Below are 57,671 nucleotides of genomic sequence, written 5' to 3'. Positions count from 1 at the left end.
TGTCATCTGCAAACCGGCTGAACACACCTTTGTCTTTCATGAAGAATACCAGATTGAGGAGTTCCGCTTCACTGTATTACCAACTCCAGGCCACTCTATCGGAGGAGTTTCATTTGTTTTTCCAGATGGGCACTTGGTCTTAACGGGTGATGCCCTTTTCCGAGAAACCATTGGTCGAACAGATTTGCCAACTGGTAGTATGGAACAACTCCTTCATAGTATCCAAACCCAGCTCTTTACTCTCCCAAACTACGATGTCTATCCAGGGCACGGACCTGCTACTACCATCGCTCACGAAAAAACCTTTAATCCATTTTTCTAAAACATAAAAACCAAGGACAATCATCCTTGGTTTTTGTGTAGCTTCAATTTCTACATCACTACTTGCTCAGAAGAATCAACATTGACTAGAAAAATAATTCAAAACTAATTAGCTGGATTCAATTCTTTCCAGTCAATGTTAGACAAATCAAGCTTTTCAGAAGAGATATCTAAAACTTGCTCTGCTTTCTCATTGCCACCAATTTGAAGAGTCGCTTCTTTAACCTTCTCTACTCCATTTTTATCGAACGAATATAGAGAAAGGTTCATTTCTGGACGAGTTGACTGCCAGTCTGCATAAGAGACTTGACCATTTTCATAAATAACAAACCCTGAGCGAAAACCTCCCGCAGAAGCTACATAAGCTGTGTGAAGTAAGTTAGGCTTTTGGTTTTCCAAATAATAAATGGCTGAAACAAATTTTTCATCGCCAATAAGTAACTCATCTTGCCCATCCTTATTCAAATCAAGAAGGGCATATTTAAAGTCTGGTGCATTTTGATAATCCATTCGAGAGAAAATCAGGCTATATTCTTCTGAAGCAATCTTGTGTTGTTTATTTTCCTGGTATAAATCTTCTCTATTACCTTGTTTTAAAAGGTCTGTAAAGTGATTATAACGTTCAATCACTTCTTTATATACATCTTGTCCAGTTTCCTTCTTATTTTCAACAGTCGATTGTGACGCCTTGGTTGAAGAGTCACTTGTATTTTCAGTCTTTGCTTCTGTTGATGTACTAGACTTATCGTCTTTGGAAACAGATGATAGTGCAGATGAAGGTTCTGTATTGCTCCTATTTTTATTGAGACCACAAGATGCCAAAACTGAAATTGAAAGAATAGCTGAAAGCACTATTAAGTATTTCTTCATGTTAACCTCGATAGGATTTTATTTTCAGATGGATAAACTTCAAACATAAGTCATTAACGCCAAGTTATACTTGGTTGAGAAATCATTTTACCAAATAATCACACGGTCTTCTGGTGAGCGCCACATTCCGTCGCCTTCTTTGACATCATAAGTTGTAAAGAAGTCATCAAAGTTTGGCACTTGGACATTGACACGGAGTTTAGCTGGTGCGTGCACGTCGACACTTGCCATGAGTTTCATCAACTCTGGGCGGCCTTTCATACGCCAGATACGCGCAAAGTTATGGAAGAATTCTTCGGCTGAGAAGTCAGGTTCTCTCTTGGCAGCTTCAAGGGCAGCAGCAATTCCTCCTAGGTCGGCAACGTTTTCTGATACGGTTAATTTACCGTTAATGGTTGCACCGTAAGATTCTTGACCATCAAATTGATCGATAACCTTCTGCGTTTTCTCTTTGAAAGCTGCATAGTCGTTCTCTGTCCACCAGTCCTTGAGACTACCATTTTCATCAAAGGAAGCTCCGTTGGTATCAAAGGCATGAGAGATTTCATGGGCGATAACCGCTCCGATCCCACCATAGTTGGCAGAAGATGACTGATGCAAGTCATAGAATGGTGCCTGTAAAATAGCAGCAGGGAAGACAATCAAGTTCTTTTGTGGATTGTAGTAGGCATTGACCATATGAGCAGGCATTCCCCACTCCTTGTAGTCAACTGGCTGATTCCACTTGCTCCAACTGTGCTTGATTTCCACACGCGCAAAGGCTAGGGCATTCTCAAAGAGGCTAGCAGATTCATCCACTACCTTATCTTTATAGCGGACTGGCAATTCTTCTGGATAACCGATATAAGGCTTGATGACATTGAGTTTGACGATGGCTTTTTCTCGAGTTTCAGGAGTCAGCCAGTCATTTTTAGCTAAACGTTCCTTATAAACGTCAATCATGGTCGCCACTTTTTTCTCTACGTCTGCCTTGGCTTCTGGAGAGAATTTTTCGTGGGCATACCAAAGGCCAAGAGCTTGTTTAAAAGGTCCTTGAGCTAAATGGTAAGCTGCCTTACGTTTGTCTTGAGCCTCTGGAACTCCTGAAAGAGCTCGTCCGTAGGCACCTGACAAGATACGAATCTCATCTGTTAGATAGCTAGTTGAAAGATTAACTATACTCAAGATCAAGCTTGCCTTGAGCAAAGGCCAAGCTTCTTCACTATAGAATTGCTCTGCTGCTTGCCAGAAACGTTCTTCATCTACAACAACCTTGTCTGGAGTTTGTCCAATCACTGCTTGGAAGAAGTCATCTAAAGGTAGGGCAGGCGCAAACTTTTTGAAATCTTCATAAGAATAAGGATGGTAAAGTTTGGCATATTCTGAACTTTCTTCGTTTGAAAGTACGACAGCTGCGATACGGCGGTCCAATTCCAATCGTTTCTCTAGCAAATCTTCGATTTCTTCATCTGAGAAGTTATAGGCTTTGAGGAGATTAGAAGTACTTTCTTTCCAAAGGTTCAATAATTCCTCACGCTGAGGATGGTCTTCCGCATAGTAGGTTGTATCAGGCAAAATAGTTCCTGGAGCACTAGCCCAAAGAACATTGGTTCTAGCATCCATAAAGTCTGGTGATACTCCAAATGGAAGGAAGTTTGGTTTACCAGCTAATTCAAATGCAGCTAGTTTACTTGCGAAATCCGCAAAACTTTCCAAATCTTGATATTCCTTCAGTAAAGGGAGGACTGGCTCGATTCCATCAGCTTCTCGCTTATCGAAATCTCTGACCATAGCATGGTACTTGACAAAGTTTTCTAGGATAGGATCTTCTGGAAGATCTTCTCCTGCCAACCACTTGTCAGTCGTCGTTAGCATCAACTCTTCGATTTCTTCGTCAAGGTCGATAAAACCACCTGTTCTCGATTTATCGGCTGGAATAACAGCAGTCTTTTCCCACTCACCATTTATTGCATCATAAAAATCATCTTGATAACGTGTCATCTTGTTCTCGCTTTCATTTTTCACTTATTCTTAGCTTAGCAAAAATCCCTGGGGAATGCAATTAAAAATGCCGTCTTCTTCTGATTGTTTTCTAGTTAATATTTTAAATATTTACAAAAATTAACTTGACTTAATTTTTATTTTAAGGTATATTAAAAGATAGGAGGAATATAACTGTATGATACGTATCGAAAACCTCAGTGTCTCCTACAAAGAAACGTTGGCACTAAAGGATATTTCACTAGTGCTCCAAGGACCAACGATTACCGGAATTATTGGCCCAAACGGCGCTGGGAAATCAACATTATTAAAAGGTATGCTGGGAATTATCCCACATCAAGGTCAGGCATTTCTCGATGACAAGGAAGTTAAAAAATCTTTACATCGAATCGCCTATGTCGAACAAAAAATCAATATCGACTACAACTTTCCCATCAAGGTCAAGGAATGCGTCTCGTTAGGACTATTTCCCTCTATTCCTCTCTTTCGAAGTTTAAATGCTAAACATTGGAAGAAAGTGCAAGAGGCCCTTGAAATCGTCGGCCTAGCTGACTACGCTGAACGGCAAATCAGTCAACTGTCTGGAGGTCAATTCCAGCGGGTCTTGATTGCCAGATGTTTGGTGCAGGAAGCCGACTATATCCTCTTGGATGAGCCCTTTGTTGGGATTGACTCTGTCAGTGAGGAAATCATCATGAATACGCTGAGAGATCTGAAAAAAGCTGGGAAGACGGTTCTGATCGTCCACCACGACCTCAGCAAGGTTCCCAACTACTTCGATCAAGTCTTGCTTGTCAATCGAGAAGTGATTGCTTTTGGTCCGACCAAAGAAACCTTTACCCAAGCCAATCTCAAAGAAGCTTACGGTAATCGACTCTTTTTCAATGGAGGTGACCTATGATTGCAGAATTTATCGATGGATTACAAAAATTCCATTTCTTACAAAATGCCTTGATAACAGCTATTGTTATCGGGGTCGTAGCTGGAGCTGTAGGATGTTTCATCATTCTACGTGGGATGTCACTCATGGGAGATGCCATTTCACATGCTGTCTTACCAGGTGTAGCCCTCTCCTTCATCTTGGGCATTGACTTCTTTATCGGAGCCATTGTCTTTGGACTGCTAGCTGCTATCATCATTACCTACATCAAGGGAAACTCGATTGTCAAAAGCGATACCGCCATCGGCATTACCTTTTCTTCTTTCTTAGCCCTCGGTATCATCTTGATTAGTGTCGCTAAAAGTTCAACTGACCTTTTCCATATCCTTTTTGGTAATATCCTAGCCGTCCAAGATACGGATATGTTTATTACCATGGGGGTAGGGGCAGCCATTCTCTTGTTAATCTGGATTTTCTTCAAGCAACTCTTGATAACTTCCTTTGATGAACTCTTGGCTAAAGCCATGGGAATGCCTGTCAATTTCTATCACTACCTTCTCATGGTACTCCTAACTCTTGTGTCTGTGACAGCCATGCAAAGTGTCGGAACTATCCTGATTGTAGCCATGCTGATTACCCCAGCGGCAACTGCTTATCTGTATGCTAATAGCCTGAAAAGTATGATTTTCCTTTCCTCAACCTTTGGAGCGACTGCTTCAGTTTTGGGACTCTTTATCGGTTATAGCTTTAACGTTGCGGCAGGTTCTAGTATCGTGCTTACAGCTGCTAGTTTCTTTCTCATTAGCTTCTTTATCGCTCCAAAACAACGATATTTGAAACTGAAAAATAAACATTTGTTAAAATAAGGGGCAGAACCCCACTAAATTGGAGGATTTAATGAAAAAATTAGGTACATTACTCGTTCTCTTTCTTTCCGTCATTGCTCTTGTAGCATGTGCTAGCGGAAAAAAAGATGCAGCTTCTGGTCAAAAACTAAAAGTTGTTGCTACAAACTCAATCATCGCTGATATCACTAAAAATATTGCTGGTGACAAGATTGATCTTCACAGTATCGTTCCTGTTGGTCAAGACCCACACGAATACGAACCACTACCTGAAGACGTCAAGAAAACTTCTCAAGCTGATTTGATTTTCTATAACGGTATCAACCTTGAAACAGGTGGCAATGCTTGGTTTACAAAATTGGTAGAAAATGCCAAGAAAACTGAAAACAAAGACTACTTTGCAGTCAGCGAAGGCGTTGATGTTATCTACCTTGAAGGCCAAAACGAAAAAGGAAAAGAAGACCCACACGCTTGGCTCAACCTTGAAAATGGGATGATCTTTGCTAAAAACATCGCAAAACAATTGAGCGCTAAAGACCCTAGCAACAAGGAATTCTACGAAAAAAATCTCAAAGAATATACTGATAAGCTAGACAAACTTGACAAGGAAGCTAAGGAGAAATTTAACAACATCCCTGCTGAGAAAAAACTCATCGTAACCAGCGAAGGATGCTTCAAATACTTCTCTAAAGCCTATGGTGTCCCAAGTGCCTATATCTGGGAAATCAATACTGAAGAAGAAGGAACTCCTGACCAAATCAAGACCTTGGTTGAAAAACTTCGCCAAACAAAAACTCCTTCCCTCTTTGTAGAATCAAGTGTGGATGACCGTCCAATGAAGACTGTTTCACAAGACACAAACATCCCAATCTACGCACAAATCTTTACTGACTCTATCGCAGAACAAGGTAAAGAAGGCGACAGCTACTACAACATGATGAAATACAACCTTGATAAGATTGCTGAAGGATTGGCAAAATAATACTCTTCGAAAATCAAATTCAAACCACGTCAGCGTCGCCTTGCCGTACTCAAGTACAGCCTGTGGCTAGCTTCCTAGTTTGCTCTTTGATTTTCATTGAGTATAAGCCTCTGAAAAACGTCATTCTCACATGAGCTGGCGTTTTTTCTATGCACACATTTCCGGTCAAATCATTGGAAAACTCTGAACACTTAATGTAGAATGAAAGAAAAAAGATTGGAGTAGCTTATGACTACATTCCTTGGAAACCCTGTTACTTTTACGGGAAAACAACTACAAGTAGGAGACAAAGCACTTGATTTCTCTCTCACAACGACTGACCTCTCTAAAAAAACACTAGCTGATTTTGAAGGCAATAAAAAGATTTTGAGCGTCATCCCTTCTATCGATACAGGCATCTGCTCACTTCAGACTCGTCGCTTTAACCAAGAATTGGCGAGCTTAGACAACACTGTTGTCTTAACGGTGTCTATGGACCTGCCTTTTGCCCAAAAACGTTGGTGTGGTGCTGAAGGAATTGAAAATGCCATCATGCTCTCAGACTACTTCGACCACTCCTTTGGACGCGATTATGCCCTCTTAATCAATGAATGGCATCTGCTTGCTCGAGCCGTATTTGTTCTCGATGCTGACAATATTATCCGTTATGTTGAGTATGTGGACAATATCAACAGCGAACCAAACTTTGAAGCAGCCATTGAAGCAGCAAAGTCGCTTGACTAAAAGAAAGCCCACTTGTAACAAGACAGAAAGCTAGAGAAATCTAGCTTTTTTTGGTATACTAGATGGAGATAATAAACAAGGAAATGCGAATGACACCAAATAAAGAAGATTACTTAAAATGTATTTATGAGATTGGCATGGAAGTTCCTAAGATTACCAACAAGGAAATCGCTGCTCGGATGCAGGTATCACCTCCTGCGGTAACTGAGATGATCAAGCGCATGCAATCCGAAAACCTTATATTAAAAAATAAAGAAAATGGCTATATACTAACGGACATTGGTTTAAATCTGGTCTCTGAGCTTTATCGCAAGCATCGACTGATAGAGGTCTTTCTAGTTCACCATCTAGACTATACCAGCAATCAGATTCACGATGAGGCTGAGGTATTAGAGCATACAGTTTCAGACCTTTTTGTGGAGAGACTGGAGAGTATGTTAGGCTTTCCAAAGACCTGTCCCCATGGAGGAACCATTCCTGCCAAGGGAGAGCTTTTAGTTGAGATCAATAACCTTCCTCTCTCTGATATCAAAGAAGCAGGCACCTATCTACTGACTCGGGTCCATGATAGCTTTGAACTTCTCCAATATTTGGAAAAACACAGTATCCATATTGGAGACAAACTCCAAGTCAAGCAGTTTGATGGTTTCTCTAATACCTTCACTCTGATTCACAAGAATGAAGAACTCCAAGTCAGCCTAGAAATTGCCAAGCAGCTCTATGTTGAAAAACTGAACTAATTTCTCAAGTCCCCTACCAACCCTGAAAGCTTGATTTTCAGGGTTTTATTTCTAGCATTTGATGTTACTCTCATTTTGTTGTAGAATGTTTGTAAAAAAAAGAAAGATATTTTAACCTATGAAAAAATCACTAAAAATTTTTGCGACATCCAAATGGTTTGACCTCTTTGGGGTTGCTTTAGTCGTTGGGATTGCGATTGCATCTGGTTACCTCAACTCCCGTCTCGATAAATTCGTAGACTGGGGCCCATGGACTGCCCTTGTACCCTTTGGATTGATTTCCGTAACCAATGTCGGGATTTCCATGTTATCCACTCGTTTCACGGGAAAATTAAGCAAATGGGGAAATTACTTTGGTATTGTCAATACGATTTTGTCTGGTACCATTGATTATATCCTTGGAAATAAGGCGGCCATCATTACCTATCCCGTCACCTTCCTCATTTATACCTTTGCTATTAAGAAATGGGAAGCTTCGCAAGAAGGCAGACCCAACCAAATGAGCCAAAAACAGATAAAATTAGCTGCCATCATCATTTCAATCATCGCCTTCCTCTTTGCATTTATGACCAACTATATCGGCTATGGAGGAAAGATGAATCTCCTTGCCTACGTAACAACTATTGCCTTTACACTCTCCCTCATTGCCAATGCTTTGAATGCATTGAAACTGACAACTCAGTGGGGATTTTGGTTGATTTACAATTTCGTTCAGCTGACAAAGGCTGGCATTCAAGGAAACTTTGCCAATATCGGAAAATACATCTTTTATATCCTCAATGCAATCGGAGCTTTATTTGTCTGGAATGATGAAGAAGTGGAAAAATAGAAGGAAACTCAAATAAAGAAAGCAAGCCGACTTAATAAAATCTCCTTACTAAAATTTTTTATCATTTTACTTGTAACTCCCATTCTTTTGGAGTAGAATGAAGCTAGATAAAAGAGGGAGGTCATCTTATGAAAAATCTCTTTAGAATCCATTTTACAGCCATCGTAGTCAGCGATTTGCTACTGTTGGTAACTTTCAGACCCCGATACGAACTTTCTTTGGAGAGAGGCCTGATTTTTTGCTTCATTTTCATCCTTGCTCAAGGACTACTGCTATTTCGCTTGGTCAATCGACTCAAAAAACATTTCTCTGAGATTTATCCTCAGATGAACAAAAAAATTCGCCTTTACTACTTAGAGATTCTCTCCGCTGACCTACTATTATTTATCTTTTTAGCCATCACTGGTCCTCAACATTTTTACTCTCTTACTCCAGTCTTTACTTCCTGTCATTCTACTTTTTATTATATAACGGCTAGCCACCTAAGAGAAAACTATCCAGACTTTTATGACAAACATATCTCTTTGTGGGAGTGTCTCTAAGGAAAAAAAGGTTTTATCATGAAAAAAATCATCTACATCAAAACCATTCAACTCCTCATCATCGATGGAATCATGCTGGCATTTTTGACATTTAAAGAGGGGCTCACTTGGGATTGGATTTTGATTTATATCGGTTGGCTCATCTTCTTTCACCCTGTGCTGTTTACCTATCTTTCCAACCAACTTTGTGACCACTTTAGTCAACTCTATTCCCAGATTAGACCGAGATTCTGGCGTTTTGCCTTACAAATCCTCCTATGGGATAACCTGATAATTCTCTCCTTGCTGTTTTTAAGTGGTATCCCACTTTTCCTTCAGGGAAGTCTCCTCATCCTAGGATATCTCATCCCTTCCTATCGCACCTGCCAAAGCCTGAAAAGAGACTTCCCCCAAGCCTATCAAGAACCCATTTCATTTTGGAATATTTTGTGATAGATAAGAAAAACCAAGCTGACTGGGCTTGGTTTTTCCTATCTATTTTTAGTATCAAGGATGATGGTTACTGGGCCATCATTGACCAGTTCCACCTGCATATCTGCTCCAAAGACTCCTGTCTCAACAGGAACTTCCTTGGCTAGTTCTTGGTTAAATTCTTGATAGAAAGCTTCCGCCATATCCGGTTTAGCAGCGCCTGTAAAGGCTGGACGATTTCCCTTTTTGGTATCTGCAAACAGAGTAAACTGAGAGATGGAGAGGATTTCGCCTTGGATATCCTTAACAGATAGGTTCATCTTGCCTTCAGCATCTGAGAAAATTCGCATATTGACAAGTTTTCTCACTGCATACTCCAAATCTTCCTGCTGATCCTCAGGTCCAACACCTACTAAGAGTAAGAGCCCCTGCTGGATTTTCCCATATACTTGTCCCTCAATAGAAACTTGTGCTTTCTTGACACGCTGAACGATAATTCTCATAGCAATCCTTTCTGATGATATCAAGCCAACTTAACCATTGGTACGTTTAACCGAGTAGACTTCTGGTACACTTTTAATCTTATCAACTACGGTAGTCAGCATTGAAAGGTTTGAAATTCCAAAGGAAACATGAATATTGGCAAATTTCATATCCTTGGTTGGTTGAGCATTAACTGTTGAGATATTCTTAGTTGTATTTGATAGGACTTGCAAGATATCATTCAATAGACCAGAACGGTTGAGACCGTAGATATCGATGTGAGCCATATACTCCTTACTTGAGAATTGGTCTTCCCATTCAACATCGAGTAGACGTTGTTCGTAGTTTTCCTGTGAACGAAGGTTCATACAGTCTACACGGTGGATGGCAACTCCGCGTCCTTTGGTAATATAGCCGACGATATCATCACCTGGAACAGGGTTACAACATTTGGCAATCCGGATCAAGAGCCCAGAAGCACCTTGAATGACTACTCCACCCTCATGCTTAACCTTAAGCGTGTCCTTGTTCTCCACCTTGACTTCGCCACCCTTGACCAATTCTTCAGCTTCTGCCTTAGCTTTGGCCCGCTCTTCTTCACGACGTTCTTTCTCTGTCAAACGGTTAAAGACAGTGATGGCTCCGATTTCTCCAAAACCAATCGCCGCAAATAGCGCTTCTTCTGTCTTGTAGCTGGTTTTTTGAAGGACTTCATCCATGTGGCGTTTGTCCATAAATTTATTGGCCACATAGCCGTTTTCTTGGAGCTGACTAATCAGCAATTCACGGCCTTTATTGATGGACAATTCTTTGTCTTGGTTCTTAAAGAACTGACGAATTTTGTTACGAGCCTTGCTGGTCTTGACCATATTGAGCCAGTCACGGCTTGGTCCAAATGAATTTGGATTGGTGATGATTTCAACCTGGTCACCTGTTTTTAACTTGGTCGTCAACGGAACCATACGGCCATTAACCTTGGCACCAGTCGCTTTTTCCCCAATCTTTGTATGAATTTCATAAGCAAAGTCAATCGGACCTGAATCTTTTGGAAGTGAACGAACCGCCCCATCTGGAGTAAAGACATAAATCTCCTCAGCCAGATAGTTTTCTTTGACAGTATCCACAAATTCCTTGGCATCATCCGCCTGGTCTTGGAGTTCCATCATCTCCTTGATCCAGTTCATTCCAATAGCAGATTCCTTGCTATTAACCTGACCCTTGATTCCTTTTTTGTAAGCCCAGTGAGCCGCAACCCCGTACTCAGCAACCTCATGCATCTCCTTAGTACGAATCTGAAACTCAATCGGCCCTTTTGGTCCATAAACAGTCGTATGGATAGACTGGTAACCATTGGCCTTACGATTGGCGATATAATCCTTGAAACGGCCTGGCATTGGTTTCCATAGCTCATGAACGTAACCCAACATCGCATAGACATCACTCTGAGTGTCTAAAATACAACGAATGGCTATCAGGTCATAGATCTCTTCAAAGCGTTTTTTCTTGTCCTGCATCTTGCGGTAGATAGAGTAGATATGCTTTGGACGACCATAGATTTTTCCTGTAAGGTGGCGCTCAGAAGAATATTCCTCAAGTTTTGTCACAACTTCATCGACCAAGGCTTCGCGTTCTTGACGTTTTTCCTTCATCATGTGACTAATCTTGTAAAATTCAGTTGGATTGAGATAGCGGAAAGAGAGATCTTCCAGTTCCCACTTCACACTTGAAATCCCCAAACGGTGAGCAAGTGGCGCATAAATTTCCATGGTTTCTCTGGAAATACGCTCCTGCTTGTCCTTACGAAGGTGCTTGAGGGTGCGCATATTGTGCAGACGGTCAGAAAGTTTGACCAAGATAACACGGATATCTTCTGACATAGCCATGAGCATCTTGCGGTGATTTTCAGCCAGCTGCTCCTCGATAGACTTATACTCAACCTTACCAAGCTTGGTAACACCATCTACAATCACTCGAACATCATGGCCAAATTCACGCTCTAAGTCATCTAAAGTAGCATCTGTGTCTTCTACCACGTCATGCAAAAAACCACAGGCAACAGTGACAGCATCTAGCTTGAGTTTAGCCAAGATTCCTGCTACCTGAATAGGGTGGATAATATAAGGCTCGCCTGATTTACGATATTGGCCACTATGGCATTCTACAGCGTAAACCAAGGCCTTGTGTACAAAAGCCACATCTTCTTTCGATAAATATTTTTGCGTTAAAGCGACGACTTCATCGCCTGAATAAATTACTTCTTTCGGCATGCATACTCTCCAATTCTTCCTACCATTTTAACACTTTTTTGAGGATATGAAAACTAGTAAAGCCCATTCTAGATTAGAATCACTTACTGATTATTCTAGAAAGAAAAAAAGTGCAATTTTCAGATAAATGTTCACATTTTCCCGCATTTTTGTTATGTATGACCAATAAAAGTTCCATTTTCAAATTTTCCATGCTTCTTTGTTTGAAATCTATAAAATAATATTCGTAACTAACTTGATACCTAGCTTGTGATTTTGTATAATTAAGTGAAACTATTTTTTAGGAGAATGTTATGACATCATTTCGCAAACCAGCCGCCCTTTTAGGGCTTACTGCCGCTGTCTTTGCAGTATCTACTGCACAGGCTGATGAGACCAGCACAAATTTAGATGCTAGTATCAAACCTAGTTCAGCAACAAGTCCAGCTGAAAAACCAGTCACTAGTAAAGCAAGTGACACACTAGCTGATTCTGAAAAAGAAGGGACTATGGAAAAAGGGACTACAGAAGTTGCCCTAGCACCAACTGCTGAAGCTAAAGCTTCAAACGAAGGAAGTCGCGCAGAAGATAAAGCCAACCAACCTGTCGAAGGGCAAGAAGTTGATGTCCGTATCCTTGCGACTACCGACCTGCATACAAATCTAGTCAACTATGACTACTATCAAGATAAACCTGTTGAAAATGTCGGTCTTGCAAAAACAGCAATCCTCATCGAAGAAGCCAAAAAGGAAAATAGCAATACTATCCTCGTTGACAATGGGGATACCATCCAAGGAACACCTCTTGGAACCTACAAGGCTATCGTCAATCCAGTTAAAGAAGGCGAACAACACCCTATGTATACAGCACTTCAAAAGCTTGGTTTTGAAGTTGGGACACTCGGAAATCACGAGTTTAACTATGGATTAGACTATCTTAAACGTGTCATCGAAACCGCTGGTATGCCTATTGTCAATGCCAATGTTGTCGATCCTAAAACAGGTGCTTACATCTACGATCCTTACAAAATTATCACCAAAACTTTTGTAGATAAAACTGGTCACAAAACGACTGTCAAAATTGGGGTTACAGGAATTGTCCCTCCTCAAATTCTTAGCTGGGATAAAGCTAACCTTGAAGGTAAGGTTTTGGTTAATGATTCAGTAGAAGCTATCAAAAATATTATTCCTGAAATGCGTAAAGCAGGTGCAGATATCACTCTCGTTCTATCTCACTCAGGTATTGGAGATGACAAGTACGAAAAAGGTGAGGAAAACGAGGGCTACCAAATTGCTAGCCTACCTGGTGTTGATGCCGTAGTCACAGGTCACTCACATGCCGAGTTTCCTAGTGGAAACGGAACAGGTTTTTATGAAAAATATCCTGGTGTTGATGGTATCAACGGTAAAATCAATGGCACTCCTGTCACCATGGCTGGAAAATACGGTGATCATCTAGGTATTATTGACCTCAATCTTGTATATAAAAATGGAAAATGGTCAGTTGTCAACAGCAAAGGATCTATCCGTAAAATTTATACAAAATCCAAGGAAGCCGACGAACGCATCAAAGAAATTGCTAAAGAAGCTCATGAAGGTACTGTCAAATATGTCCGCCAGCAAGTCGGAACAACAAGCGCCCCTATTACTAGCTACTTTGCCCTTGTAAAAGATGATCCATCAGTCCAAATCGTCAACAACGCTCAAATTTGGTATGCTAAGAGAGAACTAGCAGGAACTCCTGAAGGTAGCCTCCCAATCCTTTCTGCTGCTCCATTTAAAGCTGGTACCCGTGGTGATGCAACTGCCTACACAGACATCCCAGCAGGTCCAATTGCGATCAAAAACGTAGCAGATCTCTACCTCTACGACAATGTTACAGCTATTCTCAAAATTACTGGAGCCCAATTAAAAGAATGGTTGGAAATGTCTGCAGGCCAGTTCAACACTATTGATCCAAGTAAAAAAGAAGATCAACAACTCATCAACTCAAGCTATCGTACCTATAACTTTGATGTCATCGATGGTGTAACTTACGAGTATGATGTAACACAACCTAACAAATATGACCGAGAAGGCAAGTTACTTCATCCAGATGCTAGTCGTGTTCGCAACCTTAAATATCAAGGAAAAGATGTGCGAGCAGATCAAGAATTCATCGTTGTAACCAACAACTATCGCGCAAATGGTCAATTCCCTGGTGTTCGTGATGCTAGCCTCAACCGTCTACTTGGACTTGAAAATCGTCAAGTAATCATTAACTATATCCTTGAAGAAAAAAATATCAATCCAAGTGCAGATAAAAACTGGCGCTTCACTGATAGCATTAAAGGATTGGATATCCGTTTCTTGACAGCTGATAAGGCTAAAAATTTGCTAGGCACAGATGGCGATGTTCAATATCTCACAAGTTCAGAGCAAGAAGGTTTTGGTGAATACCGACTTCTCTATGTAGAGACAAAAGTAGATCCTACAACACCAGACCAACAAGATTCTGGCAATCAGAACCTTAATGGACGAAATGAGACTATTACTCTTTCAAATGGTGGTCAAACTATCACACTACCAACAACTACTAAAACAACAACTACTAGTTTGCCAAATACCGGAGAAGAAACATCCATCCTTACACTACTAGGAATCGCCCTAGCAGGATTCGGACTTTCTCTTAAAAGCAAGAAAAAACAAGGCTAATTAAGTCAAAAGAAGTAAGATGATGTTCATCCTACTTCTTTTATTATGGTTACAAGAAAGGCACTGCAAATTCAACAGTGCCTATTTTTATTTCTATATCTTAATAAACTGTTCTTTCAGTTTCTACGTCGAAGAAGTGGGCTTTGTTCAAGTCAAATCCAAGTTCAACTGTTGCGCCTGTTTGCAAGTAGTCACGAGCATCAACTTTAGCAACGAATTCATCTTTACCAACTTGGCAGTAAAGGTGAGATTCTGAACCAAGCAATTCTGATACAGAGATAGTCGCTTTTACAACTGAATCTGGGAATGTTTCAAGGAATGCTTCCTCTGCATTCACGTCTTCTGGACGAATACCGAAAATCAATTCTTTACCTTCATAGCCTTTTTCACGAAGAACTTTCAAAGCACCTTCTGGCACTTTCAAACGGAAACCGTCAGAAACAATTTCGCTACCAACTAATTTCACATTAATGAAGTTCATAGCTGGGCTTCCGATGAATCCTGCAACGAATTTGTTAACTGGGTTTTTGTAAACTTCTTGAGGAGAACCGATTTGTTCTACACGTCCGATAGTACCTGTACCAGCAGGGTTCTTAGTTGCTGACATGATAACGATACGGTCTGCAAGTGTCATCGCTTCTGTTTGGTCGTGAGTTACATAGATAGTTGTAGCTCCGATACGACGGTGGATTTTAGCAATTTCAGCACGCATTGATACACGAAGTTTAGCATCCAAGTTTGACAAAGGTTCGTCCATCAAGAATACTTTTGCATCACGGACGATGGCACGACCCATGGCAACACGTTGACGTTGACCACCTGAAAGGTCAGCTGGTTTACGATCCAAGAACTCTTTCAAACCAAGAATAGCAGCTGCTTCTTGAACACGTTTGTCGATGTCTTCCTTGCTGTATTTACGCAATTTCAAACCGAAAGCCATGTTGTCATATACAGTCATGTGTGGGTAAAGAGCGTAGTTTTGGAATACCATGGCAATGTCACGGTCTTTTGGAGCCACGTCGTTGACAACCACGCCATCGATAGATGCAGTACCTTCTGTAATATCTTCAAGACCAGCAATCATACGAAGAGTTGTTGATTTACCACATCCTGAAGGACCTACGAAAACGATAAATTCTTTGTCTTTGATGTCCAAGTTGAAGTCTTCAACTGAGTAGTGTTCGCTGTTTGGATATTTTTTGTAAATGTTTTTAAGATTCAATTCTACCATGAGGTGAACTCCTTTTGTTTTTTGATAGTTTTATTATATATGAAAACGCTTTACATTTCTATGGCAAGGTGACCAAAAAAACAAAAAAGTTCTGTGCAACTTGCACAAAACTTTAGAGAATATCTGGTAAAATCAATTGATAACACAGAGTAAGGTCTGTCAATTCCTTCAATTGAAGCCCTGTCAATTCTTCCCATTTATCAATCTTATACTGGAGAGAATTGCGATGCAGATAGAGTTGCTGGGCTGTTTTTGTTAGGACAGCACTATTTTCCCAAAGAGAGAGAATGATTTCCTGAATCTGGTCCTGATCCAAGATCATCTGGTGCAAGCATTCCTTGATTGCCTTCAAGTTCACGAGCCTTTCTCCCATACTCCACAGATAGAGCTGAGAAAAAGTATGAACACCTTGGTGAGCCTGACGCCACCATGTCTTAAACAAATCCCGCTCCGCTTTAATCAAGTCTGATAGGGCTTGATGCCCCGTCTGAGACCAAACCTGACCTAACATGATAGACAGACGCAATCCAAAGTCATACTCCACCGCTTCAATCGTATCACTTAAAATAGCTCGTACAGAAGTGTATTTGTCTTGTTGAAGCACGAAAACATAATCCTGAGCTCCGACTTGAAGCACCGCCTGACAGTTAGGAAAAAGAGTCTGCATCATATCTAGCCAAGAAGCTAGATTTTCCTGCTGAAAATAGGAAAGATGGCAATAAACCAACTGAATCTTTTTAAAAGCTTGTGGTGCTTGTCCCTTGCCCTCAATCAGAAAAGAATACCAAGGATTGAGCGAACGAGCCTGCTCCTGCTGGGTCAAAAGGGAAATCAACTGCTTCTCACGCTCGCTGAGCCCAGCTTCCTCCAGCAAAATCCACTGCTGAGAAGCTAAAGGGAGCGTGAGATAGCCCTCTTTCTCTACTGGTTGGTCTGAAATCTGAGCCTCAGGAAACCAGTCTTGTAGTTCTTTTGCCATCATGTCCTAGCCCTCCACTTTTTGGATGCACCAAGAAATTAAGCTCTCAAGACGTTCCAGATTTTCAGTCATATGGAGATAACCCACGACTGCTTCAAAACCTGTGGACATGCGGTAAGTCACCACATCAGCATTTTTAGCCTTTGTGTGGCTATTGGTATTGCGGCCACGTTTGTAGATTTCTTCTTCTTTTTCCGTCAGGACTCGCTCCTCCAACATAAGGGAAATCAGGCGAGCCTGAGCTTTGGCTGACACATACTTGGTCGCTTCTTGGTGGAGTTTGTTGGGTTTGGTCATACCTTTGAGGATGAGGTGGCGGCGAATATACATAGAATACACCGCATCCCCTTCAAAGGCTAGTGCAATCCCGTTAATGAGATTGACATCAATCACGTGTCCACCTCACTCCATCCTTGGTGTCAAGGAGTTTAATCCCTTGAGCAGCCAATTGGTCACGGATCTGGTCCGCTGTCGCAAAGTCACGATTAGCACGCGCTTCTTGGCGTTTTTGGATCAGGTCTTCAATCTCTGCATCCAAAACCTCCTCAACAAAGACAATTCCAAAGACTTCTAACATATCCGCAAGAGCTTGCTTGACACTTGCATCATAGTTACCCGAGTTGATCCATTTGGCCATTTCAAAGACTACTGTGATACCATTGGCAGAATTGAAATCCTCATCCATAGCTGCTACAAACTTATCTTTAAATGCTTGTAATTCTTGAGCATCTACATTTCCTGTAAATGGTTGCTCGTAAGTGTTCTTCAGATACTTGAGATTGGTCTCGGCATCCCGCACTGCTTTTTCCGTAAAATTGATTGGCTTGCGGTAATGTTGAGTCGCAAAGAAGAAACGAAGCACTTGACCATCAAGGGTTTTAAGGGCATCATGTACCGTGATAAAGTTGCCAAGGGACTTAGACATCTTGACATTATCAATGTTGACAAAACCATTGTGCATCCAGTAATTGGCAAAGGTCTTACCTGTTTTGGCTTCTGACTGAGCAATTTCATTGGTGTGGTGTGGAAACTCTAGGTCGGCTCCACCACCGTGGATATCAATGGTATCGCCCAAAATCTCTGTCGACATGACTGAACACTCGATATGCCAGCCTGGACGACCAGGTCCCCAAGGACTATCCCAAGAAATCTCGCCTGGCTTGGCAGTTTTCCAGAGGGCAAAGTCTACAGGATTTTCCTTACGAGCCGTTTCTTCATCGGTACGACCTGAAGCACCTAGCTCCAAATCTTCCAAGGTTTTATTTGCTAATTTAGCATAGTTGTGGGATTTTTCAACACGGAAGTAGACATCCCCTTGACTCTCGTAGGCAAAGCCTTTTTCAATCAAGTCTTCCACGAAACGGATAATATCCTCCATAAACTCCACTACACGAGGATGGCGAGTTGCAGGCTTCACGCCTAAGGCCGTCACATCTTCACGAAAAGCAGCGATGTACTTGTCCGCAACCTCCTGAGGTGTGATCCCTTCTTCCTTGGCACGGTTGATAATCTTATCATCCACATCTGTAAAATTGGAAATATAGGCAACCTCATACCCACGGTACTCAAAATAACGACGAATCGTATCAAAAGCTACCGTCGAACGGGCATTCCCCACATGGATATAGTTATACACCGTTGGCCCACAAACATACATCTTGACTTTGCTGTCCTCAATCGGGACAAATTCTCGCAAATCACGAGACATGGTGTCGTAAATTTTAATCATGCGATCCACTCCTTTCTCTATTTCTGACTTTTTCGGCTGAAAACCAGCTCTGCAAAAGGGCCAAATTGTCTGAAGCTATCCAGTTGGTAAAAGCGCTGCCCTTCCTCTTGGGTAAAGAGGGGAACCCCCTTTCCCAGGATAAGGGGCGCTATCTGAATAATGAGGTGGTCGAAAAGATCCGCATCCAAGAGCGGTCCTACCAAGGAATTACCACCAATCACAAAGACATTTTTGCCTTTGTCAATCTGGTGAACAAAGTCCACCACATCCCCAGCTACTGGCTGGTAATTGCTGACAGGCAGGTGCCTATCATGCGTAAAGACAAAGTTTTCCGTAACTTGATAAAAACTTTCTACATCTTGCAAATCTTGGATTGCCTCAAAGGTCCGCTTGCCCATGATGGTGATATCCATTTGCCTGTAAAAGTCATCATAGCCTGTATCCTCTACAGAACCAAGTTGATGCAGCCAGTCTATCCTGTGCTGGCTGTCTGCCAAGTAGCCATCCATGGTGATACAGCCGTAAAAATACACTGCCATTCTTGTAGTTTCCTTTCTAGTTCTGCTTCGCCTTCACTTAGCGGGATAGACCCAAATGATTAGAACTAAGCTAATCAAAGTATTCAGCAAAATCCTTGCTGGACAAGAAAAATAAGACAGACAACAGCAATTCCAATCTGCAGCAGAACGGTTCATTCTTAAACATCCAAGAGCCTCTCCTGTCTACTTCGGTAGGCAGAGAGCAGGACCAGAAGACCGAAAATCAGATTTCCTGCACGAAACAAACTAAAAACAAGACTTCCTGCCAAATAGAGCGCAAAATACTTATTGTCCTTGAAAAACTCTTTCATTAAAAGTTCCTCAGTTATCGTCCAAAAGCAGTATAGCTGAGCCTGTCCTTCCAATAATTTATAATTTTGAAGAATAGTAACTCGCTTCATTTCCTTCCTATTTCTACACTGTTGGTTTCACATAAACCACTTGAGTCTGTTTGACAAAGCCAATTTTTTCATACAAGCACTTGGCACCTACATTGCTATCTTCCACTGCAATCTGAAATTCCTTGTCATTTTGCTCAATTAGTTGGTTGACAAGGAATTTTGCTAAGTAGCTTCCATAGCCTTTTCCACGTTCAGGTTCCGATATTGCTAACCCGTAGAAGTAATTCGTATCGCTCGATAAATCAACCGTGCAAGTTCCAATAACCTGACCATTTTTTAACAAAATATATAGGCGACTTTCTGGATCCTTCAGAGCTTCAGCGACATATCTGTCCACAACTTCTCTAGATTCATGTTCCTCTGAAAATGCCTGAAATTTTAACTGACTGATTTGCTCCTGATACGAACTATCTGCTAACAAAACTTCAAGATTGGAAATCTTTGCTAACGGATAAGGTCTTCTATCCTTACCTAACCAAGTTTCTGTATCCTCGTCCTCGACCAATCCCCAGTTGCTGACAAAATCAGGATGGCGGTCTAGAAAAACACGCTCTGTCTGAAAAGTAACTGACCGAATGGGGAAAGAAGCTGTTTCTCTCTCAAAACTCGTAAACAATGCACGCGCAATTCCCTGACGGCGATGACCTGGATGAACCAGTATCGTCACTTCTACATCTTGGTCATCTGCATAGACAGTTAATAAACCAACAAGTTCGCCTTTTTCATAATAAAGGAAAAAGGCGGGCATGTTTGGGTCAAAATTAAGCATGTTAGAAAGATAGGGATCACGATAGGTACCGTCATAGTTTTGGCAACAGTTAATTAGTTTTTTCGCCTCAGATAACTCCTCTTGGCTTAACTTGTTTCTTGCTTGAATCATATAGGTATCCTCTACAAACCAGACGATCTGTGACTGGCGTCTTTAGCCTGCTCAAGTTTATTGACATAGTACTCTCGTTTTTCTTCAACTTCGTGAATGACCGGCTCGTCTTTTTTACCATGAACACGGACAATCTTAGCCGGAATACCGACCACTGTCACATCGCTAGGTACATCTGCCACGACAACTGCTGCAGCACCGACCTTGGCATTTTCACCGATTTCTACTGGCCCGATAACTTGGGCATGGGCTGATATTAAAGCTCCTTTTCGCACGGTTGGATGACGTTTACCAACATCCTTACCAGTCCCCCCAAGAGTCACTCCGTGATAAAGGAGAACACCTTTTTCAACAATCGCTGTCTCCCCAATCACCAGACCAGAACCGTGGTCGATAAAGACACCTGAATCAATCTGGGCACCTGGATGAATCTCAATCTGCGTCCAAAAGCGCCAAAATTGACTGTGCATACGAGCCAGGAGTTTAAAGCCATACTTCCAGAGAAAATGCGAAAGACGGTGGGCCGCCAAGGCCTTGACACCTGGATAAGTCAGCAAAACCTCCAAAGTGGTGCGGGCCGCTGGATCATTTTCTTTTACGATATCAATGGTTTCGCGCCACCATCCCATACATTTCTCCTTTTCTTATTCTGAATCTTTTGGTGTTTCTGTAAATTCTTTCTTAGGTTTGTGATCCTTGTGATGACGTGGGCGGTGAGAACGATCTGACTTTTCACCTTTTTCATCACGTTCAGGTTTTGGCGGACGTGGCAAGAGTGCCTTCATAGAAGCATCTACACGACCTTTTTCATCGATCTTAATAACCTTCACATCTACAAAATCACCAATTTGAACTAAATCTTCTACATTATTGGTACGAGTCCAAGCCATTTCAGAGATATGAACGAGGGCGTCTGTCTTGTCAAAGAGGTTGACAAAGGCACCGAATTTCTCGATACGCACAACTTTGGCATGGTAGACTTCATCCACTTTCGCTTCACGAACCAAACCAGCAATGATTTCTTTAGCGCGGTTAATGGCAGCTTGGTCACTAGAGTAGATAGATACGTTACCTTCTTCGTCGATATCAATCTTAACGCCTGTTTCAGCGATGATCTTATCGATGGTTTCTCCACCCTTACCGATAACAATCTTAATCTTATCAACATCAATCTTGATAGTATCAATTTTCGGAGCAGTTGGAGCCAATTCTGGACGAACTTCTGGAATGGTTGCTTCAATCACGTCAAGAATTTCAAAACGAGCTTTCTTGGCTTGAGCAAGAGCTTCAGTCAAGATTTCTGCAGTAATTCCTTGAATCTTGATATCCATTTGAAGGGCTGTAATCCCATCGCGAGTACCTGCAACCTTAAAGTCCATATCTCCAAAGTGGTCTTCCAAACCTTGGATATCTGTCAATACGGTGTAGTTGTTTCCATCTGAGATGAGACCCATGGCAATACCTGCTACTGGAGCCTTGATTGGCACACCACCAGCCATAAGGGCAAGTGTTCCCGCACAGATGGATGCTTGAGATGAAGAACCGTTTGATTCCAAGACTTCTGCTACCAAACGAATCGCATATGGGAATTCTTCCAAGCTTGGTAATACTTGAGCTAGAGCACGCTCGCCAAGAGCACCGTGACCAATTTCACGACGACCTGGAGCACCGTAACGTCCAGTTTCCCCAACAGAGTATTGTGGGAAGTTATAGTGGTGCATGAAGCGTTTCTTGTACTCTGGATCCAAACCATCGATGATTTGAGTTTCACCCATTGGCGCCAAAGTCAAGATAGAAAGAGCCTGAGTTTGTCCACGAGTAAAGAGACCTGAACCGTGTACGCGAGGAAGGTAGTCCACTTGTGCATCCAAAGGACGGATTTCATCGACCTTACGGCCGTCAGGACGAACCTTGTCTTCTGTGATCAAACGGCGCACTTCTGCATGTTCCATTTGTTCCAAGATTTCAGCCACATCACGCATGATACGGTCAAATTCTTCGTGGTCTGCATATTTTTCTTCGTAAACTGCTGTGACTTGGTCTTTAACTGCTTGAGTTGCAGCTTCACGCGCCAATTTTTCTTCTACTTGGACTGCTTTTTGAAGGTCGCTGTTGTAGGCTGCGATGATTTCAGCTTGCAATTCAGCATCCACATGAAGCAATTCTACTTCTGCTTTTTCTTTACCTACTGCTGCTACGATTTCTTCTTGGAAGGCAATCAATTCTTTGACAGCTTCATGTCCTTTGAGAAGAGCTTCCAACATGATTTCTTCTGACAATTCTTTGGCACCAGACTCTACCATGTTGATAGCGTGCTTTGTACCAGCTACTGTCAATTCAAGAAGCGATTGCTCTGCTTGTTCTTGAGTCGGGTTGATGATGATTTGGCCATCGATATAACCTACTTGTACCCCAGCGATTGGTCCGTCAAACGGAATATCTGAGATAGAAAGTGCCAAGGATGAACCAAACATAGCTGCCATTGGTGCAGATGCATTTTCATCGTAAGAAAGTACCGTATTGATCACTTGCACTTCATTACGGAAACCTTCCGCAAACATTGGACGGATTGGACGGTCAATCAAACGCGCTGTCAAAGTCGCATCTGTTGAAGGACGTCCTTCACGTTTCATAAAGCCACCAGGAAATTTCCCAGCCGCATACATTTTTTCTTCGTAGTTGACTTGAAGCGGGAAAAAATCCCCAGTTGCCATCTTCTTAGACATAACGGCAGCAGTCAAGACAGTTGTCTCACCGTAACGCACCACAACAGAGCCATTTGCTTGCTTAGCAACCTGACCAGTCTCTACGATCAACTCACGACCCGCAAAAGTCGTTTGAAACACTTGTTTTGTCATTTTAATCCCCTTTGGATTGATAAAATTATACGCCTTGCCTACAAAAATCAGGATACAAAGGGCGTTAAGAATCCCGTATGAAAATAGGAGATTGACGCAGTGTGCGATGCACATCAGGAAATCTATCTTTTTCACTAGGGATTTAGCCCGTGTTCAACTCCGAAAATACTTTAGGTCTGATTCTTTACCTTACATATCTTTGATATAAGATTAAGACTGCTTAAACATCGTTTATACCCTCATCTTTGTATCAAGTACGTACAGAGTCTATTTTATCATATTTTTCTTAAAAAGTGCTGGCTTTTCTATTAAAAAGGAACCATTCCTCCATGAAAAGAAGAATGGTTTGCTTTTTATTATCCTAAAGATTGGTGATTAAACAAGGCATGGGTTGCTTGGTGAATGTACTGAGCAGTATCTGCATTATTCATGGTGTAGAGATGCACCCCTGCTACGTCTTGCGTTACCAAGTCCACGATTTGGTCCACAGCATAGGCAAGTCCTGCTGCTCTGAGTGACTCAGGGTCATTCTCATACTTGTCTAAGATAGCTTTAAACTTACGTGGAAGATGGATATTCTCACAAGTCTTCAAGAGACGAAGAGCTTGGTTACGATTCAGGATTGGCATGATTCCTGCATGAATAGGAACATCAATCCCAGCCAAGGTACATTTATCTTGGAAATCGTAGAAACGCTCATTGTCAAAGAAAAGCTGAGTGACAAGACTTGAACAGCCTGCATCTACTTTTTTCTTGAGATTTTGAATATCTGAGATTTGATTTGGCGAATCAGGGTGCCCTTCTGGGTAACAAGCGCCAATAATTTCAAAGTGTGGCGCCTGCTCCTTGATGAATTCAATCAGGTCTGTCGCATAACGGAAGTCCTTTTGTGGTTCCACATCAGGAATGAGATCTCCACGAAGAGCCAAGATTTTCTGAACCCCAACCTTATCAAAATCTGCAATAGTCTCAGCCACCTTATCCTTGGTCAGATAGATAGCTGGCAAGTGAGCAATGGTTGGAATCTCCAAGTCATTTTGGATATAGTCTGCCAAACGAACCGTCGTCTCTTTGATATTAAATTTATTATTGCTGGCAGTCACACTGATAAAGTGTGGCGCCAAGTCCTGCATATCTTTCAGGGCCGCAATAATTTTGTCATTGCCTACTGCTGGGTTTGGAGGGAAAACTTCAAATGAGAGGGACGGTGTTTGACGTGACATATGTATAAACCTTTTCTAGTTGATTTCTTACTGATCAACCGTGTAGGGAGACTTGTCTTTTCTTACAATTTCTCACGCGCAGCTTTAGCAGCTTCTACAAGGCGGATCAAGCTTTCTTTAGTTTCTGGGATACCACGTGTTTTCAAACCACAGTCAGGGTTGATCCAAACTTTTCTGCTTGGTACTTTAGCAAGAATTGCTTCGATGGTGTGGTCGATTTCGCCTTCATTAGGCACACGAGGAGAGTGGATATCGTAAACTCCAGGACCCACTTCTGTCTGGAAGTTTTGAGCTTTAAGTTCGTCCAAGATTTCAAGATTTGAACGGCTAGCTTCAAAGGAAATAACATCTGCATCCATGTTGTCGATAGCTGGGATGATATCTGTAAATTCTGAGTAACACATGTGAGTGTGGATTTGTGTGTCTGGTGCTACTGTTGAGTGTACCAAACGGAAGGCTGGAATAGCCCAGTCAAGGTAATCTTCGTACCAGTCGCTACGACGGAGTGGCAATTTCTCACGAAGAGCAGCCTCGTCGATTTGGATGATTTTCACGCCTGCAGCTTCAAGGTCAAGAACTTCATCCTTGATAGCAAGAGCGATTTGAAGAGTAGAATCCTTGATAGAGATGTCTTCACGTGGGAATGACCAGTTAAGAATGGTAACAGGTCCAGTCAACATACCTTTAACAGGTTTGTCAGTACGACTTTGTGCATAGCTAGACCATTTAACAGTGATTGGGTTGAGACGAGTCACATCACCCCAGATGATTGGTGGTTTAACACCACGCATACCGTATGATTGTACCCAACCGTTTTTAGAGAAGAGGTAACCTGACAAGTTTTGACCGAAGTACTCAACCATGTCATTACGCTCAAATTCACCGTGAACAAGGACATCAAAGTCGATATCTTCTTGCCATTTGATCCATTCGTCAATTGTTTCAGCAAGGAAAGCGTCATACTCTTCTTGAGACAATTCACCTTTACGGTAAGCCAAACGTTTAGCACGAACTTCTTTTGTTTGAGGGAATGAACCAATAGTTGTTGTTGGAAGAGCTGGAAGTTTGAAAGCTTCTTCTTGGATAGCTTCACGTTCAGCAAATGCTGGCAAACGAGTGTAGTCTGCATCAGTCAAACCAGCGATACGCGCACGAAGTTCCGCATTTTCACCAACACGCTCAGTCGCAAAGAGTTCTTTGTTGGCTGCAAGTGCTTCTTCACCTTGACCATTGCGGATAGCATCCAAATCACGAATCTCATCCAATTTTTCAACTGCAAAAGCAAAATGGTTCAAGATTGCTGGTTCAAATTCTTCATTAGCAGTTGTAAATGGCACATGAAGAAGTGAGCATGAGCTTGTCAAGACAATGTTTTCAGCTGGGATTTGCTCAAGAACAGCCAAGCTCTTTTCATAGTTGTTACGCCAGATGTTTTTACCATTGACAATACCTGCATAAAGAGTCTTATCAGCTGGGAAACCACCTTTAACCAATTCAAGAGTTTTCTTACCTTCAACGAAGTCAAGACCGATAGCATCTACTGGCAAGTTTACAAGGTCAGCGTAAACGTCACGAACGTCTCCGAAGTAAGTTTGAAGCAAGACTTCAAGACCTTTTTTGTCAGCCAAGAGTTTGTTGTAGAGGTTCAAGAAGAGAGCTTTTTCTTCGGCTGTCAAGTCTTTGACAAGAGCAGCTTCGTCGAGTTGAATACGAGTCGCACCAAGTTCAGCCAATTTTGCAAAAACATCTTGGTAAGCAGCTACTAAGCTATCTACGAAGTCTTCTGCTTTCACGCCTTCTTCAAAGTCTGACAATTGAAGGAAAGTGAATGGACCTACAAGGACAGGACGAGTGTTAAGACCAAGTTCTTTTGCTTCTTGGAACTCATCAAAAATCTTGTGACCAGCCAATTTTACTTGAGTGTCTTTTTCAAATTTTGGAACGATATAGTGGTAGTTGGTGTTGAACCATTTCTTCATCGGAAGGGCACGAACATCCCCTTTTTCTCCTTGGTAACCACGTCCCAAAGCAAAGTAGCGTTCAAGATCTGACAATTCCAAGTTTTGAACTGATGCAGGCACTACGTTGAAAAGGAAAGCAGCATCAAGGAAGTTATCATAGTGTGAAAAGTCATTTGATGGGATTTCAGTGATGCCTTTTTCTTTGACGATGTTCCAGTGTTTTGCACGCAATTCTTTAGCGGCAGCCAAGAGTTCTTCTTCTGAGATTTCTTTTCTAAAGTATTTTTCAGTTGTAAATTTTAATTCGCGGAATTCACCCAAACGAGGGAAACCGATAATTGTAGTTGACATGTTTTGTCCTCCAAAAATTGTTGTTGAAACTATCTTAACAGAAAAGAAATCATCTGTATAATTGTAAAAAATTAGGCTTTGATATAGTTTGAAACTATATCGTTTTTCAAAGAACAAAAAAAGATTTGGAGAAGATTCCCCAAATCCTTTGATAGACAACGATTCATATACTTTTTAAATAGCTAGGTTCAGAACAAAAGATCAACGAATTGAAAGCTGCCTATGGCTTGTTATTAGAAAAGACTATAGGTCGATCCCTTTCTCTCGAAGATTAGCCAGACACTGCTCATAGTAGGTAGAGTCGTGTTCGCTATAGATAGGATTTCTCAGCTTCTCCTCTGCTAAGTCTTGATAAGGAAGGCAGGTCTTGCCACGGTAGTTCTTATCCAACCACTCTGGACTGACATTGTAGCCACGGTCAGTCATCTCCTCCATGATCAAACGATGATAGGCATAGAGATGATAAGGCGAGTGGGTAAAGACATAGTCAACCGTCGCATGCTTTCTGCCCCAGCCATTGCCACGTAGGGCACAACACTCTCGATGTTGCCCCAAGAGCTGAGGACGGGGAAGTTGTGGAATCAAAGCCTCATGCCAAAGTCTCATGGGAGTCTCCTTTCAACAAAGTCGATTCTTGCAGATAAGCATTTGGGTAACGTTCAAGTAAATCTCGAGTCCTAACAATCAAATCTTCCTTAGAAGCTTGACCAAAGCGATAGCGATCTAGCAAGAGCATATAATTTTTGCGCTCATCAAGGCTGGCTTGCTTTTTAAAATAGCCCCAAATATGCTGAAAGGCATTGCAAACCTGACCCCTGTGTTCTGGAAGCTGGCAGGCACAGTCAATCATCTCTTGAACCTGACTCAGCTCCACCACTTCTTGCTTGAGATACTGGCGAATATCCTTGTAAATATTGCTGGAATGGCTCAAAACAAGGTATTTATTTTCCGCCCAGAGTTGTTGACAAAGGGCACGTTGGTTGTTGTTTTCCATATTTCTCCTAACTTTCTACTAGTTCCCAGGAAATACGGAAACAAAGTTATATCTATAAAGTGAGCGAATTATGAGCGAATAAAGATGTTCTAAGTACTGGCCGTATGAAGCTTTTTCATCTTTTAAAAACTTCCTGCGACTCATGAAACAAAGTAATAATTTTCTTTTAGTTCTCGGAAACGGTCAAAACTGAGAATGCCCTCATTTTGTAATCTGCCTAAAACTACGCTCGGATGAATATCGATTTCCTCCGCAAAACATATGATATCCGACTTATCAAAATTTCCTTTTTTGACAAAAGTTTGATAGTCTTCTGGACTAATCAAGAAATCTTTTGCAAACTGATCTGCTCGTTCCTCAGAACGTCGGTAGGATTCACTATTTCCGTCATCAGATGAAAAATCGTTCTCCAGAATGTGCCCAATCTCATGAAAAAGTGAGAACCAGAAAATATCTGATGCTTTGTTTCGATCCGTCAGTAAAAGCAAGGCACTACCATTACTGAACTTTTTAGTCGCTCCATCCAGATTAGCATTTGGCAAAGCAGGTAAACCGACTAGGACAACACCACAATCTAGCAAGATATCATATAAGCGTTGAGGAAAGACTTCTAGGTCTTGTCTGGTCAACTTTCTCAAAGCAGGCAAGCTTCTCTCTAGCTTTTTGCGGTTGAGCTTAGTAGTTGTTGTATCACGTGCTTTTTTTGATGCCAATTCCAGCATGATATTAGAGTTGACGATACTTTTAGTCGTGAACTCACGCGTATTCCGATAGCTGACTAGATGATTAAAAGATGTAAGGTTTTCTAAACTTGCCACACCTAGAATCTTGCGAAGCTCGACAATCTTTTCTTGCAAGCTATAGCGTTTGTCTGACACGTAGCCTTCTTCCTTAAAATACTTGAAATCAATCATCTCGCAGATTTCTTTCTCGCGACCTTCTTCTAACTCTTTTTGTTCTACAATTTCTGCAACTTTTACATCGTAAGCATTCTGAAGATTGAGCCAAGTTTGCATGGAAACACCGCTTAGCTTGGCTAACTTATGAGCCGTCTCTTTACTGATGGACTCCTCAGCATTGACCAGCTTGCTGACAGTCTTTGCCGAAACTCCTAAGCGCTCCGCAAATTCTTTTTGCGTTACGTTATAATCTTCAATCAATTCTTCAACATACTGACCTGGATGAAAAGCAATCAGGTCTTTGTATTCAACAATTTTATTACTCATAGTGATTGCTGACCTCCTCTATTTTTAGGATTTCGATTTCAACAGGACTTGGAAACACCTTTTCTAAATCTTCATCACGAAATTCTACAATCAACCGATAGGAACTCTTTCGACCATCTATATCCAAAGCAAACTGTCCCTGTCTCTTTCCCTTGAGTTGGTGAAAGTGATATTTAGGAAAAGCTGTCACACTGGCCAAAGAATCTGCTGCTTCCAAAAAGTTAATCAATTGATGCAACTTTACAGCAATCTTATCTGAAAAATCCTTTTTCGCTCGTCTCAGCTCCGTGCACTGCTTTTCAACAGTTTTGTTTGTATAGATCAGCTTCATATATCCCTTTCTGTTAAATTAAATTACCTTTTAGGTAATTTAATTATACCATCTTTAGAGAGTAAAAAACAGCCAAAAGTTGTTCTGACTGGAATATTTAATCTAATTATCGTATCTTACTTCCCCATCACCCTTTAAAGTTTTTCAAAAACTCTTTGAGTTCAGCATCGGCTTCTGGTGTGGTACCGTGGAGTTGATTCAGCATTTCCAGTAATGAAGCTGTTTGGCTTTCGATAGCTTTATTTGTCTCGTTAATCTTGCTGACGATGTCTGTCAGTGGCTCGACTTCTTCTTCCTCAAAGGTATCCACGTAGCGAGGGATATTGAGGTTATAGTCATTTTCGACGATTTCTTCATAGCTTGCTAGGTGGGCAAACTTATCTATCTCCTCACGAGACTTATAAGCCTCCAGAATCTTCTCGATATGAGCATCCGTCATGATATTCTGATTTTTCCCCTTATCAAACTCCTTAGAAGCATCGATAAAGTAGACATCGCGATTGGTACGGTTCTTTTTGAGAATGATAACCGTAGTCGGAATGCTGGTATTAAAGAAGATATTGGCTGGTAGACCGATAACCGTATCAATGGCACCTTCTTCTAATAAGGCCTTACGAATGGTACCTTCCGCATTTCCACGGAAAAGAACACCATGAGGAAGGACGATAGCCATGACCCCATTATCCTGCTTGAGGTGATAATATCCATGTAGGAGGAAGGCAAAGTCAGCCTTGGACTGGGGCGCCAATTTCCCAAAAGGAGAGAAACGAGGGTCAGCCATAAAGCCAGAGCTTGCAGACCACTTAGCAGAGTATGGTGGGTTCATGAGAACCCCGTCAAAGTTAGTCGGCTCTTGAGTCGGCCAGTCTTCATCCAGTGTATCGGCATTGTGTAGGAATTGATTCTCAACAGGAACGCCGTGTAGGATCATGTTCATCCGAGCTAGGTTATAGGTCGAAGTATTGAGCTCCTGACCAAAGTAGACGACTGTCTGCGGTTTATGAGAATATTTCTTGGCATTGAGCAAGAGAGAGCCCGATCCCATAGTCGCATCATAGATGGTAAAACCTTCCTGGTCTTCACGACCCAAAAAGGCAATCTGAGTCATGAGTTTGGCAACAGGCTGAGGTGTATAGAACTCACCAGCTTTCTTGCCCGAGTCAGTCGCAAACTGACCGATCAGATACTCATAGGCATCCCCCAGCATATCACCCGCATGACCAGCCACATCTAGCACAGCCAACTCTTTCATGACTGCTGCTACCGTTTGGTTTTGCTTTTGCGGAGTAGCACCTAGCTTTTTAGAGTAGAGGTCGATATCTTCAAAGAGATTTTCATAGAGGTCGTCACTCTGCTCGATATCACGAAAACCTTGAGCCAGATCTTCCAGCTGGAAAGTCCCTTCATTGACACGCGCCACTAGAGCCGTAAAGGTCAAGTCTGGCTTGATGATATAGTTGAGCTCGTCATTCATGACAGAGACCAAATCCTCATGGGTATCCGCATCCTCGTAGTAATTGCGATAGACCTCAAGGGCATCCTCAAGACTATCTGTCCCCTCTTCCATGGTCTCAGCCACGAAAAAGAGCATCTTGTCTGACAGATACTTGTAGAAGACCATGCCCAAAAGATAGGACTTGTAGTCATTGGCATCCATCTTGGAGCGGAGAACATCCGCTGAATTCCACAGAGCTTGGTAGAGCGACTGGGAAGTTTGTGTTGTTTCCATAGTGTTTCTTTCTAAGTTTTGCAATTAATTTTTTTTAACAAGCAATCATTTATAACAAATCACTTCATTCTCAATCGTTCGAATCAAATCTAAAGGAATAGAAGAGACTGGAAGTTGATAAACAATATTTTTTCGAGGGTTATAAAATCCAAGATTTTCAATAGAAAGGAAGTCAGGGTCAAAGGAATGTAAGCCCATGATATAGTATACAAGGACTTGTAGTGTATGGTCTTTATTAGGAGCTGTTTTAGTCACCTTAAAATCCCATAATGTATCCTTGGTCAGAAAATCTCCATCACCCTTGTCAATCGTATCTGTATAACCTCCAAGAAAGTTAAAGCCATCTTTCACCAAAGGACCATAGAGATCAAAGAAACAAAGACTTCGCTCCACCATGATGCAAATATTCTCTATCGTTCCTGCATCTACTATAATTTCCTCAAAAGGCTTATAATACTTAATCCCCGCACGAAAAACGACATCAAAAGAAACCAAACGACACGCACTTTCTATCGATAAATCGTCCAATCCTGTCACCAAATCGAGCAGTGCTTCTGCTAGGTCTCCCATGCCCACCATCTGAGCTCCCAAGAGAGATATTCTGAAAGCATCACTGGCTTCTGCCCCTTTCATAAAACGGGTCAAGTAGTCCACACAAATCCCCACTAAACTAGGAGATACAGACTCTACAGGATTCAAAACTCTGTGATCTTCGAACTGCTCTACTGAAAATAACTTGATGGGCAAGTAGCCACCTCGAGGTTGGTTAATTTCTTTGATACGTTGTGTTACAGATACCATGATTTCTCCCTTTATTTATATAAAATACGTAATGCCCAGTAATGTTTAGTTCACGCTTATCCAAATTTGAAAAATGAGTCGATTCATTTTTTCTTTGCTCTCAGTTTTCTTGTGCCTGCTTCAACCTTATCAGCATTTTTCTTATTTTCCAATTTTTCATTAAATACTGTTTTATCAATAATTGTCTTGATTAAATTATCAAGTTCTGTTCCTTCCGAGTAATCTGCTGGTACAAAGTAATCAATACGACTATCACGAGTCATTTTGTGGACTTTTTTTCTGTCATTGGTTTTTGGATTGAATACACCGATAGAATAGCCCCCTCGCATTTTAACTAATTTCATACAGGGGATATCAGTATCACTATCACCCAGATAAATCATATTTCTGAAAGGAACTCGTAAATCACTCTCTGGGAAAAATTCATTGACTGCAGAGTCATTTACATCTAAAATACCTTTGGTAATTCTAAAAAGAAATTGAGTCTTATTGGTGTAATTCACTACTTGAGCAGGCCAGACTGCAACCCCATTTTCATCACAATAAAAAGAAGTCGCATAAATTTTCTTAAAGGCCCCCTTCTTAGCTATTGAAGTGCCCTCTATCATCTCTTTCAAACCCGATGAAATAATATAGTGCTCAACAGTTACACCTCGTTCTTCCCCATACTTTCTGATTCGTTCAAACCAGCCTTCAACCCCATCGAATAATGCTACTTCTGAACCAAACCTAGCTAACTCTGTCTTTGTAAATAGGACTTTCCCTGCAGATTCTGTTTTCATAGTATACATATAGGCTAGATTTTGGTCCATATCATTTTTATGGGCAAAACCATTTGACTTCTTCCAAAACTCTCCAATTTCATACCCTAGCTCCTGGATAAACCCTTGAGCTTGCATATCATCAGGAGACAGCGTTTTATCAAAATCATAACAAATGGCTACAACAGGTTTATCATCTTTAGAGAGATGATTCGATTTTACTTTTGACATAAGGTTGTTCTCCTTTTTATATAAACATATCCTGCAAGAGTTTCTTTTTCAAAGTCTCAAGCTGAGAAATTTTTTCTTGGTAAGAATTGATGAGATTATCAAGGTTTGAGAAATAGGCGCCGATGGCTTGTTGTTCAGCTATTGGTGGTAAATAAAATGGAATCTCTGAAAAAGTTGGGAACTGTACACGTTGTTTTTCAATTAGACTTCCTGTTGCAAACTGTTTATATTGATAAATTGCATACATTGTTTTCAATAAAATTTTTAGAAAATCATTATCAAATTTTTCTATATCTCTATTTTTTATCACAATATAATAACCAGAAACTGAAATAGTAACTTCATTATTGTTTAAATCTAAAGCACCTAATGTAAGATTCATTGGATTATAAACAAACTCATTTAAGTTAACCTTTTTAAATTTATCATTCTTTTTTACCAAAAAATCTCTTTTGTAACGATCCGTTTTAGGTGTTAATCCCTTCTCAACTGTTAAACTCCATAACTCATTCTCTACTGAAGGTTCAATATAATTTGATACTTGTTCAAAAATATCACCTAGATAATACTTCTGCCATTTACCTTCAAATCCATCCATACGAATTTCAGGAACTGTCTGTCCAGCTTTTGGAAACATCTTGGAGAGCATGGTCGCCTTGAGAGATTGGTAGTTAGCGAGATTGTCCTTGTAGCTAGCCAGAAGGTCGTCGAGGGTGCGAAAAAGGGAGCCTATTGCAGATTGTTCCTCTTGACTAGGGACTGGAACCTTGGTATTACGAAGCGTTTCTAGCCCCAAAAATTTTTGAGTATTCCCTGCCATTTCAATTTGAATATATTTATTGAATAAGTTCGTTTTTAAATATTGCAATAAAAATTGATTTTGTATTTCTCCACTATTTTTTATCAATCCTACATTTTTTATAGCAAATCCATCTGAATCAACTAAAACAGGCTTCCCTATTGTACCAATAAGGCCAAGCAGAATATCACCGACTTCCACTTTTGAACGTTTATTTATCTCATTATAATCTGATTCAGAAATTAATGATGCATCACATAGATTTAATCCAGAATCTGTTAAATTCTTTGAAGTTACTAAAGGATATCCATTTTCAATATATTTTGGAGATGAGTGAGTCCCATCTCGAACATCTTTGACTTCTTTTAGATCCCTATATAGCCATTCTTCTTTAATTTCACTTACTCTAATCAGTGGCATATGTTTCTCATTTTTCCTTTTTATACTTAATATTATATGCATTTGCATATTCATTGTGAAATTGATAAGCTACATTCAATTCGATATTAGGCATCATATTTGAATAACCCTTTTCCTTCAATGACCAATGTTTAATATCATCTTTCTCAGGTGTTATAGTATCAAAATAACAAATCAGATTAGCATCAAACATCAATTGGAGTAGATAATCCGGGGAGGAAAGTTTATTTGAACTATGTTGCAAACTAATATTACTATTATTATAGGCATCCACAAATTCAGGATATGTAAACTTCTTATGTATTCCTAATTTATTCAATGATCTAAGAAAATTATCAAATACTTTTAATTCGTCTCTAGAAATATAGACAGACATATAATCTGCTAATTCCGTTTTTAGATAATCGTGATACTCTTCCTGTACTCTTTTCAAATCTTTCTTACTAAAAATGTCCTTATTCTTAGAATTTTTATTTTTCTCAATTACTAAATTCAAAAGCGTTAAAATATCTCGTGGTTTATAATTTGAAAAGTATAAAAATTGCACAAAAGAGTTAAGTTTATCAGGGCTTGTAATCGGTTTATAAGGATATGAAAAATAGTGATCCCACGTCTCTCCAAGCATTTTACTTGGTTTATCCTGTTGTTTTGAAAGGTAGTTATCTGCTAGCCGAAATAATAAACCTTGTCTATAATTTTTATCAGCAGTTTCCCATTTTAAATACACTGTATTATTTTTAAGTATTTGACCACCATTATATAATTTCATATCGAAAAGTAAATCTGGCCTAATTAATAAACAAATTCTTACCCCCATACTTCTCAACTTTTTATCACTGTTCAAATTTGCAACTGCATTTGCTAAACCTTCAATACATGCTTTATACACTTCATAATCAACATTCTCTGGTAAGATATCAATTCCATCTATAAAGAAGTCGATAGTTTTTGAAAAGTTTACTTTTTCAAAAAGTTGTTTTGACTCATTGAATAGCTCTGTTAAAGCCATTGAGGTTTTTTGCAAATGAGATGTTGAAGTATTCTGCTCACCACTTTCTCCATTAATTTTGGAGCCTACACCAGTTTTATGTATAGTTAACTTAGCAGAGAGCTCTGAACTAATTTTTTCAGTGTATGATTGAACCACATCTAGGATAGCTTGAAAGTTTGGATCATACGCATTCCGATGAAACTTTTCTATAAAAGATGATATCCTATCAATTTTCTTTTTATAAAAAATTCTTTTGTATATGTTTTTCTTCAAATCATTCTTTATGTAGCTTAAAATCATCATCATAATGACATTTTCCCATATCTCATGATATGGAGTATTCTCTAACTGTCCTCTCTGTTTTAAGCCAATGAACTTATAAAACATTTGAGGAGGAACTCGATTAAGTTCTGCTATACCTTTTCTTTTATTATTGCAATAATATACAGCATAAGCTGTTTTCCCAGAACCCTTTTCACCAACAATAAAATAAGTATTCTGATTAGATATTAATTCATAAAACTCGTCCTTTAAAAATACTCTATCAAATAATTTTTCATCGAGTTTATTTCTTGCCTCATTAAAGTCATCTGCATTCGTACTTAGTGTCCTTAATTCGCTGACTTTTTTAAATTTCTTTTCGTTTTGTACCATTATATTTCATCCCCCATTTATTTCTCACAATCAAAAAGCATTTTAAGTATAATTTTTAAAAATTATACTCCTACATTTTCTCATAATAAAATTATACCACGAATCCACCAAAAAACGCCTTTAGATAATAATATATCTAAAGACGTTTATTTTTTATCCAGCTACTTGTGTCGCTTCTTCTACTTTCACTTTCTTATCCTTCTTACTCGAACCACTCAATCGTCGTTTACTGTCTCGGATTGTGTTTAGATCCTTGAGGAGTTTGGTTAGGTGTTCCTTTTCAGGATAGGCTTCTGCACTGGCTGCGGTAAAGCGCATAAAGAGGTCGTAGATACTAGTTAGTTCTGTGCGGACTTGTTTGGTCTTGCCAACTTCCTTAGTAGACTTATAAGCACGCGCCTGACTTTCCACTTGATCATACTCCTCTTGCGCAATAGTGACTGCCTGTAGCATCGGTGTCAATCCAAGATTCGTCACAGCTGTTTGGTATGGTTCCTCACTTAGTGTTTTGAGAAGACTCTTGACCTCTGCCGTTTCAACATCGTTACTGTGCTTGGTGATATCCTTGTACTTAGTAAATACTGGCTTAAGCGTCTCATAGGCTTCCTTAAGACTGCTTTCTTTGATTTTAGCAAATCCTCTATGAAGTGTAAAGAGACCGACTAAAGCACTATCTCTTTCCTTATCCACTGTTGTCAAACTAGTAGACTCCTTCTTCTCCACACTAGCAAGTTGAGCTTGATAATCTGATAGCTTACTCTTGAAGGAATCAAGATGCTTGCCGTACATAGTCTCATCCTTGTGAGACTTTGTGAAATCTTCTAAGACTTGACTTGTGTCAATCATCAAGCTTTCAAATTCTCGATTAGTAAAGTTAGTATAGCTTAGCGGACGGATGTTATAAGTTTTTGTCATGTTGTGACCTTTCTATTTTTAATGATTATTTTCTATTTGTTCAAACCAATAATGGAACAATTCTGCTAAATAAAGTTGCGGCTGATTTGTCTTTACGATACTTCTTTGTCTATCCTTTGGAACCAAAGAACTTCCCTCTGTTTTATAGGCCTGTATTAAAATAGCTACGATTCCAATTAGACAGATCACCAAAAAACTATGAATCCAATCATCATCAACTGTTTTGTTTTTCTTCATCAGAATTTCCCCTTTAAGTTTATAGATAAATAGTAACAGATAAAAATGAAATTTTAAGCATCGTTGGCTCAACTGACTCTTTTTTCAGCTCAACAGCACACTTTTAGAATTTTTGTAACGTTCAGAGGACAAATCTAACATTTCAAAAATAAAAAATCTCTATCTGACTGGACAAATACCTTGTCTGTCAGATAGAGACTTTTACTATTTTTAGATTTTAACCTTTCTAGCTTTAGAATGCATATAAACTTTAGGAGAGACGACTATTCGAAAGTTCGAAGACCTAAAAACTTTCTCAGCTAGACTATTCGTAGCTTAGAACACTCATAAATTTATGCATTCCTTATCATTCTAAGCTTAGACCACATATAAACTTTAGGAAGTCTATATCTTCGAAACTTCGAAGGACTATCTCCCCACTCTGAGTGGCTCAATCACCTCTTCTATCAGTTGGGTATAGGCTTCTTTGATTTGTTTTTTATAGAGGAGTGGGTTGAGGGCATCTGCCACGTCAACTTTATAGTCCTTGTAGCGCTGACTCTTGGTCAGTTGGCTTTCTCCTAGTTGCTTTTTAGCGCCCTTGCGGTAGTGATTGACATAGTAGCGGAGTTCATCTTCACCCACATACCAGGTCTTACTAAATTCTTGGATATGCTGCTGGATGACTGCTTCAATCATCTGGTCAAGGATATTGGCGATGGATTGACCTCTGTAGCGGTCAGGATTTGCCTGTACTTCTTGCCAAAGTTCTGAGATGATCTGTGCCAGATTTGGATTGGTCTTCTCCAGACTTTGGATAAAGGTATCCACTGCTTCTCTATCCTGTGCGCTGAGACTCTTTTCCGTACTTTTCTCTTGCTCGAGCAGGCTTTGAATCAAGGTCAGGATATAGGCGTAGTTAATCTCATCGACTTGAATAGACTCCAGTTCGTAGTGGATATCCAGTGGCTCCCCATCTTCATCACCATCTTCTGAACGACTTTTAAGTTCGGCAAGGATATTTTGATAGAAGCCTAGATAGTTTTCCAATTCTTCTGCGGTTAGTCCAGTCTCTGCATAGATTTCTTCCTCGTCATACTCTTTATAAACTCGGATAGAAGCCAAGTATTTATCAAAGGATTGATAAGCCTTGGCTAGTTTTCTCAATTCAGGCGTAGAGATTTGTTCGATTTGGAGTCCTTCTTCGGGGTCATCGGTGATTAGATTTCGAAAGTCGCTACAACTTCTCAAAAAGTTTCTCTTTTCCTCTTCCCAGCTAGGGGCTAGGACATCATTTTCACCACCATTTGAGTAGAGCTTGAGGGCATTATCGACTGCTTCCTTAAAGGCTAGTGGCTTTTGGAAGGTGATGATATGACCATAGGTCTTACTAGAATCAAAGATCCGGTTGGTTCGACTAAAAGCCTGAATCAAGTCCTGCGGTTGCATTGGTTTACGATCGATAAAGAGGGTCGATAGACAAGGTGCATCAAATCCTGTTAAGAGACGATTGACCACGATAACCAAGTCCAACTGCTCATTGCGATAGAGATACTTGTCTTGCTTACGGGCAAGGCGGTTATTGACATCGGTATTAAAGCCACGGAGATCTGCCATGGTAAAGTGAGTATCAAACTCTCGGTTATAATCCTCTAAGACCTGCTTCATGTGGTCCTGGTTGGCTCTTGAGTCTTCTTCATTCTCCGTAACGGAGTAGGTGATGGTCGCCTTTGGAAAGTCCGGAAGGACCATCTTGACTCTCTCAGATACCTTGACTCGTGTCTGTCCAGCCTTGACTCTTTTGAGAAGGTCATAGTAGGCTTGGGCTTGAGGGATAGACTTGACAGTCAGGATGGCATTGTAGGTATTGCCCACTCCTTTTTGGAAACCCAGTTGTTGGCGGGATTTATTGATAATGGCGTCCAAGACTTCCAGCATGTGCTCCTCATTTTCATAGACAGTATCTGGTATTTCATTTTCAGCCTGGTCTGTGATGAGGGTATTGCGATAGTCTACCTTAAAGCCTAAAACAGCTCCGTCATGAATAGCTTCCTTGACCGTATACTCATGAAGACGGTCTCCATACTGTTGCTGGGTGGTTTGGGCTAGGTCGCCGACCTGCTGGCGTTTATTTTCCTTAAAGATAGGCGTTCCTGTAAAACCATACCAGAGGGACTGCGGGAAAAAGGCTTTAATGTCTTTTTGTGTTTGTGGTGTCACGGCACGGTGGCATTCATCCACGACAAAGGCCACTCGGAGACTCTTGATTTTGTCCGCATCACGTTGGTAAAGACCTTGGTCAAACTTGCGCATCATAGTGGTGATTTTCTGGATGGTGGTCACTACGACACGCTTATCATTACTTCCTAAGCGCTTGACCAAATCATGTGTATTATCCGTCTCATCGATATCGATGACATCATTGGTCGCATAAGAGAGGAAGGATGATGCGGTCTGTTGGTCCAAGTCCCTGCGGTCAACGACAAAAATAGTCTTTTGAATAGATGGAATTTGAAGGAGATTACGAGCCACCTTATAAGAGGTCAAGGTCTTTCCTGAACCTGTCGTATGCCAAACATAGCCTGATGCTTGCTGACGCGATGCTTCCTGCACCGCTTCGATGGCATGGATCTGATAGGGGCGCAAGAGGATGAGAGATTTCTTACTATCGTCAATAACAGAATACTGCATAACCATCTGATGGGCACGAGGGATAGAAAGAACTTCATGAGCAAAACTGGTCAGATTTGTCACAGGATGATTGTCCTTATCCACCCACTTGGTTAGAAATTGCTTGTTGAGTTTATTTTCGCGAGCTGCAGCGATATAGCGTGTGTCAACTTTATTGGTCACAACAAACATCTGCAAGCTAGAGTAGATACCACGGAATTTACCTTCACGGTCATATTTTTTTATCTGATGAAAGGCATCGATAAATGCTGCTTGGGAACTCTTGAGCTCAATTTGAATCATAGGTAAGCCATTGATGAGAAGAGTAACATCCAGTCTTCGGTCTTGGTCCATAGGATTTACTTTTTCTCGTTGGACTTGATTGACAACTTCGTAGCTAGACTTTCCTGCTGCGATATTGTCACGCCAAATGACTGATAAACGGATGGTACCTAGACTTGCATCTTCTCTTTGAACTTCGACTTTGGCAATGCCGTTTTCTCCAACCAACCACTTAGCAGCATCATAGTAGCTAACAAAGTTTAGTTGGTTCTGAATCTGACGTTTTTCCTGTTCTGTCAAGGGATGGTCTGTCAGCAGAGCAACGTTGTTTTGGGCTAGTTTCTCAAAGAAATTATCCCATAGTTGTTCTTCTGTTTTTAGGTCTTCTCTATAAGTCCATTGGCTTTCACCAGTTACCAGCTGGTTTATCAGTTGTTTTTCTATTTCCAGTTCTGGTTTTACCTGCATCTATATTTCTCCTTCAGAGGTTGACATTCTAGTTATTATTATATCATAGTCCTATCAGAAAAACTTCTGATTTCACTAACTTCACTTTCGTAATACAAATAGTCTTTCTCCTTAAAATATGGTATAGTAGAATCATACTACACAAGAGGAGTTTACATGTCACACGATAAACAAATGAAAGCTGTTTCTCCCCTTCTACAGCAAGCAATTAATATTTCTTCCATCATCGGTGGAGTTGGTACTTTGATTTTCTGTATCTGGGCCTATCAGGCTGGAGTCTTGCATTCCAAGGAAACCCTATCTGCCTTTATCCAACAGGCCGGTATCTGGGGACCTCCACTCTTTATCTTTTTACAGATTTTACAGACGGTGGTTCCTATCATTCCTGGTGCTCTAACCTCTGTGGCAGGTGTCTTTATCTACGGTCACATTATTGGAACTATTTATAACTATATTGGAATCGTTATTGGTTGCGCCATTATCTTTTACCTGGTTCGCCTCTACGGAGCACCCTTTGTTCAGTCTGTCGTCAGCAAGCGTACCTATGATAAGTACATCGGTTGGTTAGACAAGGGTAATCGCTTTGATCGCTTCTTTATCTTTATGATGATTTGGCCAGTTAGTCCAGCGGACTTTCTCTGTATGCTGGCAGCTCTAACCAAGATGAGCTTCAAGCGTTACATGACCATTATCGTCCTGACCAAGCCCTTTACCCTGGTCGTTTACACATACGGCTTGACCTACATCATTGATTACTTTTGGCAAATGTTCGCCTGATCACTAAAAAAAGTTGATCAAAAACTCAATTTTATACTCAATGAAAATCAAAGAGCAAACTAGGGAACTAGCCGCAGGTTGCTCAAAGCACTGCTTTGAGGTTGTGGATAGAACTGACGAAGTCAGTAACATATATACGGCAAGGCGACGTTGACGCAGTTTGAATTTGATTTTCGAAGAGTATTATCAGAAAATAAAAAAAATAAAACGCATAGGATCAAGGTTTTTCAACACCTGATATTATGCGTTTTTCTGATTGTAAAGATTTTTTCTCAACCTCTTTTTGTTAAGCTTCTTTTTTCAATAAGAGAGAAACAAGGACTGATGTCGCAATCATCCATGCTCCTAGAATAATAAATGTCATTCGACCATTCGTTGTTACTAAGCCAATTCCTGAAAGAACAAAAGGTGTTAAGGAGGCACCAAAACTACATCCCAAAACCGCATAGGAAGTCGCTTTGTTGAGGAGCTTTGCAGGGATTCTCTCAGAAATTAACTGAAAGACTGTCGTCAGAGCAATGCTATAGGCAAATCCTCCTAAGACAGAACCTGCAACGACAACCCAAAGAGAAGGTGAAAGAGCGATGATGATTTGCCCAATACCAAAGGTTACACCCGCAACCAATAACAATTTTTCCTTAAAGGCGGAGATGAGGAAAGAAAAGCTAATTCCCGCCAGAATCCCAATCAACTGCATGGCACTGAGTACCAGACTAGACAACTGAGCATCTCCAAAGCCTGCCTCAATCATGAGACTAGGAATACGGAAGGTAATAGCTGTATTGGTACATACAATGACTGCAGCTCCGACAGCTAGGAAGAAAATCAGCTGTAGCATGGAGCGAGTTAGTTTCGCTGCTTCTTCTGTCTTTTGCTTGGACTCATGAACTTCTTCTTTGTTATAAGGGACAAAGAGAAGGAAGAGTACAAGAACCACTAGACCTGCAGCGTAGGCTAGGAAGGTTGCAGTCCAGCCAAAGGCCAAAAGCTGACCGACTGTCAAGGTCAAGATAGAGGCTCCCACTACCTCAGCTGAACCACGAAAACCAAGCATCTGGATACGAGTCTTGCCATGGTACCGTTCACTGATGATAGAGATAGCCTTGGCGTTTAGCATCCCCACACCAATCCCAAAAAGAAGACGAGTAGCAAAGACAAAGTAGTAATCCTGATACCAGAAGGGAGCTGTTCCACTGATTGACAAGATCAAGAGTCCCAAGGTCAACTGAAGTCGTTCAGGAAAAATCCGTTCTAAAACTCCATTTAAAAGGAGCATAGCCATAATCCCAAAGGATGGGAGACTGACTAGAAGTTCAACCTGACCAGTCGAATAGCCCTGATAATAGTCAAACATGGATGGTAGGGCACTTGATATTGAAAATGATGTGATCAATACTAACGATAGAGAAAGTATACTCACTTTTTCCAAAAATTGTTTCATTTTATCCTCATTCATTATTTATGTTAAGTCAAAAGAGCTAGATATTACTGTAGAAATAAAAGATTTCTTTCATCTAGTCCCTATAACTCTTTTAGCAAAAAGGTCCTTTCCTATCATACACTGTTTCCCAAAAATTGGCAAGAAACTGATACTCAATGAAAATCAAAGAGCAAACTAGGAAGCGAGCCGCAGGTTGCTCAAAACACTGTTTTGAGGTTGTGGATAGAACTGACGAAGTCAGTAACAAATATACGCCAAGACGAAGCTGACGTGGTTTGAAGAGATTTTTGAAGAGTATGGTTTATAAGTTCAACATAAAAAGTAGGACCATCTGACTCGGTCAAGCCTCGATGGTATCCTACTTTTATAGATTTTAGTAAACTATCTTACTTAGATTTTCAAGAATCGACGCATTGAGATTCCTGAACCAAGTGAACCGATACAGATTCCGATGAGGAACAAAAGACCAATCATCAATGGAATAAAAGCATCTGGGGTAATCAGAGATAGATTTTGTCCAACCAAAGATGGGTTAACTGATTGGTAGACTCGGTTATAGATAAAGTAAACCATGATTGATGGAATAGTTGCTCCTAATAGCCCAATGAAGGCACCTTCTAGCAAGAATGGACCACGAATGTAGCTATTTTTAGCACCAACCAAACGCATGATTTGAATTTCACGACTACGTGAAATGATAGTGATACGAATGGTATTTGAAATCAAGAAGACTGCGATGAAAATCAAGAGTCCTGCAATGACCAATCCCCAAACACGGATGAAGGAAGCCAACTTGAAGAGACGCTCCGTATTGGCACCACCGTCTTGAACCTCAGAAACTCCTTCGATTTTCTTAGCTTCTTCAGCGACTGGTTTCACATCACTTGGTGAATTGGTATCGACAATGTAGGCATCATGAAGTGGATTGGCATCTCCTTCAAAAACCTTCCAATCGTCACCCATGGTTTCAGTCAGCTTTTGGTACTGCTCTTCTTTACTTGAGAAGGTTACACTTTTAACAGCTGGCATAGCCTTGAGAGCATCATAAACCTTGTGGTAATCATTGTTTGTAACTGTCTGGCCTTCTTTGACGATGGTTTCACTATTGTCTTCAATATCCTTACGAACATAAACCATGACTCGGACGTTGTTTTCGATATCCGTTGCCAATTTTGCAGTATTAAAGATAACTGAGGCAAAAATAGCAACCAAGGTCAAGGTAATCATTACTGAACTGACAGCAGCAATGGTCATCCACCCATTACGCTTTAAACTCTTTAAAGCTTCGAACAAGTGGCGGAAAAATCTACTAATCATCGTATCCGTACTCTCCTTTCGCTTCGTCACGAACCACACGACCATTCTCGATGGCAATGACACGGTGGCGCAAGGTATTTACGATTTGGCTGTTGTGGGTAGCCATCAAAACAGTCGTACCTTGGAGATTGATGCGCTCCAAGAGGTTCATGATTTCCCATGAGTTATCTGGGTCCAAGTTACCTGTTGGTTCGTCGGCAATCAAAACCTTAGGATTGTTTACGATAGCACGCGCAATGGCGATACGTTGTTGCTCACCACCTGACAATTCATTAGGGAATGAACGAACCTTATGCTTCAAGCCGACAAGATCCAAAACTTCCATAACACGTTTTTTGATATTGCGACGGCTTTCACCGACAACCTCCATTGCGTAAGCAATGTTCTCATAAACGGTTTTCTTTGGCAAGAGTTTGTAATCCTGAAAGACAACTCCAACACTTCGACGAAGAAGCGGAATATCTTTCTTTTTAATCTTAACAAGATTAAAACCTGCAACTTGCAAACTTCCTTTTTCAACTTTAACTTCACGGTACAAGGCACGGATAAAAGTTGACTTACCTGCACCCGAAGGACCTACGATATAGGCAAATTCTCCTGGTTCAATTTTCACAGAGACGCCACGTAGGGCTGTTGTCCCGTTGTCATACTTTTTGACAACATCTCTCATTTCAATGATCGACATGTGACTTCCTTTCTTTTAACTAATACGCCATTTTAGATAAGCATCGATGAAACCATCTAAGTCCCCATCCATGACCTTATCTACCTGCGCAACTTCAAAACTGGTACGGTGGTCTTTCACCATGGTATAAGGGGTGAATACATAGGAGCGAATCTGGCTTCCCCATGTGATTTCTTTCTTGTCCCCCTTAAGGGCATCTACCTCAGCAGCTTTCTTTTCCTGCTCCATCTGATAGAGTTTTGCCTGGAGCATCTTCATCGCACGGTCACGGTTTCCGTACTGAGTACGGTCAACGGTTGATGCAACGACAATCCCTGTCGGAATGTGGGTCAAACGGACACCTGTTGAAACCTTGTTGACGTTCTGTCCACCTGCTCCACCTGAGCGGAAAGTATCCATCTTGATATCATCTTCTCGAATATCAACTTCAATAGTATCATCCAACTCTGGCATAACTTCTACAGAAGTAAACGAGGTGTGACGACGCTTAGCTGAGTCAAATGGCGAGATACGTACCAGACGGTGAACTCCCATCTCTGACTTGAGAAGTCCATAAGCATTTGGCCCTTCAAAAGACAAGGTCACTGACTTAATACCTGCTTCATCACCAGCTTGATAATCCAAGACTTCAACCTTGAAACTTTTGGCATTACCATAACGAGTATACATACGAAGAAGCATATCGCCCCAGTCTTGGGCTTCTGTTCCACCAGAACCTGGGTGAATCTCTAAAATAGCATTATTATGATCATAAGGCTCTGACAAGAGCAGAGTCATCTCGTAGCTAGTCATCATCTGATCTAGCTCAGCTAACTTCTCCACCAACTCATCCTTAACAGACTCATCCTCTGCTAAAAAGTCTAGTAAGATTTCAGCTTCATCCTGCAACTCCTCCATCTTGTGGAAAGTATTGTAGGTATTTTTTAGTTCATTTAATTCTTGCGACGTTTTTTGGGCTGCAATATTATCGTTCCAAAAATCAGGTTCTGTCATTTTGTTTTCCAAAATGGCAATTTCTTCTTCTAACCCTTCGAGGTCAAAGAGACCCCCTAAAAGAAGCTAATTTTTCACGATTGGCGTCAATTTTTTGACGAATTTCTGAAATGTCCATATATACTCCTTTTTTGTATCGTTTTATTATACCATAATTTTTCTTATTTATCTAATCGGTGTTTTTTAAAATTTCTTATCAAAATATTTCTATTTGAAGACGAGAGAGGTATTCTCAATCATTTAGTGTGTGAGAAATCGAAAAACATCTCAGAGCTGATCAAGTTTCTTGTCCAAAAAACATTGATTGATTCTCTGAGATGTATATAAATACTATTTTAAAAGAAAAGTATCTGACAGGTCTGAACACAGCACCTAATCAACTTTCTAGCAAAGCAACTAAGATTATTCTTTATCTGCCTTCAAAGTCGGTTTTGTTTCAGCAGCTTCATCTTTTTCAGTCGCTTCTGCTGATTTTTCTCCCTTCTCTACTGGCTTATCAGAATCCTTCTTAGGATCTTCTTGACTTCCCTGAACTTCTACTTTATCAGGATTCAAGCTCCAAATGCCATCTTGATTGACCTTGTAGCCATCAGGTGTTGTGCCATTTCTCAATAAGGAACCATCTGCTTGGAAATAATACCAGTTGCCATTCAGTTGTTTCCAACCAGTCTGCATAGCACCACTTGCATTGAGATAATAACGAGTGCCATCGACATCTAGAAGACCGGTTGCCATGACACCATCATCAGGTTTGAGATAGTACCAAAGTCCTTTGTCTTTGAACCAACCTATCTTCATGGCTCCACTTTCTGTAAAGTAGTAATATTGGTTATCTAGCAATTTCCAGCCTGTCTCCATAGCGCCACTTGCATTGAGGTAATAACGAGTGCCATCAATTTCTTGAAGACCTGTTGCCATGACACCATCATCAGGTTTGAGATAGTACCAAAGCCCTTTATCTTTGAACCAACCTGTCTTCATGGCTCCACTGCTTGTGAAGTAATAATAATGGTTGTTCAACAATTTCCAACCAGTCTCCATAGCGCCGCTTGCATTGAGGTAGTAACGTGTGCCATCAATCTCTTGAAGACCGGTTAGCATGATACCATCTTTATCTAGATAGTACCAAGTATCCTTATCCTTGATCCAACCTGTTTTCATAGCTCCACTGCTTGTGAAATAACTATAATGATTGTCAAACCATTTCCAGCCTGTCTGCATGGCTCCACTTGCATTGAGATAATAACGAGTGCCATCAATCTCTTGAAGACCGGTTAGCATGATACCATCTTTATCTAGATAGTACCAAGTATCCTTATCCTTGATCCAACCTGTTTTCATAGCTCCAGAACTTGCAAAATAGTTCCAATGACCTTCAATCATGGCCCAACCAGTTTGCATAGCCCCACTTGCATTGAGGTAATAACGAGTGCCATCAATCTCTTGAAGACCCGTTAGCATGACACCATCTTTATCTAGATAATACCAAGTGTCACCATCCTTAATCCAGCCTGTTTTCATCGCTCCAGAACTTGCAAAATAATTCCAATGACCTTCAATCATGGCCCAACCAGTTTGCATGATCCCATTGTTATCAAAATAGTAGGTTACTCCATTGATTTTCTTCAAGCCCACTGTTCGAAGACCATCTTCATCATAATAATACCAGTTTGAACCTAGCTTTTGCCAGCTTGAAGCTGTCCCTTCTGTTTGCAAAGCACCGCTACTTGCAAAGAGCATCTTCTTACCTTTGAAGACTTGTAAACCAGTAAGCATTTTACCATCTTTATCAAACAGATACTTTTGCCCACCAATTTCAGCTAATTCATTGTATCGTCTTGCACCATTCGACTGAATATAGTACCAAGTATTATCATGATAGAACCAACCACCAATATGCATTTTACCATCTGTATTAAGATAATACCAGTCGCCGTCACTATGTGGATCCCAGCCGTCATTTACATGCACCCATCTACCAGACTGCATTTGACCTTTTCCATTAAAGAAATATGTTGCTCCAGAAATTTCTTTCCAACCGATAGCCATCTGACCATCTTTCAAACGATATTTCCAATGGCCATCTTCTTGATACCATTTCTCATCAACAGTAGGAATATTTGGAAAATCCCCTGAAACGTTTGTAAATCCTTTATCACTAATATCAAACACAGTCGCATCCTGAGTTTGACTAGATGCGTGAATCACTTGGATATTTTTCTTTTGAAGATAGTCTCTCGTTGAAGCGAGGTTAATATCTCCTCCAGTTGTTTGGATGACCATACTAGGAGAGAGATGGTCTATAAATCCAATTGTATTGGAAATCTTGGCATCGTAGTGATGATTCCATTTCATCATATCCACTTTTCCAATAACAGGTCCTAATTTATCTTCAGCTCCCTCAGCATTATCCAAATCACCACCAAGATAAATTCTTTTTCCTGCTACAGTCACTACTGCAACAATTGAATTGGAATTATCATCAAGAACTCTTTTTAGGTTTCCATCAGCATCATATTCATTTTTATAATTATAAAGTTGAATATCCATATCCCCAAATTTAAAATGGCTATCTTCATCCTTTATATCTTGAATAAGTTTAACTCCCTTGTTCTGTGCAGCGCGGAGAGCATTATCGTAATTGAAAAGATTATCCCACAATCCCCAAGTACTTGTAATTCGTTTATCCGAATATTTTTTCAAATAAAATTTATCAACCTGATAACGATTAAGAATTTCATCTGCTCCACCTATATGGTCACTATGAACATGAGTTCCTAGTATAAAATCCAATTTCTTTACACCTAACTGATCAAGGTGGCGAATCAAACGATCTTCCATGACCTGATAATTTCGAATGGATATCCCCCAGCGAATTGGATAGCGTGGATCCGAACCATCCGGGAAATCATAATCTTCTCCCATATCAATCAAGGCATAATGACCATTACTTTCTAGTAGGATAGCATCACTTCCAGATTTAGCTTTTGTATTGATAAAATGGATTCGATTCCCTGCACCTGCTGAGATAGTATCTGCATTGACTGTCGGTGCTTGAATTATTGATGCCACTAAGAACAAGGCACTGAGTAATATTGATTTTTTAATAGATTTCATAATACATCAAACTTTCTCTATTTCTTCCAGAATTTTTCCTTAATCAATCCAATAATTCTTATCTCCTCCTGGAACTTGTTGCTCAATAGGGGGTGGAGTCATATAGTTTTCTCCAAATTCATAAACAAGTATTTCATGGTATTTTCTAGGAGCCTTTACTACGATGTTTTCGTATGGTAGATCAATCAGATCATAGAGCCATTCTTTTTTGATTCCCTCTGGAAAGCTAGGATCAAATATCGTACAAGCAAGATACTTAGATTGATCTAAACTATATTTCAAAGCCAGATTCTCTAGTTTTTGATTCCAAGTTTGTGGGGAACTTAGTTGAAAAATAGTTGACCCAATGTAGCGAGGTAGATTTTTAAGTCCCCCATTCTCAGACTTAATCCCCTTAAAATTTAAAGAAGAGAGGCGAATAAGATATTGGTAGAGTTTCATTTTTTTACGGTCACTTTTCTCCGTTGCAACACCATCATACGGAAATACATCAACACAGGTTCCTAACACAACCGTAGAATCTCTAAGATTGGCATCTCTACGTGTTCTTATATCATAGACTCTCATATAACTATATGGATAGCCCTTTGTTTCTCTAAAGGAAATCATTTTATAGTATGGATGATTTTCATTTTTTAAAACCTTATAAAGTTTTTCAAATTCATCCCGAGCTAAGGAAATATCTGTATCATCATCCCAAGGAATAAAACCTTGGTGACGTACAGCTCCTAGCAAGGTTCCAAAATCGATGAAATACTTAATATCATGTTTTTCACAGATTTTATGTAAATACTCTAGAATATCAAGTTCTACTTGCTTGATTTCTTCTAAGCTTAAAATTCTCTCAGACATCTTTGTCACTCCTAATTTTTGCTCTTTTCTAAGACGAAAAAATTATCCATTCTCTATAATTTTCCATAGTTTGAAATCATGGTGAGAAACTTGTTGCTCTACTGGTGGCAACTGCATGTAGTCCCCATAATCTGAAGTGAGAATTTCATGGTAGTGGTTTGGTATCATGAATTCCTTACCTTCAAAATTGCCAGTTTCAACATTTTCTAACCATTCGCGTTTCCAAACAGGTTTATTCATATCTTTATAAATAAGGTAGTCTACTTGTTCATAATCCTCTACTTTTCTAGATTTTGCTAATTCATCGATTTGAGAAACATACTTATTTGTGTTTGTGAAATAAAAGATCATAACAGAAATATAGCGAATCATTGAATTGACTACACTTTTAGTATTCGTAATTCCTTTGAAAGTATAACAACTTAATTGACGTTTTTTAATGATTTTGGTCATTTTATCCTTAAACGCCTGATCATCTTCATAACCATCTACAGGGAAAATATCTACATAGATCCCCATATTCGAATCAATTCGCACATCCTCCTCGACTAGATAGGTCTGATTATCTTTGATCTTCATGAAAGGATAAACATAATTGATATTATTTTTATAAGACATGAGTTCATATCGTTCATCTGGATGTGCAATCAGATAATCTTGTAATTTTTCATAATCATCTCGAAGCATACAAATATCCATATCGTCGTCCCAAGGAATAAAACCTTTATGACGAACTGCCCCAATTAGACTACCATAAGCTAAGAAATATTTGGCACCAATTTTCTGACAAACTTCATGAATGTACTCCATAATTCCTAATTCCATTTTTTGAATTTCGGAAATATCTGTTACTTCCTCATAGCGGATACTTTTTTCTTTCAAACAAATCGTTAAACCATAACCAATTACTAACCAGAAAATTATGTTGATAAAATTTGTGGAGTAGATGATCTGACTTTCAAATAATTGACCAAATAAAATCCCAAAAAATAGAATTATAATTAATTTTTCATCATTTTTCTTAGTCACAACTAAATAAGTTATAAAACGTAAACTTACATAAGCGATTATGAGTATGAAAGAAATGAGTCCTAATAATCCAGAACTTACAAAAATTGTAATCAATATATTATGGAAATTACCACCAATTAGTGAATTTTGAATTTCAAATTTGCTAAAGTACTCTGTATAATAATCAGTGACGTTTCGAACACCATATCCAAATAATGGTTTTGCACTTCCCATTTTAATAGCATTTTCCCAAATATAAGTACGTCCGCTTGGAGTTGTTTCGATTAGGTGAAGTTCACCATTTTTCTTAGCTACGTCCGAATCTGTCTCAGAATAAGACTCACCTTTATTTAAGTCAATGACTGTTGCCTTAGCAGCTAAAATATATACTGAAGTTACATAACTAATACCAATATTGCTAGCTACAATTAAGGTACCAGCAACCAGAAATGTGAGACATTTTTTCAGTAGATTTCCTCTGGCAATAAAAAGCGAATAAAATCCCAGCATTAAAACGGCTGATAATAAGGCACCTCTACTTTGCATAGCCGCAAAATTTAGAAATTGAATTACATTATTTATCTTCAGATAAATCGAGTACTTACTTCCTTTGTGGATGAGATACAAAGCAAAAACAATACTAATATAAGAAAAAATAGCACTTGCATTTGGGTTAACAACTCCCCATAAACGACCATTCATAACACCATAATAATAGGAGTGTTCTCCAATTTTAAATAATATTAAAATTCTAAATATTAAAAGAACAAAGGCAAATATAGCAGAGAAAAAAGAAACAAATTGAACCGTTCCAGCAATCAAGCGAATTAACTTCTTAAGATATTCTGAATTCACCATAGTAAATAGCAAAATGTAGGCTATCATAAAGAAGATTTCAATCATATTCCCAAGCAAGTGACCCGAACGATTAACCACTGTTGCTACTAGATGACTACCTGCTAAGAGTCCAAATAAACCTAGATATTTCTTATCAATTTCTATTCGTTTCCAATTTAAAAATAAGGTTAAACAAATACAAAGAACAACAATTGCTGACAATCCTTTATAAATAGGACTTGTTACTTTATACACTAGTGAACTCATGCTTAAAATCGAAATAAAAACAAACAGATATGAAATCCAAAATTTTGATTTTTCAAAGCATTCATTCGTTTTTGAAAAATTCATTTTCAACTCCTTTAAATGACATTATTGATTTAAGCCGACGATTTGTCTATAGATCCATGGAGAAACAAGGAGGGACAAAACGGCTATTTTTCGAAAATTAGTAAAATAAGGATCTTTTAATATCTCAGATAAATGTTTAATAATCCACTTTCTCAACTTAATTTTTTCTGTTGGATATTGACTTGAATCTGTAAAGATTATTTTATCGTACACTGTGATATATGACCAACATTCTCTATTCACTAATTCAGTTTTTAGTTTTGGAAATATTTGAAAAACTTCAGAAATAATAATTTTATAGACCTCTATGGTATCAAATACATGATCGTTGACAGAAGTTGTTGCACTTCCCTGACGATGATCATAATAGTAGATTGGTTTATCAATAAATACACTAGTACATCTGGTTTTTAGTAAAACTTCTGTTAAAAACAAAGCATCTTCAGCCAAATGATAGTCTGTATTGAATGTAAAACTTGAAACAATCTCTCTTTTAAATAATTTTGCAACAGGGAAAAAAGAAGTTCTAGTTGTCGTCAATAATTCTCTCATCGTCTGCTCTGTCGACCACTTCTCTTCTTTTCCTGAAAAATCCGGTAATTCTGTAATTTGACCATTTTTTATATGATGGAGACGTGCTATACTAAAACCTATAGACTCGTCACTGTCAACTACACTTATTAAAATTTCCAAGTAATCTGGTGTAATAAAATCATCACTATCAATAAAAGTAATCCATTCTCCTCTTGAATGTTGAATACCTATATTTCTAGCATTCGAGACTCCTGCATTCTTAATATGAAAAACTTTGATATTTTCATTTTTAGATGCCAACTGATCGCACAAGGCACCACTCTGATCTGTCGAACCATCATCAATAAGAAGCAATTCAAAATTGGTATAAGTCTGCTTTAAGATTGACTCAACACATCGTTCCAAATAAGCTTCTACATTATAGACTGGAACAATAACGCTAATTTTTTCTTTCATCATGCTCCATATTCTCCCTTATATTCAGTGTAACTCTTATCCATATCTGCTATAAGGGCATCGTGGTGAGGCACTTGCTTGTCTGCCGGCGGTGGTGTCATGTAGTCACCAAAAGCTGTGCTGAGATAGGCATCATAACCAACTGGAATAGGCATTTCTGTTCCTTCGAATGGTAGGAAAATATTATCTTCAAATGCTTGAATTGGATATTTCTTTTTCATGTATCCTGGACCTGAGCATAATTCCGTGATGCCATCACTTTCTGCTAGACCATACTTGGTCATTTCTTTCTCAGCTTTTTTCCAGATACGATAACGAAGGGATTTAGGAGTTAATCCTAATAAAATAGTGCTGCCCCATTTCATGAGGGCTCCATGTTTTTCTGGAATGGTTTGTGCACAGAAGAGGGAATAAATCAAAGCCCAACGTACTTGTTTCTTACGTTCAGCTGGATTTTTAGGGTAGTAGTCCAAGGGAAGAACATCCAGAGCCAAGCCGTGTGGGAGGTCCAAATCTTGTTGGTAAGGCTTGATGCAAGTTGTTTCCTTGTCTCGAATAGTGATAAAGAGGTTGCGGTCAACAAAGTCTCTATCACTTTTTGATAGGAAGTAACGCTTATCCGCATAACGAGGCCATAGCTCTGCTAATTTTTCATAATCCTTGCGAGGCATAAAGAAGTCTAAATCATCATCCCAAGGAATAAAACCTTTATTTCGTAGAGCTCCAATAGCTCCTCCACCACACAAATAACAGAGTAAATCGTGTTCTTTACAAAAGGCGACAAAATATTCAGCCATCTCTAAGCTACGAGTTTGAATTGCCTTTAAATCACTCATCTTATTCTCTTCCTCTCCTGATAGAATACATCATTCTATTATACCATAAAAAACGTTTATAAAACCATCTAACCATGTTAAAAATCAAAGCCCGAGACACCTGTTGCCATAGGTATACCAAGCTCTGATTCGTTTTTTTCAGTTTACCTAAATCCCATCTGGGCCAGTTTATTTTGGTAAGCTTTTTGGTCCACTCGAAGGGATTGACCACCGTATACGTCAAAGTCGTCTACCCAGTCTCCAAGTTCTGGAACTGTCAATCTTTCAATACCATTCTGACCTCCTTCAAGGACTGATAAGCCATTGGTCAATAAGAAAGTATATGGAAGGTTTGTAGAGGTCATGGCAAATACTTTTCCTAGTGCTTCTGAGCCCGTGAAAAGTTTTGTCGGATCTTTAATCTGCTGCAAGACAGCTGTCATGACCTGCTGTTGTCGACGAGTACGGCCATAGTCCCCCTCATCATCATCACGGAAACGTGCATAGTTGAGAAGAGTCGAACCATTCATCTGTTGTTTCCCAGCTCGAATAGTTTGAGTCGGTGACTCAGTTTCCGTTGCGTGCAAGTCATCTCCTACAGTCGCTTCTGTAACTGGAACCCCATTTAGAGTTGAAAACTGAGCATCAATAGTCACACCATCAGGGAAAAGCGTATCAATGGCTGTCGCAAAGGCTTGGAAATCGACAAGGGCATAATATTTGATGTCTAGATCAAAATTATCCTTGAGCACCTTTCGGACCATTTCGGCTCCTTGTTTACCTTCTTGTTCCCCTAATTCGTAGGCTAAGTTCAACTTATGGTCTGCTTGTTTTTGACCGTTAATAACTTGGCTATATCCATCGATATAAACTAGGTTGTCCCGCATAAAACTAACCAGCTTAAGCTTCTTATCTTTACCACTAACATTCAGAACCATGACAGAATCCGTCCGTGTTTCTGCACTATTCTGTCCGATACGGCCATCTGTTCCCAAAATAAGAATATTAACACCATCTCGGGTATCCTGTCCATTAAAAACCTCAACCTGAGCAGCTTTGGCATCTTTGGGCCCATTTGAGCTATTAGGATTCGCCGATTGGAATCCCTTTAAGAACATGACGATCATTCCAACTGCTACACAAAGCAATAACATCCCTAACCAAGCAAATAAGCGTTTAAAACGAAAACCTCTTTTTTTCTTTGGCTTCTTAGCTTTTGGAACCTTTGTTTCCAGTTGAGCCCCACCACTACGGCGGCTAGAACGGCTACGATTAGCATAGGTTGGCAGGTCGATACCAGAGTCTGAAAGAAGTTGTTCTTTGGCTTCTGGATTGAAAACTTCCTCTGTACCTTTTTGACCTTCTAACTTAGCATGTAAAAAGTCAAATTCTCTCTTTTCTTTCTCATTCAAATAATGAATATTTTTCAAAAGATAGTCATATCTCAGTTTTTCATGGTGTGTCAAAGGATTCTCTCTAGTCATTCCTTCTCCTTTCCTTTATCCTGTATTGTATAGATAGGATAAGCACCTAGTACTTTATACTGGATTCCAATCGTTTCTAGTTCTTTTTGAGCAAAATGGATCAGTTCTTTATCAGTATAAGCGACATCAATGATAAAAAAGTATTCGCCCAAGGCTGTTTTTAGAGGACGACTCTCAATTTTAGTCAAGTCAATCCCGCGCCATGCAAAGGTAGAAAGTGCTTTGTATAATGCACCTGGAAGATTATCTGGCAAGGTCAAAGCTAGACTCATCTTTTCAGAACCTGCATTCAAGGGGATTTGTGGTAATTTAGGTCCCAAAACCCAAAAACGAGTAAAATTGGCTTCCATTTCTTGAATATCTTGAGCGATGAGTTCTAAACCATATTCCTCTGCAGAACTTCTTGGGGCAATCGCCGCAAATGGTTGATCAGGATGCTCAGAAACATAGCGCGCAGCGTAGGCTGTACTGGCAGTGACTTCTAGTTGCGCATCTGGATAATGCTCGTCAATAAATTTCTTCCCTTGTGCCAATGCTTGTGGGTGAGAAAAGATTTTCTCAATTTTAGATTGCCCTGGCACTGCCATCAACTGTTGGTGGATTGGCTGAACAATCTCTGCCACAGCTTGAATGCGAGCCTGATGGAAAAGATAGTCCAAAGTCTCATGGACACTACCTTCAATGGAATTTTCAACCGGCACTACTGAATAGTCTACCAATCCCTGTTCATAGGCCTTGATAACATCTGTAATATTTGAAAAAGGCTCTAGTTCCTCATGTGGAAAAGCCGTCTGCACAACATGGTGCGAAAAAGATCCTTTGGGACCTAGATAGGCAATTTTCATATCAATTCCTCAATAATTTCCTCTGGGATTAGCTTGGACACATCGATAACTTTACTAGCCACTTCCTCATACCAAGCCTGTCTTTCATTAAAAATTGCAGCTAAATCTTCCTTGCTATTGTTTAGAAATAGCGGGCGTTGATTGTCCTTATCGGCTGAAATTCGCTGGTAAAGGGTCTCAAAATCCGCTTTTAGGTAGATATTCTCTGGATTTTGTTTGAGCAAGGCACGATTTTTCTGAGAAATGACCACTCCACCACCAGTAGACACGACTTGGTTCATTTTTAGTAGGTCAGCCAAAACTTCTTCTTCTATCTGACGGAAGGCTGCTTCTCCTTTTTCTTCAAAGAAACGAGCAATTGGCATCCCCAGTCGGTCTTCAAGCAAGGCATCCATGTCTACAAAGTCAGGATCTAATCCTCTAGCAATAGTAGATTTTCCTGCACCCATAAAACCTAGTAAAACCTTAGCCATGGATCAAGGTCTCCAAATCATCAAAGAAGCTTGGATAGCTAGTATTGATAGCTTCTGCACGGTCCAATTCGACTTCTCCATCTGCAACTAAGAGAGCTGCAATGGCTGTCATCATACCGATACGGTGGTCTCCAAAGGTGTTGACTCTGGCTCCATGGAGGACAGATTTCCCTTTGATTATCATTCCGTCTGCTGTAGGAGTGATAGTTGCCCCCATGCTATTTAAAGCATCTGCGACAACTTGAATGCGGTCCGTCTCTTTGACTTTAAGTTCTTCAGCATCTTTGATAACCGTTTTCCCCTGAGCTTGGGTAGCAAGGAGCGCAATAATCGGCAATTCATCAATTAAGCGTGGAATCAAAGCTCCACCAATCTCTGTTCCCTTCAAATCTGAAGTTTCAACAGTCAAGGTTGCAGACTTGGCAATTGGATCAATATCAGTAAGTTCTAGTTTCCCACCCATAGCACGGATAACATCGATGATACCTGTACGTGTTTCATTAATACCAACATTCTTAAGCACCACACGAGAATTTGGAACAATCAAACCTGCGACTAACCAAAAGGCTGCACTGGAAATATCTCCAGGTACGACAACTGTTTGTCCACTTAGTTTCTGTGGCCCCTGAACTGTGATTTTCTTACCATCGACACTCAAGTCTCCACCAAATTGACGCAACATATCTTCTGTATGATTACGAGTGCACTCCTTCTCAATGATGACAGAATGACCCTGAGCCTGCAAAGCTGCAAAAATTAAGGCTGACTTAACTTGAGCAGAGGCAATCGGCAATTCATAATGAATAGGTGTTAAATTTTTTGTACCTTTTAAGTGCAACGGTGGCAAGTCTCGCTCTGTCTGACCAGAAATGCTAACTCCCATTTTTTTCAAAGGAAGGGTCACACGGTCCATAGGACGTTTGGAAAGACTATCATCTCCAAACATCTCCACTTCAAAATCTGCACCAGCAAGGACGCCTGAAATCAAACGAATAGAGGTCCCCGAATTCCCCATATCGAGAGCATTCTTAGGGGCTTTCAATCCATCCATACCAACACCTTGAATGGTAACGATACCGTCTTTGTCCTCTATCTCAACACCGAGGTCACGAAAAACTTGCATGGTTGACAAAACATCTTCACCACGTAAGATATCATAAACTTTAGTCTCACCCTCAGCCAAGCTCCCAAAAATGATAGAGCGATGACTGATGGACTTATCCCCTGGTACTCGAATACTACCATTCAAATGGTTAATGTTTGTTTTTAACTTCATACTAGACCTCATACTGACAATACTTTTTCTTATTTTATCATAAAAAGTCAGAAATTTCTTAAAAATTCCTGACTTTATGAGGTAAATTCTTATTTCGTAACTTCTCAAAGTAACTTCCATCTCTCCCCCAAAACTGGAAGTTAATCTCAGATGACGAATTATGCTAGAATTAAGTCTGAGACTTTTCGTGAGGAGGCACCTCATGACGAAAAAACAAAAACA

General features: G+C 40.0%; 49 protein-coding genes and 1 pseudogene (1 of these 50 running past the window's edge). 11 read left to right on the top strand and 39 right to left on the bottom strand.

What is annotated here, in order from left to right:
• Window positions 1-322: the 3' portion of an MBL fold metallo-hydrolase gene (locus QM928_RS02745; protein ID WP_060955487.1), read on the top strand. The gene continues 308 nt to the left of window position 1, outside the view; 322 of the gene's 630 nt are visible here — the last part of the coding sequence; its start codon lies beyond the left edge, outside the window; its stop codon occupies window positions 320-322.
• A 104-nt stretch (window positions 323-426) separates the two neighbouring features.
• Here QM928_RS02745 and QM928_RS02740 read toward each other — a convergent pair whose 3' ends face one another.
• Together QM928_RS02740 and QM928_RS02735 are read right to left on the bottom strand one after the other, a co-directional pair.
• Window positions 427-1,191 carry a hypothetical protein gene (locus tag QM928_RS02740; protein ID WP_414294399.1) on the bottom strand — a complete coding sequence of 255 codons (765 nt, stop codon included), beginning with the start codon at window positions 1,189-1,191 and terminating at the stop codon, window positions 427-429.
• A gap of 87 nt (window positions 1,192-1,278) precedes the next feature.
• Window positions 1,279-3,171, bottom strand: a complete 1,893-nt coding sequence (locus QM928_RS02735; RefSeq protein WP_414294400.1) for a M13 family metallopeptidase — start codon at window positions 3,169-3,171, stop codon at window positions 1,279-1,281.
• 178 nt (window positions 3,172-3,349) lie between these two features.
• Between QM928_RS02735 and QM928_RS02730 the strand changes: the two genes are divergently transcribed.
• The 8 genes from QM928_RS02730 (at window position 3,350) to QM928_RS02695 (ending at window position 9,144) form a co-directional block, all read left to right on the top strand.
• Window positions 3,350-4,072, top strand: a complete 723-nt coding sequence (locus tag QM928_RS02730; RefSeq protein WP_414294401.1) for a metal ABC transporter ATP-binding protein — start codon at window positions 3,350-3,352, stop codon at window positions 4,070-4,072.
• A complete protein-coding gene (locus tag QM928_RS02725; protein WP_006148893.1) occupies window positions 4,069-4,917 on the top strand; it encodes a metal ABC transporter permease in 849 nt (282 codons plus the stop codon). Before QM928_RS02730 ends, QM928_RS02725 begins: the two co-directional genes overlap by 4 nt.
• A 31-nt stretch (window positions 4,918-4,948) precedes the next feature.
• The gene (psaA, locus tag QM928_RS02720) at window positions 4,949-5,878 is read left to right on the top strand and encodes a metal ABC transporter substrate-binding lipoprotein/adhesin PsaA (protein ID WP_000733076.1); all 930 of its coding nucleotides are present in this window, start codon (window positions 4,949-4,951) and stop codon (window positions 5,876-5,878) included.
• Between the two features lie 228 nt (window positions 5,879-6,106).
• Complete coding sequence (gene tpx / locus QM928_RS02715) at window positions 6,107-6,601, top strand: thiol peroxidase (protein ID WP_414294402.1); 495 nt, start codon at window positions 6,107-6,109, stop codon at window positions 6,599-6,601.
• 89 nt (window positions 6,602-6,690) lie between these two features.
• A complete protein-coding gene (locus QM928_RS02710; protein WP_414294403.1) occupies window positions 6,691-7,341 on the top strand; it encodes a metal-dependent transcriptional regulator in 651 nt (216 codons plus the stop codon).
• 118 nt (window positions 7,342-7,459) lie between these two features.
• Window positions 7,460-8,170 (top strand): nicotinamide mononucleotide transporter, encoded by a 711-nt coding sequence (locus QM928_RS02705; RefSeq protein WP_414294404.1) that lies wholly within the window; start codon window positions 7,460-7,462, stop codon window positions 8,168-8,170.
• A 128-nt stretch (window positions 8,171-8,298) separates the two neighbouring features.
• The gene (locus tag QM928_RS02700; RefSeq protein ID WP_414294405.1) at window positions 8,299-8,712 is read left to right on the top strand and encodes a hypothetical protein; all 414 of its coding nucleotides are present in this window, start codon (window positions 8,299-8,301) and stop codon (window positions 8,710-8,712) included.
• Between the two features lie 18 nt (window positions 8,713-8,730).
• The gene (locus tag QM928_RS02695) at window positions 8,731-9,144 is read left to right on the top strand and encodes a hypothetical protein (protein WP_414294406.1); all 414 of its coding nucleotides are present in this window, start codon (window positions 8,731-8,733) and stop codon (window positions 9,142-9,144) included.
• Between the two features lie 38 nt (window positions 9,145-9,182).
• Here QM928_RS02695 and dtd read toward each other — a convergent pair whose 3' ends face one another.
• Window positions 9,183-9,626 carry a D-aminoacyl-tRNA deacylase gene (gene dtd / locus QM928_RS02690; RefSeq protein WP_414294407.1) on the bottom strand — a complete coding sequence of 148 codons (444 nt, stop codon included), beginning with the start codon at window positions 9,624-9,626 and terminating at the stop codon, window positions 9,183-9,185.
• Window positions 9,627-9,656: 30 nt separating this feature from the next.
• Window positions 9,657-11,873, bottom strand: a complete 2,217-nt coding sequence (locus QM928_RS02685; protein ID WP_001123766.1) for a RelA/SpoT family protein — start codon at window positions 11,871-11,873, stop codon at window positions 9,657-9,659.
• Between the two features lie 293 nt (window positions 11,874-12,166).
• Between QM928_RS02685 and QM928_RS02680 the strand changes: the two genes are divergently transcribed.
• A complete protein-coding gene (locus QM928_RS02680; protein ID WP_414294408.1) occupies window positions 12,167-14,545 on the top strand; it encodes a bifunctional 2',3'-cyclic-nucleotide 2'-phosphodiesterase/3'-nucleotidase in 2,379 nt (792 codons plus the stop codon).
• Between the two features lie 100 nt (window positions 14,546-14,645).
• Here QM928_RS02680 and QM928_RS02675 read toward each other — a convergent pair whose 3' ends face one another.
• The 22 genes and pseudogenes from QM928_RS02675 to QM928_RS02570 all read right to left on the bottom strand — a co-directional run bounded on the left by QM928_RS02675 (window position 14,646) and on the right by QM928_RS02570 (window position 40,185).
• Window positions 14,646-15,776: an ABC transporter ATP-binding protein gene (locus tag QM928_RS02675; RefSeq protein ID WP_153223809.1), complete on the bottom strand. Its 1,131-nt coding sequence runs from the start codon at window positions 15,774-15,776 to the stop codon at window positions 14,646-14,648.
• 112 nt (window positions 15,777-15,888) lie between these two features.
• Entirely contained in the window at window positions 15,889-16,758 is an 870-nt protein-coding gene (locus QM928_RS02670) for a helix-turn-helix domain-containing protein (RefSeq protein ID WP_153223810.1), read from the bottom strand.
• A gap of 3 nt (window positions 16,759-16,761) precedes the next feature.
• Window positions 16,762-17,148: a Mini-ribonuclease 3 gene (locus QM928_RS02665; RefSeq protein ID WP_261021812.1), complete on the bottom strand. Its 387-nt coding sequence runs from the start codon at window positions 17,146-17,148 to the stop codon at window positions 16,762-16,764.
• Window positions 17,141-18,484, bottom strand: a complete 1,344-nt coding sequence (gene cysS / locus QM928_RS02660) for a cysteine--tRNA ligase (RefSeq protein WP_414294409.1) — start codon at window positions 18,482-18,484, stop codon at window positions 17,141-17,143. The genes QM928_RS02665 and cysS overlap by 8 nt, the downstream gene beginning before the upstream one ends.
• A gap of 17 nt (window positions 18,485-18,501) precedes the next feature.
• The gene (locus tag QM928_RS02655; RefSeq protein ID WP_414294410.1) at window positions 18,502-19,023 is read right to left on the bottom strand and encodes a dihydrofolate reductase family protein; all 522 of its coding nucleotides are present in this window, start codon (window positions 19,021-19,023) and stop codon (window positions 18,502-18,504) included.
• Window positions 19,024-19,437: 414 nt separating this feature from the next.
• On the bottom strand, window positions 19,438-20,304 hold the full coding sequence (locus QM928_RS02650; protein ID WP_261021809.1) for a GNAT family N-acetyltransferase: 867 nt from the start codon (window positions 20,302-20,304) through the stop codon (window positions 19,438-19,440).
• An 11-nt stretch (window positions 20,305-20,315) separates the two neighbouring features.
• Window positions 20,316-20,933 (bottom strand): serine O-acetyltransferase, encoded by a 618-nt coding sequence (cysE, locus tag QM928_RS02645; protein ID WP_414294411.1) that lies wholly within the window; start codon window positions 20,931-20,933, stop codon window positions 20,316-20,318.
• A 15-nt stretch (window positions 20,934-20,948) separates the two neighbouring features.
• A complete protein-coding gene (pnp, locus tag QM928_RS02640) occupies window positions 20,949-23,162 on the bottom strand; it encodes a polyribonucleotide nucleotidyltransferase (RefSeq protein WP_414294412.1) in 2,214 nt (737 codons plus the stop codon).
• Window positions 23,163-23,518: 356 nt separating this feature from the next.
• On the bottom strand, window positions 23,519-24,385 hold the full coding sequence (gene metF / locus QM928_RS02635; RefSeq protein WP_414294413.1) for a methylenetetrahydrofolate reductase [NAD(P)H]: 867 nt from the start codon (window positions 24,383-24,385) through the stop codon (window positions 23,519-23,521).
• 62 nt (window positions 24,386-24,447) lie between these two features.
• Complete coding sequence (metE, locus tag QM928_RS02630) at window positions 24,448-26,697, bottom strand: 5-methyltetrahydropteroyltriglutamate--homocysteine S-methyltransferase (protein WP_414294414.1); 2,250 nt, start codon at window positions 26,695-26,697, stop codon at window positions 24,448-24,450.
• A 243-nt stretch (window positions 26,698-26,940) separates the two neighbouring features.
• Window positions 26,941-27,303, bottom strand: coding sequence for a TIGR02328 family protein (locus tag QM928_RS02625; protein ID WP_414294415.1), 363 nt, complete (start codon window positions 27,301-27,303; stop codon window positions 26,941-26,943).
• Window positions 27,287-27,691, bottom strand: a complete 405-nt coding sequence (locus QM928_RS02620; RefSeq protein WP_414294416.1) for a YbgA family protein — start codon at window positions 27,689-27,691, stop codon at window positions 27,287-27,289. The genes QM928_RS02625 and QM928_RS02620 overlap by 17 nt, the downstream gene beginning before the upstream one ends.
• 140 nt (window positions 27,692-27,831) lie before the next feature.
• Entirely contained in the window at window positions 27,832-28,917 is a 1,086-nt protein-coding gene (locus QM928_RS02615) for a HigA family addiction module antitoxin (RefSeq protein WP_414294417.1), read from the bottom strand.
• Window positions 28,910-29,248, bottom strand: a complete 339-nt coding sequence (locus QM928_RS02610) for an addiction module toxin RelE (RefSeq protein ID WP_414294418.1) — start codon at window positions 29,246-29,248, stop codon at window positions 28,910-28,912. Before QM928_RS02610 ends, QM928_RS02615 begins: the two co-directional genes overlap by 8 nt.
• A gap of 127 nt (window positions 29,249-29,375) precedes the next feature.
• Entirely contained in the window at window positions 29,376-30,977 is a 1,602-nt protein-coding gene (locus QM928_RS02605) for a type I restriction-modification system subunit M (RefSeq protein ID WP_414294419.1), read from the bottom strand.
• Window positions 30,978-31,022: 45 nt separating this feature from the next.
• Window positions 31,023-31,778 (bottom strand): hypothetical protein, encoded by a 756-nt coding sequence (locus QM928_RS02600; RefSeq protein WP_414294420.1) that lies wholly within the window; start codon window positions 31,776-31,778, stop codon window positions 31,023-31,025.
• Between the two features lie 116 nt (window positions 31,779-31,894).
• Window positions 31,895-32,770 (bottom strand): annotated as a pseudogene (locus QM928_RS02595) (HAD family hydrolase); the annotation flags it as partial.
• Window positions 32,771-32,786: 16 nt separating this feature from the next.
• Window positions 32,787-33,989: a restriction endonuclease subunit S gene (locus QM928_RS02590; protein ID WP_315639423.1), complete on the bottom strand. Its 1,203-nt coding sequence runs from the start codon at window positions 33,987-33,989 to the stop codon at window positions 32,787-32,789.
• Window positions 33,990-33,996: 7 nt separating this feature from the next.
• Window positions 33,997-35,634, bottom strand: a complete 1,638-nt coding sequence (locus QM928_RS02585) for a P-loop ATPase, Sll1717 family (RefSeq protein WP_414294421.1) — start codon at window positions 35,632-35,634, stop codon at window positions 33,997-33,999.
• A gap of 153 nt (window positions 35,635-35,787) precedes the next feature.
• Entirely contained in the window at window positions 35,788-36,549 is a 762-nt protein-coding gene (locus QM928_RS02580; protein ID WP_315639427.1) for a DUF6261 family protein, read from the bottom strand.
• A gap of 18 nt (window positions 36,550-36,567) precedes the next feature.
• Complete coding sequence (locus QM928_RS02575) at window positions 36,568-36,786, bottom strand: hypothetical protein (RefSeq protein WP_315639428.1); 219 nt, start codon at window positions 36,784-36,786, stop codon at window positions 36,568-36,570.
• Window positions 36,787-37,194: 408 nt separating this feature from the next.
• Entirely contained in the window at window positions 37,195-40,185 is a 2,991-nt protein-coding gene (locus tag QM928_RS02570; RefSeq protein ID WP_414294422.1) for a type I restriction endonuclease subunit R, read from the bottom strand.
• A gap of 156 nt (window positions 40,186-40,341) precedes the next feature.
• On the opposite strand from QM928_RS02570, the gene QM928_RS02565 reads away from it, so the two are divergent.
• Complete coding sequence (locus QM928_RS02565) at window positions 40,342-40,962, top strand: TVP38/TMEM64 family protein (protein WP_281334666.1); 621 nt, start codon at window positions 40,342-40,344, stop codon at window positions 40,960-40,962.
• A gap of 286 nt (window positions 40,963-41,248) precedes the next feature.
• On the opposite strand, the gene QM928_RS02560 is transcribed toward QM928_RS02565, so the two are convergent.
• From QM928_RS02560 to aroA, 13 genes are all read right to left on the bottom strand, one after another.
• Window positions 41,249-42,403: an MFS transporter gene (locus tag QM928_RS02560; protein ID WP_075232085.1), complete on the bottom strand. Its 1,155-nt coding sequence runs from the start codon at window positions 42,401-42,403 to the stop codon at window positions 41,249-41,251.
• A 390-nt stretch (window positions 42,404-42,793) separates the two neighbouring features.
• On the bottom strand, window positions 42,794-43,720 hold the full coding sequence (gene ftsX / locus QM928_RS02555) for a permease-like cell division protein FtsX (RefSeq protein ID WP_075232086.1): 927 nt from the start codon (window positions 43,718-43,720) through the stop codon (window positions 42,794-42,796).
• Window positions 43,713-44,405, bottom strand: coding sequence for a cell division ATP-binding protein FtsE (gene ftsE / locus QM928_RS02550; RefSeq protein ID WP_049548597.1), 693 nt, complete (start codon window positions 44,403-44,405; stop codon window positions 43,713-43,715). The genes ftsX and ftsE overlap by 8 nt, the downstream gene beginning before the upstream one ends.
• A gap of 15 nt (window positions 44,406-44,420) precedes the next feature.
• A protein-coding gene (prfB, locus tag QM928_RS02545; RefSeq protein WP_414294423.1) for a peptide chain release factor 2 occupies window positions 44,421-45,516 on the bottom strand; the annotation gives its coding sequence in 2 pieces (ribosomal slippage) (window positions 44,421-45,443 and window positions 45,445-45,516; 1,095 coding nt in all).
• Window positions 45,517-45,800: 284 nt separating this feature from the next.
• Entirely contained in the window at window positions 45,801-48,515 is a 2,715-nt protein-coding gene (locus QM928_RS02540; protein ID WP_414294424.1) for an MBL fold metallo-hydrolase, read from the bottom strand.
• 39 nt (window positions 48,516-48,554) lie between these two features.
• Window positions 48,555-49,367 carry a LicD family protein gene (locus tag QM928_RS02535; RefSeq protein WP_414294425.1) on the bottom strand — a complete coding sequence of 271 codons (813 nt, stop codon included), beginning with the start codon at window positions 49,365-49,367 and terminating at the stop codon, window positions 48,555-48,557.
• A gap of 42 nt (window positions 49,368-49,409) precedes the next feature.
• A complete protein-coding gene (locus QM928_RS02530; protein ID WP_414294426.1) occupies window positions 49,410-51,566 on the bottom strand; it encodes a LicD family protein in 2,157 nt (718 codons plus the stop codon).
• Window positions 51,567-51,587: 21 nt separating this feature from the next.
• Complete coding sequence (locus QM928_RS02525) at window positions 51,588-52,559, bottom strand: glycosyltransferase family 2 protein (RefSeq protein ID WP_414294427.1); 972 nt, start codon at window positions 52,557-52,559, stop codon at window positions 51,588-51,590.
• Complete coding sequence (locus QM928_RS02520) at window positions 52,556-53,392, bottom strand: LicD family protein (protein WP_281334671.1); 837 nt, start codon at window positions 53,390-53,392, stop codon at window positions 52,556-52,558. The genes QM928_RS02525 and QM928_RS02520 overlap by 4 nt, the downstream gene beginning before the upstream one ends.
• Window positions 53,393-53,535: 143 nt before the next feature.
• On the bottom strand, window positions 53,536-54,855 hold the full coding sequence (locus tag QM928_RS02515; protein ID WP_414294428.1) for an LCP family protein: 1,320 nt from the start codon (window positions 54,853-54,855) through the stop codon (window positions 53,536-53,538).
• Window positions 54,852-55,700, bottom strand: coding sequence for a prephenate dehydratase (gene pheA, locus QM928_RS02510; RefSeq protein WP_153224951.1), 849 nt, complete (start codon window positions 55,698-55,700; stop codon window positions 54,852-54,854). The genes QM928_RS02515 and pheA overlap by 4 nt, the downstream gene beginning before the upstream one ends.
• Window positions 55,697-56,173, bottom strand: a complete 477-nt coding sequence (locus tag QM928_RS02505) for a shikimate kinase (protein ID WP_153224950.1) — start codon at window positions 56,171-56,173, stop codon at window positions 55,697-55,699. The genes pheA and QM928_RS02505 overlap by 4 nt, the downstream gene beginning before the upstream one ends.
• Window positions 56,166-57,449, bottom strand: a complete 1,284-nt coding sequence (gene aroA / locus QM928_RS02500) for a 3-phosphoshikimate 1-carboxyvinyltransferase (protein WP_414294429.1) — start codon at window positions 57,447-57,449, stop codon at window positions 56,166-56,168. The genes QM928_RS02505 and aroA overlap by 8 nt, the downstream gene beginning before the upstream one ends.
• Window positions 57,450-57,671: the final 222 nt, after the last annotated feature.

The organism is Streptococcus infantis, assembly GCF_047460405.1.
GTDB lineage: Bacteria > Bacillota > Bacilli > Lactobacillales > Streptococcaceae > Streptococcus > Streptococcus infantis_Q.
Note: the sequence above shows the minus strand (reverse complement) of the source record. Positions and strands in the feature narration are given on the sequence as shown.

Coding starts and splice junctions, on each gene's coding strand:
- QM928_RS02575 (WP_315639428.1), bottom strand. CDS start 36,786: ATGAAGAAAAACAAAACAGTTGATGATGATTGGATTCATAGTTTTTTG.
- tpx (WP_414294402.1), top strand. CDS start 6,107: ATGACTACATTCCTTGGAAACCCTGTTACTTTTACGGGAAAACAACTA.
- QM928_RS02570 (WP_414294422.1), bottom strand. CDS start 40,185: ATGCAGGTAAAACCAGAACTGGAAATAGAAAAACAACTGATAAACCAG.
- QM928_RS02535 (WP_414294425.1), bottom strand. CDS start 49,367: ATGTCTGAGAGAATTTTAAGCTTAGAAGAAATCAAGCAAGTAGAACTT.
- QM928_RS02700 (WP_414294405.1), top strand. CDS start 8,299: ATGAAAAATCTCTTTAGAATCCATTTTACAGCCATCGTAGTCAGCGAT.
- metE (WP_414294414.1), bottom strand. CDS start 26,697: ATGTCAACTACAATTATCGGTTTCCCTCGTTTGGGTGAATTCCGCGAA.
- metF (WP_414294413.1), bottom strand. CDS start 24,385: ATGTCACGTCAAACACCGTCCCTCTCATTTGAAGTTTTCCCTCCAAAC.
- cysS (WP_414294409.1), bottom strand. CDS start 18,484: ATGATTAAAATTTACGACACCATGTCTCGTGATTTGCGAGAATTTGTC.
- QM928_RS02730 (WP_414294401.1), top strand. CDS start 3,350: ATGATACGTATCGAAAACCTCAGTGTCTCCTACAAAGAAACGTTGGCA.
- QM928_RS02565 (WP_281334666.1), top strand. CDS start 40,342: ATGTCACACGATAAACAAATGAAAGCTGTTTCTCCCCTTCTACAGCAA.
- QM928_RS02705 (WP_414294404.1), top strand. CDS start 7,460: ATGAAAAAATCACTAAAAATTTTTGCGACATCCAAATGGTTTGACCTC.
- QM928_RS02670 (WP_153223810.1), bottom strand. CDS start 16,758: ATGATGGCAAAAGAACTACAAGACTGGTTTCCTGAGGCTCAGATTTCA.
- QM928_RS02590 (WP_315639423.1), bottom strand. CDS start 33,989: ATGCCACTGATTAGAGTAAGTGAAATTAAAGAAGAATGGCTATATAGG.
- cysE (WP_414294411.1), bottom strand. CDS start 20,933: ATGGGATGGTGGCGCGAAACCATTGATATCGTAAAAGAAAATGATCCA.
- psaA (WP_000733076.1), top strand. CDS start 4,949: ATGAAAAAATTAGGTACATTACTCGTTCTCTTTCTTTCCGTCATTGCT.
- QM928_RS02685 (WP_001123766.1), bottom strand. CDS start 11,873: ATGCCGAAAGAAGTAATTTATTCAGGCGATGAAGTCGTCGCTTTAACG.
- ftsX (WP_075232086.1), bottom strand. CDS start 43,720: ATGATTAGTAGATTTTTCCGCCACTTGTTCGAAGCTTTAAAGAGTTTA.
- QM928_RS02680 (WP_414294408.1), top strand. CDS start 12,167: ATGACATCATTTCGCAAACCAGCCGCCCTTTTAGGGCTTACTGCCGCT.
- dtd (WP_414294407.1), bottom strand. CDS start 9,626: ATGAGAATTATCGTTCAGCGTGTCAAGAAAGCACAAGTTTCTATTGAG.
- QM928_RS02610 (WP_414294418.1), bottom strand. CDS start 29,248: ATGAAGCTGATCTATACAAACAAAACTGTTGAAAAGCAGTGCACGGAG.
- QM928_RS02620 (WP_414294416.1), bottom strand. CDS start 27,691: ATGGAAAACAACAACCAACGTGCCCTTTGTCAACAACTCTGGGCGGAA.
- QM928_RS02515 (WP_414294428.1), bottom strand. CDS start 54,855: ATGACTAGAGAGAATCCTTTGACACACCATGAAAAACTGAGATATGAC.
- QM928_RS02505 (WP_153224950.1), bottom strand. CDS start 56,173: ATGGCTAAGGTTTTACTAGGTTTTATGGGTGCAGGAAAATCTACTATT.
- QM928_RS02585 (WP_414294421.1), bottom strand. CDS start 35,634: ATGGTACAAAACGAAAAGAAATTTAAAAAAGTCAGCGAATTAAGGACA.
- pnp (WP_414294412.1), bottom strand. CDS start 23,162: ATGACAAAACAAGTGTTTCAAACGACTTTTGCGGGTCGTGAGTTGATC.
- QM928_RS02605 (WP_414294419.1), bottom strand. CDS start 30,977: ATGGAAACAACACAAACTTCCCAGTCGCTCTACCAAGCTCTGTGGAAT.
- QM928_RS02615 (WP_414294417.1), bottom strand. CDS start 28,917: ATGAGTAATAAAATTGTTGAATACAAAGACCTGATTGCTTTTCATCCA.
- QM928_RS02650 (WP_261021809.1), bottom strand. CDS start 20,304: ATGATTCAAGCAAGAAACAAGTTAAGCCAAGAGGAGTTATCTGAGGCG.
- ftsE (WP_049548597.1), bottom strand. CDS start 44,405: ATGTCGATCATTGAAATGAGAGATGTTGTCAAAAAGTATGACAACGGG.
- QM928_RS02560 (WP_075232085.1), bottom strand. CDS start 42,403: ATGAAACAATTTTTGGAAAAAGTGAGTATACTTTCTCTATCGTTAGTA.
- QM928_RS02675 (WP_153223809.1), bottom strand. CDS start 15,776: ATGGTAGAATTGAATCTTAAAAACATTTACAAAAAATATCCAAACAGC.
- QM928_RS02520 (WP_281334671.1), bottom strand. CDS start 53,392: ATGAGTGATTTAAAGGCAATTCAAACTCGTAGCTTAGAGATGGCTGAA.
- QM928_RS02655 (WP_414294410.1), bottom strand. CDS start 19,023: ATGGCAGTGTATTTTTACGGCTGTATCACCATGGATGGCTACTTGGCA.
- QM928_RS02625 (WP_414294415.1), bottom strand. CDS start 27,303: ATGAGACTTTGGCATGAGGCTTTGATTCCACAACTTCCCCGTCCTCAG.
- QM928_RS02600 (WP_414294420.1), bottom strand. CDS start 31,778: ATGGTATCTGTAACACAACGTATCAAAGAAATTAACCAACCTCGAGGT.
- QM928_RS02735 (WP_414294400.1), bottom strand. CDS start 3,171: ATGACACGTTATCAAGATGATTTTTATGATGCAATAAATGGTGAGTGG.
- QM928_RS02695 (WP_414294406.1), top strand. CDS start 8,731: ATGAAAAAAATCATCTACATCAAAACCATTCAACTCCTCATCATCGAT.
- QM928_RS02540 (WP_414294424.1), bottom strand. CDS start 48,515: ATGAAATCTATTAAAAAATCAATATTACTCAGTGCCTTGTTCTTAGTG.
- QM928_RS02525 (WP_414294427.1), bottom strand. CDS start 52,559: ATGATGAAAGAAAAAATTAGCGTTATTGTTCCAGTCTATAATGTAGAA.
- QM928_RS02710 (WP_414294403.1), top strand. CDS start 6,691: ATGACACCAAATAAAGAAGATTACTTAAAATGTATTTATGAGATTGGC.
- QM928_RS02580 (WP_315639427.1), bottom strand. CDS start 36,549: ATGACAAAAACTTATAACATCCGTCCGCTAAGCTATACTAACTTTACT.
- pheA (WP_153224951.1), bottom strand. CDS start 55,700: ATGAAAATTGCCTATCTAGGTCCCAAAGGATCTTTTTCGCACCATGTT.
- QM928_RS02740 (WP_414294399.1), bottom strand. CDS start 1,191: ATGAAGAAATACTTAATAGTGCTTTCAGCTATTCTTTCAATTTCAGTT.
- aroA (WP_414294429.1), bottom strand. CDS start 57,449: ATGAAGTTAAAAACAAACATTAACCATTTGAATGGTAGTATTCGAGTA.
- QM928_RS02725 (WP_006148893.1), top strand. CDS start 4,069: ATGATTGCAGAATTTATCGATGGATTACAAAAATTCCATTTCTTACAA.
- QM928_RS02530 (WP_414294426.1), bottom strand. CDS start 51,566: ATGAATTTTTCAAAAACGAATGAATGCTTTGAAAAATCAAAATTTTGG.